General features: G+C 50.8%; 51 protein-coding genes and 1 tRNA gene (2 of these 52 cut by a window edge). 30 read left to right on the forward strand and 22 right to left on the reverse strand.

What is annotated here, in order from left to right; translation table 11 throughout:
* A protein-coding gene (fabG, locus tag JUB14_RS16390) for a 3-oxoacyl-[acyl-carrier-protein] reductase (RefSeq protein ID WP_207507408.1) crosses the window boundary here: on the forward strand, positions 1 to 317 show its end. 421 nt of this gene lie to the left of the window's left edge; only the last 317 of its 738 coding nucleotides appear in the window; the start codon falls outside the window, past its left edge; the stop codon is at positions 315 to 317.
* A gap of 61 nt (positions 318 to 378) precedes the next feature.
* Here the strand turns inward: fabG and JUB14_RS16395 are convergent, their stop codons facing one another.
* Together JUB14_RS16395 and JUB14_RS16400 are read right to left on the reverse strand one after the other, a co-directional pair.
* Positions 379 to 996, reverse strand: a complete 618-nt coding sequence (locus JUB14_RS16395) for a hypothetical protein (RefSeq protein ID WP_207507409.1) — start codon at positions 994 to 996, stop codon at positions 379 to 381.
* Positions 997 to 1,285: 289 nt separating this feature from the next.
* Positions 1,286 to 2,266: a hypothetical protein gene (locus JUB14_RS16400; RefSeq protein WP_207507410.1), complete on the reverse strand. Its 981-nt coding sequence runs from the start codon at positions 2,264 to 2,266 to the stop codon at positions 1,286 to 1,288.
* Positions 2,267 to 2,411: 145 nt separating this feature from the next.
* Here JUB14_RS16400 and JUB14_RS16405 point away from each other — a divergent pair, with 145 nt between their 5' ends.
* The 3 genes from JUB14_RS16405 (at position 2,412) to JUB14_RS16415 (ending at position 6,633) form a co-directional block, all read left to right on the forward strand.
* Complete coding sequence (locus JUB14_RS16405; RefSeq protein ID WP_207507411.1) at positions 2,412 to 4,175, forward strand: DUF4153 domain-containing protein; 1,764 nt, start codon at positions 2,412 to 2,414, stop codon at positions 4,173 to 4,175.
* Positions 4,176 to 4,263: 88 nt separating this feature from the next.
* Positions 4,264 to 5,259 (forward strand): polysaccharide deacetylase family protein, encoded by a 996-nt coding sequence (locus JUB14_RS16410; RefSeq protein ID WP_207507412.1) that lies wholly within the window; start codon positions 4,264 to 4,266, stop codon positions 5,257 to 5,259.
* A gap of 309 nt (positions 5,260 to 5,568) precedes the next feature.
* Entirely contained in the window at positions 5,569 to 6,633 is a 1,065-nt protein-coding gene (locus tag JUB14_RS16415; RefSeq protein ID WP_207507413.1) for a hypothetical protein, read from the forward strand.
* 131 nt (positions 6,634 to 6,764) lie between these two features.
* Here JUB14_RS16415 and lpdA read toward each other — a convergent pair whose 3' ends face one another.
* Positions 6,765 to 8,162: a dihydrolipoyl dehydrogenase gene (gene lpdA / locus JUB14_RS16420; protein ID WP_207507414.1), complete on the reverse strand. Its 1,398-nt coding sequence runs from the start codon at positions 8,160 to 8,162 to the stop codon at positions 6,765 to 6,767.
* Between the two features lie 275 nt (positions 8,163 to 8,437).
* On the opposite strand from lpdA, the gene prfB reads away from it, so the two are divergent.
* From prfB to JUB14_RS16445, 5 genes are all read left to right on the forward strand, one after another.
* Positions 8,438 to 9,512, forward strand: a protein-coding gene (gene prfB, locus JUB14_RS16425; RefSeq protein WP_207507415.1) for a peptide chain release factor 2 whose coding sequence is annotated in 2 segments (ribosomal slippage) — positions 8,438 to 8,497 and positions 8,499 to 9,512 — 1,074 coding nt in all. Because the reading frame shifts where the segments join, the coding sequence is not laid out codon by codon here.
* Between the two features lie 81 nt (positions 9,513 to 9,593).
* The gene (gene vapB / locus JUB14_RS16430; protein ID WP_207507416.1) at positions 9,594 to 9,803 is read left to right on the forward strand and encodes a type II toxin-antitoxin system VapB family antitoxin; all 210 of its coding nucleotides are present in this window, start codon (positions 9,594 to 9,596) and stop codon (positions 9,801 to 9,803) included.
* On the forward strand, positions 9,800 to 10,183 hold the full coding sequence (locus tag JUB14_RS16435; RefSeq protein WP_207507417.1) for a type II toxin-antitoxin system VapC family toxin: 384 nt from the start codon (positions 9,800 to 9,802) through the stop codon (positions 10,181 to 10,183). Before vapB ends, JUB14_RS16435 begins: the two co-directional genes overlap by 4 nt.
* Positions 10,184 to 10,191: 8 nt before the next feature.
* Entirely contained in the window at positions 10,192 to 10,986 is a 795-nt protein-coding gene (locus JUB14_RS16440) for an alpha/beta fold hydrolase (protein ID WP_207507418.1), read from the forward strand.
* Between the two features lie 68 nt (positions 10,987 to 11,054).
* Positions 11,055 to 11,489: a DoxX family protein gene (locus JUB14_RS16445; RefSeq protein ID WP_207507419.1), complete on the forward strand. Its 435-nt coding sequence runs from the start codon at positions 11,055 to 11,057 to the stop codon at positions 11,487 to 11,489.
* A gap of 46 nt (positions 11,490 to 11,535) precedes the next feature.
* Here the strand turns inward: JUB14_RS16445 and JUB14_RS16450 are convergent, their stop codons facing one another.
* On the reverse strand, positions 11,536 to 12,210 hold the full coding sequence (locus tag JUB14_RS16450) for a TVP38/TMEM64 family protein (protein ID WP_229367930.1): 675 nt from the start codon (positions 12,208 to 12,210) through the stop codon (positions 11,536 to 11,538).
* A gap of 162 nt (positions 12,211 to 12,372) precedes the next feature.
* On the opposite strand from JUB14_RS16450, the gene JUB14_RS16455 reads away from it, so the two are divergent.
* From JUB14_RS16455 to JUB14_RS16465, 3 genes are all read left to right on the forward strand, one after another.
* Positions 12,373 to 13,512, forward strand: a complete 1,140-nt coding sequence (locus JUB14_RS16455) for a cystathionine gamma-synthase (protein ID WP_207507420.1) — start codon at positions 12,373 to 12,375, stop codon at positions 13,510 to 13,512.
* 102 nt (positions 13,513 to 13,614) lie between these two features.
* Complete coding sequence (locus tag JUB14_RS16460; RefSeq protein WP_207507421.1) at positions 13,615 to 13,992, forward strand: DUF3127 domain-containing protein; 378 nt, start codon at positions 13,615 to 13,617, stop codon at positions 13,990 to 13,992.
* Between the two features lie 122 nt (positions 13,993 to 14,114).
* On the forward strand, positions 14,115 to 15,017 hold the full coding sequence (locus tag JUB14_RS16465; protein ID WP_207507422.1) for a mechanosensitive ion channel family protein: 903 nt from the start codon (positions 14,115 to 14,117) through the stop codon (positions 15,015 to 15,017).
* A 46-nt stretch (positions 15,018 to 15,063) separates the two neighbouring features.
* On the opposite strand, the gene JUB14_RS16470 is transcribed toward JUB14_RS16465, so the two are convergent.
* A complete protein-coding gene (locus JUB14_RS16470) occupies positions 15,064 to 16,407 on the reverse strand; it encodes an APC family permease (protein ID WP_207507423.1) in 1,344 nt (447 codons plus the stop codon).
* A 168-nt stretch (positions 16,408 to 16,575) separates the two neighbouring features.
* Here JUB14_RS16470 and JUB14_RS16475 point away from each other — a divergent pair, with 168 nt between their 5' ends.
* Complete coding sequence (locus tag JUB14_RS16475) at positions 16,576 to 17,484, forward strand: hypothetical protein (RefSeq protein ID WP_207507424.1); 909 nt, start codon at positions 16,576 to 16,578, stop codon at positions 17,482 to 17,484.
* A gap of 69 nt (positions 17,485 to 17,553) precedes the next feature.
* On the opposite strand, the gene JUB14_RS16480 is transcribed toward JUB14_RS16475, so the two are convergent.
* The 3 genes from JUB14_RS16480 to atpD form a co-directional block, all read right to left on the reverse strand.
* A complete protein-coding gene (locus tag JUB14_RS16480; protein ID WP_207507425.1) occupies positions 17,554 to 17,949 on the reverse strand; it encodes a T9SS type A sorting domain-containing protein in 396 nt (131 codons plus the stop codon).
* 305 nt (positions 17,950 to 18,254) lie between these two features.
* Positions 18,255 to 18,497: an ATP synthase F1 subunit epsilon gene (gene atpC / locus JUB14_RS16485; RefSeq protein ID WP_207507426.1), complete on the reverse strand. Its 243-nt coding sequence runs from the start codon at positions 18,495 to 18,497 to the stop codon at positions 18,255 to 18,257.
* 79 nt (positions 18,498 to 18,576) lie between these two features.
* Complete coding sequence (gene atpD / locus JUB14_RS16490; RefSeq protein ID WP_207507427.1) at positions 18,577 to 20,091, reverse strand: F0F1 ATP synthase subunit beta; 1,515 nt, start codon at positions 20,089 to 20,091, stop codon at positions 18,577 to 18,579.
* 168 nt (positions 20,092 to 20,259) lie between these two features.
* Here atpD and JUB14_RS16495 point away from each other — a divergent pair, with 168 nt between their 5' ends.
* The 4 genes from JUB14_RS16495 (at position 20,260) to JUB14_RS16510 (ending at position 25,045) form a co-directional block, all read left to right on the forward strand.
* Positions 20,260 to 22,923 carry a tetratricopeptide repeat protein gene (locus JUB14_RS16495; protein ID WP_207507428.1) on the forward strand — a complete coding sequence of 888 codons (2,664 nt, stop codon included), beginning with the start codon at positions 20,260 to 20,262 and terminating at the stop codon, positions 22,921 to 22,923.
* A gap of 31 nt (positions 22,924 to 22,954) precedes the next feature.
* On the forward strand, positions 22,955 to 23,374 hold the full coding sequence (locus JUB14_RS16500) for a hypothetical protein (RefSeq protein WP_207507429.1): 420 nt from the start codon (positions 22,955 to 22,957) through the stop codon (positions 23,372 to 23,374).
* Positions 23,375 to 23,444: 70 nt separating this feature from the next.
* Positions 23,445 to 24,179 carry an ABC transporter ATP-binding protein gene (locus JUB14_RS16505; protein ID WP_207507430.1) on the forward strand — a complete coding sequence of 245 codons (735 nt, stop codon included), beginning with the start codon at positions 23,445 to 23,447 and terminating at the stop codon, positions 24,177 to 24,179.
* Between the two features lie 143 nt (positions 24,180 to 24,322).
* On the forward strand, positions 24,323 to 25,045 hold the full coding sequence (locus JUB14_RS16510) for an RluA family pseudouridine synthase (protein WP_207507431.1): 723 nt from the start codon (positions 24,323 to 24,325) through the stop codon (positions 25,043 to 25,045).
* A 52-nt stretch (positions 25,046 to 25,097) separates the two neighbouring features.
* Here the strand turns inward: JUB14_RS16510 and JUB14_RS16515 are convergent, their stop codons facing one another.
* From JUB14_RS16515 to msrA, 6 genes are all read right to left on the reverse strand, one after another.
* Positions 25,098 to 25,688, reverse strand: a complete 591-nt coding sequence (locus JUB14_RS16515; protein WP_207507432.1) for a DUF4190 domain-containing protein — start codon at positions 25,686 to 25,688, stop codon at positions 25,098 to 25,100.
* A gap of 155 nt (positions 25,689 to 25,843) precedes the next feature.
* On the reverse strand, positions 25,844 to 26,446 hold the full coding sequence (locus JUB14_RS16520; protein ID WP_207507433.1) for a hypothetical protein: 603 nt from the start codon (positions 26,444 to 26,446) through the stop codon (positions 25,844 to 25,846).
* 164 nt (positions 26,447 to 26,610) lie between these two features.
* On the reverse strand, positions 26,611 to 27,108 hold the full coding sequence (locus tag JUB14_RS16525; protein ID WP_207507434.1) for a hypothetical protein: 498 nt from the start codon (positions 27,106 to 27,108) through the stop codon (positions 26,611 to 26,613).
* Positions 27,109 to 27,421: 313 nt separating this feature from the next.
* Positions 27,422 to 28,981, reverse strand: coding sequence for a RagB/SusD family nutrient uptake outer membrane protein (locus JUB14_RS16530; RefSeq protein ID WP_207507435.1), 1,560 nt, complete (start codon positions 28,979 to 28,981; stop codon positions 27,422 to 27,424).
* 32 nt (positions 28,982 to 29,013) lie between these two features.
* Entirely contained in the window at positions 29,014 to 32,241 is a 3,228-nt protein-coding gene (locus tag JUB14_RS16535; protein ID WP_207507436.1) for a SusC/RagA family TonB-linked outer membrane protein, read from the reverse strand.
* Positions 32,242 to 32,751: 510 nt separating this feature from the next.
* Entirely contained in the window at positions 32,752 to 33,327 is a 576-nt protein-coding gene (gene msrA, locus JUB14_RS16540) for a peptide-methionine (S)-S-oxide reductase MsrA (protein WP_229367932.1), read from the reverse strand.
* 188 nt (positions 33,328 to 33,515) lie between these two features.
* Here msrA and JUB14_RS16545 point away from each other — a divergent pair, with 188 nt between their 5' ends.
* Positions 33,516 to 34,058 carry a CopD family protein gene (locus JUB14_RS16545; RefSeq protein WP_207507438.1) on the forward strand — a complete coding sequence of 181 codons (543 nt, stop codon included), beginning with the start codon at positions 33,516 to 33,518 and terminating at the stop codon, positions 34,056 to 34,058.
* Between the two features lie 12 nt (positions 34,059 to 34,070).
* Here the strand turns inward: JUB14_RS16545 and JUB14_RS16550 are convergent, their stop codons facing one another.
* The 4 genes from JUB14_RS16550 to hpt form a co-directional block, all read right to left on the reverse strand.
* Positions 34,071 to 35,177 carry a GAF domain-containing protein gene (locus JUB14_RS16550; RefSeq protein WP_207507439.1) on the reverse strand — a complete coding sequence of 369 codons (1,107 nt, stop codon included), beginning with the start codon at positions 35,175 to 35,177 and terminating at the stop codon, positions 34,071 to 34,073.
* A 359-nt stretch (positions 35,178 to 35,536) separates the two neighbouring features.
* Positions 35,537 to 35,620 (reverse strand) — tRNA-Leu (locus JUB14_RS16555).
* Positions 35,621 to 35,736: 116 nt separating this feature from the next.
* Entirely contained in the window at positions 35,737 to 37,134 is a 1,398-nt protein-coding gene (locus JUB14_RS16560) for an MBL fold metallo-hydrolase RNA specificity domain-containing protein (RefSeq protein ID WP_207507440.1), read from the reverse strand.
* A gap of 40 nt (positions 37,135 to 37,174) precedes the next feature.
* A complete protein-coding gene (gene hpt, locus JUB14_RS16565; RefSeq protein ID WP_207507441.1) occupies positions 37,175 to 37,705 on the reverse strand; it encodes a hypoxanthine phosphoribosyltransferase in 531 nt (176 codons plus the stop codon).
* A gap of 110 nt (positions 37,706 to 37,815) precedes the next feature.
* On the opposite strand from hpt, the gene JUB14_RS16570 reads away from it, so the two are divergent.
* Positions 37,816 to 39,045 carry a tetratricopeptide repeat protein gene (locus JUB14_RS16570; protein ID WP_207507442.1) on the forward strand — a complete coding sequence of 410 codons (1,230 nt, stop codon included), beginning with the start codon at positions 37,816 to 37,818 and terminating at the stop codon, positions 39,043 to 39,045.
* Between the two features lie 140 nt (positions 39,046 to 39,185).
* On the opposite strand, the gene JUB14_RS16575 is transcribed toward JUB14_RS16570, so the two are convergent.
* Positions 39,186 to 39,659, reverse strand: a complete 474-nt coding sequence (locus tag JUB14_RS16575; protein ID WP_207507443.1) for an Lrp/AsnC family transcriptional regulator — start codon at positions 39,657 to 39,659, stop codon at positions 39,186 to 39,188.
* A gap of 319 nt (positions 39,660 to 39,978) precedes the next feature.
* On the opposite strand from JUB14_RS16575, the gene JUB14_RS16580 reads away from it, so the two are divergent.
* Entirely contained in the window at positions 39,979 to 40,893 is a 915-nt protein-coding gene (locus JUB14_RS16580; RefSeq protein WP_229367935.1) for an EamA family transporter, read from the forward strand.
* A 67-nt stretch (positions 40,894 to 40,960) separates the two neighbouring features.
* On the opposite strand, the gene fcl is transcribed toward JUB14_RS16580, so the two are convergent.
* Positions 40,961 to 41,902 carry a GDP-L-fucose synthase gene (gene fcl, locus JUB14_RS16585; RefSeq protein ID WP_207507444.1) on the reverse strand — a complete coding sequence of 314 codons (942 nt, stop codon included), beginning with the start codon at positions 41,900 to 41,902 and terminating at the stop codon, positions 40,961 to 40,963.
* A gap of 93 nt (positions 41,903 to 41,995) precedes the next feature.
* On the opposite strand from fcl, the gene JUB14_RS16590 reads away from it, so the two are divergent.
* Positions 41,996 to 43,018, forward strand: a complete 1,023-nt coding sequence (locus JUB14_RS16590) for a toxin-antitoxin system YwqK family antitoxin (protein WP_207507445.1) — start codon at positions 41,996 to 41,998, stop codon at positions 43,016 to 43,018.
* A 118-nt stretch (positions 43,019 to 43,136) separates the two neighbouring features.
* Positions 43,137 to 44,828, forward strand: a complete 1,692-nt coding sequence (locus JUB14_RS16595; RefSeq protein ID WP_207507446.1) for a hypothetical protein — start codon at positions 43,137 to 43,139, stop codon at positions 44,826 to 44,828.
* Between the two features lie 5 nt (positions 44,829 to 44,833).
* On the opposite strand, the gene JUB14_RS16600 is transcribed toward JUB14_RS16595, so the two are convergent.
* Positions 44,834 to 46,111: a D-alanyl-D-alanine carboxypeptidase/D-alanyl-D-alanine-endopeptidase gene (locus JUB14_RS16600; protein ID WP_207507447.1), complete on the reverse strand. Its 1,278-nt coding sequence runs from the start codon at positions 46,109 to 46,111 to the stop codon at positions 44,834 to 44,836.
* 750 nt (positions 46,112 to 46,861) lie between these two features.
* Between JUB14_RS16600 and JUB14_RS16605 the strand changes: the two genes are divergently transcribed.
* The 4 genes from JUB14_RS16605 to JUB14_RS16620 all read left to right on the forward strand — a co-directional run bounded on the left by JUB14_RS16605 (position 46,862) and on the right by JUB14_RS16620 (position 51,952).
* Positions 46,862 to 48,787: a RecQ family ATP-dependent DNA helicase gene (locus JUB14_RS16605; RefSeq protein WP_207507448.1), complete on the forward strand. Its 1,926-nt coding sequence runs from the start codon at positions 46,862 to 46,864 to the stop codon at positions 48,785 to 48,787.
* On the forward strand, positions 48,784 to 50,232 hold the full coding sequence (locus tag JUB14_RS16610; protein WP_229367937.1) for a DUF5723 family protein: 1,449 nt from the start codon (positions 48,784 to 48,786) through the stop codon (positions 50,230 to 50,232). The genes JUB14_RS16605 and JUB14_RS16610 overlap by 4 nt, the downstream gene beginning before the upstream one ends.
* 676 nt (positions 50,233 to 50,908) lie before the next feature.
* On the forward strand, positions 50,909 to 51,358 hold the full coding sequence (locus JUB14_RS16615; RefSeq protein ID WP_207507449.1) for a hypothetical protein: 450 nt from the start codon (positions 50,909 to 50,911) through the stop codon (positions 51,356 to 51,358).
* 258 nt (positions 51,359 to 51,616) lie between these two features.
* Entirely contained in the window at positions 51,617 to 51,952 is a 336-nt protein-coding gene (locus JUB14_RS16620; RefSeq protein WP_207507450.1) for a four-helix bundle copper-binding protein, read from the forward strand.
* 452 nt (positions 51,953 to 52,404) lie between these two features.
* Here the strand turns inward: JUB14_RS16620 and JUB14_RS16625 are convergent, their stop codons facing one another.
* Positions 52,405 to 53,787: a dihydroorotase gene (locus tag JUB14_RS16625; RefSeq protein WP_207507451.1), complete on the reverse strand. Its 1,383-nt coding sequence runs from the start codon at positions 53,785 to 53,787 to the stop codon at positions 52,405 to 52,407.
* A 379-nt stretch (positions 53,788 to 54,166) separates the two neighbouring features.
* On the opposite strand from JUB14_RS16625, the gene JUB14_RS16630 reads away from it, so the two are divergent.
* From JUB14_RS16630 to JUB14_RS16645, 4 genes are all read left to right on the forward strand, one after another.
* Complete coding sequence (locus JUB14_RS16630) at positions 54,167 to 54,376, forward strand: hypothetical protein (RefSeq protein ID WP_207507452.1); 210 nt, start codon at positions 54,167 to 54,169, stop codon at positions 54,374 to 54,376.
* A gap of 376 nt (positions 54,377 to 54,752) precedes the next feature.
* A complete protein-coding gene (locus JUB14_RS16635; RefSeq protein ID WP_207507453.1) occupies positions 54,753 to 55,484 on the forward strand; it encodes a tyrosine-protein phosphatase in 732 nt (243 codons plus the stop codon).
* A gap of 765 nt (positions 55,485 to 56,249) precedes the next feature.
* Positions 56,250 to 57,062 (forward strand): polysaccharide biosynthesis/export family protein, encoded by an 813-nt coding sequence (locus JUB14_RS16640; RefSeq protein WP_207507454.1) that lies wholly within the window; start codon positions 56,250 to 56,252, stop codon positions 57,060 to 57,062.
* A 57-nt stretch (positions 57,063 to 57,119) separates the two neighbouring features.
* On the forward strand, positions 57,120 to 57,671 hold the start of the coding sequence (locus JUB14_RS16645; RefSeq protein WP_229367939.1) for a GumC family protein. The gene runs 1,866 nt beyond the window's last position; only the first 552 of its 2,418 coding nucleotides appear in the window; the start codon lies at positions 57,120 to 57,122; its stop codon lies beyond the right edge, outside the window.

A 57,671-nucleotide genomic window follows, 5' to 3' on the forward strand; every position in this document is an offset into this window, starting at 1 on the left:
CAGTGGTAGGCATTACGGGTAATTTCGGCCAGACCAACTACTCAGCCACAAAGGCGGCGATCATTGGCATGGTCAAAACCTGGGCGCGGGAGCTGGGTAAATACAACATTACCGCCAACGCCGTAGCTCCCGGCTTTATCCGGACCGAAATGACGGACCAGATCCCAGAGGAAGTACTTAGGCAGACCGTGGCAACTGTACCTGCCAAACGCATGGGTGCACCCGAAGACATTGCCTACGCCTACCTGTACCTGGCCAGTGACGAAGCCTCCTACGTCAACGGCCATACGCTCAGTGTGAACGGCGGGGTAGCCTAAAGCAACGCGTCCCCGCGCTATGGGCACGGGGACGCGCTTAGTAATAGCTCTAATATTTGGCTTATCGGCTGATAGTCACTTCTTCTGTAAATACCTTGCCGTTGATATTGATCAGTACATCGTATACACCTTCAGGAAGTTGGCTCAGGTCGTAGCGGCGGTTAAGGATGTTTTCATTCACCTGCGCTTCTTCTGAGTACACTACTTTACGCTCGTCGTTAAACATCTGCAATGATACGGTTGGACTACCGGCGAGTAGGGCGTATACATTCAATTTGTTATCAGCCAGGCGTACTGCAGGGCGCTGGATCTCCTGAGCCTCCTGCTGACGGATGGTAGTCACTCCTTCTTTGATCTCCACGGGTACTGTATAGCTGTAGCTGCTGTTGAACACCCGGATGAAGTAATCACCGTCGGTGAGCTTACTCAGATTGTAAGACTGAGCGAAGGAAAAGTTTCTTCTGATTTTTCTGGAATGAAGTGTACTCTTACTGGCATCCAGTAGTTCCACCAGCACAGCTTCGGACGATGCCGACTCAGAGGCCACCAGTATTTTATTTTCTTTGAGGGAAACTACACGTACCTGTACGTTACCGGTGTTGGTAGTACTTGCGAGGGCTGTGGAACTGATGCCTGCTACCAGAGCAAATACGATGGAAAGGATAGTATTATTTTTCATAGCTGCTTATTGTTGAGTTTGATGCTGCAAAAGTGCTACAAAACACGATTCATTTCCAAACCCAAAAATAAGCTTCCAAACAAAATATAATTTCACACACAGTACTTCTGCAATGCCACAATCAGAACTATCATCATATAATAACAGAAAACAGCAAAATACTATTTGGGCATGCGCTCCAATAGTATTTATATAATACCCCCCGGAAGCCGCCCTCCAAGAGTAGGCCCTTTACGATAAAGTTCTTTGATTTATCCTACTAAAAATAGCAGCGCCCGGAGCTATGTCACTACCAGTTGATACCGCTATCACCCAGCCCCAGCCGCTTGGTGAACTTGGAAGAGATACCGGATCGGCTGGTAATGTACCGTACACTAGCCCCAATGTAAGGAGCAGGAGCGGGTGAATAAGCCGTAAGGTTTTCGCGGGCACTATTGAACGTACGTAGCTGACGGAAGCCCGTCATACCCGCCTCAACGGATACATTCAATATGGTGAACAGGTGCGCGTTGGCCGCTATGCCCAGTTTGATGTGCTGGTAGTTCTGGCGGCGAAGCATTTTTTCTTCGGGAGTCTGGATCTGGAAACCTCCACTGTACCCATTTACACCGGCTATAAAGTCTACATTAGCCCACTTATTGATCTTGTAGTTTACATCAGCCATAAACGGTAAGAGGGCCGTAGCTCTCCACTGAGGTCCAAAGCGCTTGTTAACGCCAACCACCGGCACTACCCGAAGCTTTTGACTATATACCAGCATAGATCCGTATAGGATCTGCGACTGCAGACCGAAGATGTGCATACGCGCGGCCCCTCCCCACAGGTAAGGACTCGGCGTAAAGAAGGTCTCATTGGTTTCGGTAATGCCTAACCCAGCCCCATATACCCACAGCCGATCCTTGATACTGGCCTGCAGACGAATGACGCCCAATGAGCCGGTCTTGTAGCCATTCGTAGGAGTCTTAACGCCGTCGAAGGTAGGCTGTAGCTGCGAGAACTGCGCGATAGCTACCGTATGTACGGCCCTTAGGTCGAATTTCTTCCGGAGGCTGAATCCGGCCTGTACCTCACTCTGTAAAGGTACCATCCCGAAGAAGCTGGTACGGGTTAGCCCGAAGTCTGTACTGGTGGGTACGTTAGCCGGGGTGAAGTACTCAGCCCGTAGAGTAACGTTAGGATAAAACAGGCGGCTAAGGCTTAGCTGTTGTGCGGAAGCAGCCGAAAAAGACAAAGGCAACGCAAGAAACAGAACCAGTTGGGGAAGCTTCATAGTAGGTACTTTACGAGTAGTGCTGTACGCAATAACGCCGGAATCAGGAAGGTATTGCCTGCCCCCAATCAGAGTTTAGTTATCAATAAAAGGTTGGTTTGAATAGATTGATTTTCTACCTTATGCCCAAACATACCATTAAAACATGATTAGACTGCCCTCTGTTCAGAATCTGACGGGTGCCATTCAAAGAGTTATACAACGACTACCGTGGGTCGTATTGGTGGCAGCAGCCAAAGCCACTCTACTCATTATTCTCATCGAAACACCTCGCGCTGAGGAGGCTACTCATAACCTGCTGGTCCGGCTGGCCTTTCTGCTTTTTCTGGCCCTGCCCCTCCTGCTTACCATTAGGCTGCTCGGTGAACGAAGACACTGGAGCAATACCATACAGCTAGGAGCCGTAGCCGGCCTGGTAGTACTACTCATCGGGTACTTCTTTACCATCAACGAAACTCCTATTCAGCGCGACTACTACCGCTTCGGACTATTCATGGTGGCGGCTCACCTGCTCGTATCGTTTGCTCCTTTCATAGGCTACCGCGAGCAACAGGGCTTCTGGGAGTTTAACAAAACGCTGTTCCTGCAGATCCTTTCGGCCACGCTGTACGCGGGTACGCTGTATATAGGGCTCATCATTGCCATCGAAACTGTCCACTTCCTGTTTGATGTTGATTATCCCTTCCGGATTGAGGCCGATCTGTTTGTGCTCATATTCAGCTTTGTCCATACCATCCTGTTCCTGAGCGGTCTGCCGGAGCGACTGGATACACTGGAAGAAAACCTCGAGTACTCCAGGGGACTTAAGCTATTTACGCAGTATGTACTGCTGCCCCTCGAAGTAGTATACCTCATTATCCTGTACGTGTACTCCGCCAAGATACTCGTCCAGTGGCAACTGCCCGAAGGGGGCGTAGCCTACCTGGTGGTGGCATTTTCGGTAGCGGGTATCCTGGCGTTGCTACTCCTGTATCCGCTCCGTGACTCTGCCGAAGAGCGGTGGATACAGCTATTTACAAGACGTTTTCACCTGGCCCTGCTGCCCCTGATCGTACTGCTATTCATAGGTATATTCCGCCGCATCCGGGACTACGGCATTACCGAAAACCGGTACTTGGTAGGTATACTGGCCGTGTGGCTACTGGGCATTACAGTCTACTTCCTGTTCAGCAAGCGTGACGATATCCGCCTGATTCCCCTGACACACTGTATCATCAGTCTGCTTATTGCGGTAGGGCCTTGGAGTATATTCGGCGTGTCACGCCAGAGTCAGGCCAACCGCTTCCGGGAGCTCCTCACCCAGTACCAGCTCCTCAACAGCCAGCAGCAGGTGGAGGGAAAGGCCGCCGTAACTACCTCTGATTACGACCATCTGCTGTCGATAGTCCGTTACTTCCGCGACCGGGGTGAGATACAGACGCTGCAGCCCTTCTTTGTTCAGCTCCCCACCCGCAACAACCAGACTGCGGTTGCCAATGCCATTGAGCTGAAGCTTAGAAATAGCCTTACGGCTAAAGCCATACCGGGCGAAGGAAGCAAAGTACTTAACTTTTCTACCCGCTCGGCTCCCAACGAAGTATACTCGCTGGACATCAGGGGCTTTGATCAGTTGTGGATGTTTCAGGTGTACGGTGAGCAACGCATCGAGCAGGACGATTGGATGATTCAACCGGCTCAGAACGGCCGTACTCTGAATATTTACCAGGAGAGTACCCGCATCACATCCTGGGACATAGCTACGCGCCTGGCCGAACTGGAACAGGAGTACGGGGCCTCCTCTAACGAGGTGGATCCGGCGCGGCTCCGGTTTGACTTTCAGAATGGGACCCACTCACTACGGCTTGTACTACGGTCAGTTTCCCGCAATGGCAACAACTACTCCTACGAAGGAATCCTGCTGAGGAAATAGCCCGAATGCCGGAGTATAGAGTACTAGGGAGGTAGTAAGTTTAGTTAGTACCTGGCTTTCCTATATCCAAACTTTATATCTGTTGTTCATGAAATATAGATTACTTAGTATTCTCCTGATCCTGGCCACTACCACCTTTGCCCAGTACTCCGAAACCACTACCTACGCCGAAAGGCTGGGCTACCCCAAAGGGAAGAAGGTAGTCATTATGCACGTAGACGACGTAGGGATGTCCTACGAGTCAAACCAGGGTACCATCAGGGCCCTCACCGAGGGCGTGGCAACCTCCTTTAGCATTATGATGCCCTGTTCGTGGGTACCCGGCTTCGTTCACTATATGAAGCAGCACCCCGGGTTGGATGCCGGCCTGCACCTGACGCTTACCTCCGAATGGAAAGACTACCGCTGGGGACCACTGGCTGGTAAGCCTACTGTAAAGACCCTGGTTGATGCCGAAGGCGCCCTGTGGCCGAGTGTGAGTGATGTGGTCAAAAACGGCTCAGCTGATGATGTAGAACGGGAGATCCGCGCTCAGATTGACCGCGCCCGCTCCATGGGCTTTGAGCCTACCCACCTGGACTCCCACATGGGTACTCTCTTTGCTACGCCCGCTTTCATCGAACGGTATGTTAAAGTAGGGATGCAGGAGCGGATTCCGGTGATGTTCCCGGGTGGCCATAATACGGCTATTCAGGTTGACGAACGGATGTCTCCCGATATGCTGGCTATGACGCGGCAAATTGGCGGCCAGCTCTGGAACGCTGGCCTACCCGTTCTGGACGACCTGCACAACAGCAGCTACGGCTGGAAAGGCAACAGCAGCATGTCTAAGAAAGAATTACAGCGCTACAAGACTGAGAAGTACATCGATGGGCTGAAAAACCTGAAACCCGGCCTCACCATGGTGATCATGCACTGTACGGATCCCTCGGAGATATTCCCACACATCTCCGATTCAGGTAATACCCGCGAAGGGGACCTACTGGCTATGATTGATCCGGAACTACGCAAGTACATCGAGAAGGAAGGCATTATACTAACCACCTGGCGCGAAGCCTTGCAGCGCCGCCAGCAGGCGAAGTAGGTTGTATACTCATGACCCGCAGAGCCGGCACAGTGACCTACCAGGTATACTGTGCCGGCTCTGCTGATTTTTAGACCTTTACCAGCAAAGATTGGCACAGATTGTGTTTAGTGTATTTCTAGTAGAAGTATACTGAAGTTAGGGGCACGGATACTGCCTGCTACCGTTACATAACATTCTGATTTTTCTCTGTCACAGTTTTAAAGACAGAAATACCTTTGTATTAACCATAGCAACAAATAATCTAATTACCCTCTCTTTAACTCATCCTTATTGAGAGATTATTGAGCACTATATCCTCCTATAAAAATGAAAAAAGTATTGATGTACGTAACTGCATTTGCAGTTTATTTCCTCTTTTTTGAGATTGTATTACGCTTGTTTTTCTTAGGGTTCAATGCAGGATTCTTTACTCCTTATAAGTCTCTGCTCACCAAGCACTATCCCGAACTACTTCCCATTTTTGATCAGGAAGTAAAACAAGACGATAACGCCAAAAAAATTCTGATCCTGGGTGGTTCAGTAGTCAGCACGAACTGGTCACATTTGGAAACCAGGTTAGAGACACTGCTTCGTCCCTATTCCCCTGACAAATCAGCCATTCGTGTCTTTAATGCAGCAGCCCCAGCCAACAGTTCACTAGACAATCTCATCAAGTACAAGTTGCTTGCCGATTATAACTTTGATTTAGTGCTCTACTATGAAGCTATCAATGAGAATCGGTTTAATAATGTACCTGCCAATTTATTCAAAGAAGATTATAGTCATGTAGAATGGTATAGAGACATCTATATGATCCTGCAGCATCCGGATCTCAAATACACCATCCTACCTTATACGCTCCACTATATTTACAGGAGGGTAAATGAGCTTATTACAAAGCCAGCCAGCCTTAATATGAATGGGGTACATGAGAAAGATATGGTGTACGGAAGCGAAATCAAAACGTCTTCCCCCTATCGAAAGAATATTCAGGAGCTGATCAATTTAGCTAATTCCAGAAACCAGCAACTCCTGTTAATGTCATATGCCCCCTTTTTTCCCGAAGGCGTTCAGCTCACCGGAAGCGAAACGGATGAAAAGTACTTTGGAGGCTGCAAGTTTCGCTCGAGTATCTTGATCTGGGGAGATATTACGAACGTAAAAAAGGGAATAGCTGCTCATAATAAGGAGCTAAGGGAACTAGTTGCTTCTAACAAAGTAAACTTTCTGGACATGGATCAGGCCATGATTCGGCGCAAAGATTACTATTGCGATATATGCCATTTACGTGAAGAGACTGGTGCACAATACTTCGCCTCTATCATCAAAGATCACATTGTTGCAAAGCAATTACTCTGGCAGGATAACCAAAGGTATGCTACTGTCAAATAGAGGCCGCTGAGATTATGCAGCCCCATCTCATCAAAAGGTACTACTACGTAGGCTGATAAAAACAGAAATCCCCTCGTGATTTTCGTCAGGAGGGGATTTTTATATTATAACTATTATTTAACTACCAGCTATTACAGGTCAATGGCTTCGCCGTAGGCTGCTTCGGTAGCGCCTTTCACCGCTTCCGACATGGTAGGGTGTGGGTGGATCGAGCGCAGGATCTCGTGTGAGGTAGTTTCGAGCTTACGAGCCGCTACTACTTCGGCGATCATTTCGGTTACGTTAGCACCAATCATGTGAGCACCTAACCACTCGCCGTACTTAGCATCAAAGATCACTTTTACAAAACCTTCGCGTACACCACCGGCGGTCGCTTTACCTGATGCGGTGAAGGGAAACTTACCTACCTTGATATCGTATCCGGCTTCGCGGGCTTTCTTTTCAGTCAGACCTACCGAGGCGATCTCAGGCTGGCAGTACGTACAGCCAGGGATGTTGCCGTAGTCGATAGCTTCGGTCTTGTGACCGGCGATCTTCTCGGCACATACGATACCTTCAGCCGTAGCTACGTGAGCCAACGCCGGGCCAGGCGTACAGTCCCCGATGGCATAGAAACCGGGCACGTTGGTCTCGTACCACTCGTTCACCGTGATCTTGCCTTTGTCAGTTTTGATACCTACTTCTTCCAGACCAATGTTCTCGAGGTTAGCAATTACACCGGCAGCCGACAGTACTACATCTACTTCAAAAGTCTTCTCTCCGTCTGGAGTTTTGACAGACACTTTACAGCCTTTACCGCTGGTGTCTACTTTCTCAACCGAAGAGTTTGTGTAGATCTCAATACCATTCTTCTTGTATTGCTTAGCCAATTCTTTGGATACGTCCTCATCTTCTACGGGTACTACGTTCGGCAGGAACTCCACGATCGTTACCTTGGTACCCATGCTGGCGTATACGTAAGCGAACTCTACTCCAATTGCTCCCGATCCGATTACCAGCATCGACTCCGGCTTATTCTCCAGGCTCATGGCCTTGCGGTATTCGATTACCTTCTGGCCGTCGATCTTGATATTAGGCAGCTCACGCGCACGAGCTCCCGTAGCGATGATCACACCCTTACTGGCTGTATAATCTGTTTTCTTGCCATCCTTATCGGTTACCTCTACGGTCTTGTTGGCTTTCACCTTACCGGTACCCATAATGACATCAATCTTGTTTTTCTTCATCAGGAATGACACTCCTTTGCTCATTCCTTCAGCAACGCCACGGCTCCGCTTTATTACTCCGGTGAAGTCAGCTGAGTAATCGCCAACATTAATACCGTAGTCTTTGGCGTGCTTGATGTATTCAAATACCTGCGCGCTTTTGAGCAGGGCTTTTGTAGGAATACAGCCCCAGTTGAGACAGATTCCACCTAAACTTTCTTTTTCTACGATCGCTACTTTCAATCCCAGCTGGGATGCACGGATAGCAGCCGGATAACCTCCGGGGCCACTTCCGATGACGATCACATCATATGTTTGAGCCATTTCCTATTGATTTTTTGGTAAAAATGGTTTTACTGAAAAACGCTACAAAGTTAAGACGATTTGCGGGAATGCCTACACCGACACCGGATGGTATTTGCCCGAACCCAAGGTCCCTGTCAAATTGTTATTATCTTTGCTGCCTTTGGTACCCATGTAGGGTTAAAGCATTGATGGTCATAAACTGTCGATGGCCAATGGTTATTAGAAGAGTACTTCTAATGGATCCGGCAACCGTAGGTGGTAAGCCAGTATTTACTAATCTAACTCTTTTCAATATGACACTTGAACAGTTGAAAGACTTGAAGGCCAGAGTAGAGGCCTTGGGGAGGTATCTTTGACTACGCTAATCGTAAGCAACAACTAGACGACCTCGAACAACAAACCGCCCAGCCAGAGTTTTGGGGTGATTCCGAACGCGCTGAGCGTACTATGAAAGAAATACGTGGCCTGAAGTTCTGGACGCTGGGCTACGAAGAGCTGTCGCGCCTGCGCGACGACCTGGACACCATCTGGGAGTTTTATGAAGCCGACGAAGCTACCGAAGAGGAGGTAGACGAAGAAGGCCGTAAGCTAGCCGCCAAACTGGACGAAATAGAGTTCCGGAAGATGATGGGTGAGGAAGGCGACGAACTACCCGCCGTGATCGAGATCAACGCCGGAGCCGGAGGTACCGAGTCGCAGGACTGGGCTTCAATGCTGATGCGGATGTACATCATGTGGGCCGAGAAAAACGGCTATAAGGTACGCGAAGTAGACCTGCAGGACGGGGAAGTAGCGGGGGTCAAATCCGTTACGCTCGAAATTGACGGCGACTACGCCTACGGTAATCTTAAGTCAGAAAACGGAGTACACCGTCTGGTACGTATTTCGCCCTTCGACTCCAACGCCCGCCGGCATACGTCCTTTACCTCGGTGTATGTATACCCACTGGCCAACGATGATATTGAGATTGATGTAAATCCGGCCGATATTACATGGGACACTTACCGCTCGGGCGGAGCTGGTGGACAGAACGTAAACAAGGTGGAAACGGCCGTACGTCTGCACCACAAGCCTTCGGGTATTGTCATCGCCTGTCAGCAGGAACGTTCACAGCTCATGAACAAGGAGGTAGCCATCCGCCTGCTCAAGTCACGCCTGTACCAGATCGAACTGGAAAAGCGTAATGCAGCACGCGCCGAGGTAGAAGCCTCCAAGCGTAAAATCGAGTGGGGTTCGCAGATCCGCAGCTACGTACTTGACGACCGCCGCGTAAAAGATCATCGAACCAACCACCAGACCTCTAATACTGATGCGGTACTGAACGGTGAAATCAACGACTTTATTAAAGCATATCTAATGGAGTCATAAAATACAATACCTCCGGAAACAGTTATATTTCCGGAGGTATTGTATTCACAATGTAGTATTTTAAATGAAACGATTGCTGCTATGACCAATACTGATCTTTTAAATAAAGTAGCTATCCTGCCTGACAACCTTAAAAATGAGGTAGCAGATTATGTAGATTTTCTGATCCACAAGTATGTTACTGAAAAAGCTACGCCTCATAAGTTACAGTTTGGCATGATGAAGGGTACCATTACCCTTTCTGATGATTTTGATAAACCTCTGGATGATTTCAACGAGTACATGCAATGAAGTACTTGCTTGATACCCATACGTTATTGTGGTTTCTGGAAGGAGATACATCACTTTCTCAGATAGCCATAGAGTTAATTGAGAACGAAGAGCACATTAAGTACATAAGCATAGCCTCCATTTGGGAAATAAGTATTAAGCATAGCCTAGGAAAGCTCCTTCTTACTAAGGAATTACGAGAACTTTTCGCCGAACTCCTTCTTACAGAGATACAGGTACTTCCTATATCGTTCAATCATATTCTCAGGTTGAATTCGCTGGACTTTCACCATCGTGATCCTTTCGATCGCCTTATCATTGCACAGGGGCAGGAGGAAGGTCTTACGATCATTACCAAAGATGCCATCTTTTCTGAATACGAGGTGGGAATTATTTGGTGATTAACTCAATGCTCCACTACCACCGGCTGGGCCACGGCCCGCACATACTGCTCGCTTTTCACGGCATTGGTCAGGAAGGGGCCGGTTGTTATCAACCTATGGCCGATACCCTAGGCGACTACTACACCATCTACGCGCTTGACCTCTTCTTTCACGGAAAAAGCAGGGATACCCTGGCATCTGACTGGATTTCTGAGAGTAAGCCGCTTACTAAGGATAGCTGGAAGCAAATTGTAGAAACCTTTCTGTCTGATAATAACATTGACAGGTTTAGTGTAACCGGGTTCAGCATGGGTGGTCGCTTCGCATTGGCTACGCTCGAAGCTTTTCCCGAACGCATTGATAAGGCTTTTCTGATGGGTCCCGATGGTGTTTCAGAGCATCCGCTATATGGATTCGCTACGCGCTTTGCTCCTGCCCGTGGGCTGTTTCACTGGGTACTGGATCACCATGAGTTGCTTATTGGTACAGCCCGGCTTCTGGAAAAGCCCCGCCTGATTAGCAGTAGCCTCACACGCTTTGTACAGCACATGCTGGATACGCCCGAAAAGCGGCAGATTGTCTATAACTCATGGGTCGCTTTCCGGGAACTTCATTTTCACATTCCCTCTCTCTACTCTAGCCTTCAACAGCATAGCGTGCAGGTGTATCTGTTTATGGGGCGCTATGATCAGATGCTTCGCCCGGCCCACGTCAAGCCCCTATCCCGTCTACTCCCCCAGAGCCATTATATCCTTCTGAACTGCGGCCATACCCGCCTGGTAGCTCATGCCACGCCCTATATATCTTCTTTCACGAAATAAGTTACTTATTACTTGACTTTAGTAAATAAAGTAGCTAACTTTCTCATCGTCATAAACTTATATACGTTATGAATGTAGTTCATCGTATTGAGCGCTGGGGTGAAACGCATCATCCGGCGTGGCTTGACATGGTTCGTATTGCTCTTGGGGTGCTGCTGTTTGTGAAGGGAATCAGCTTTATCAGCGATACCAGTCGCCTGGCCCAGCTGGTCAACGGCTTGCACTTCGACCTGTGGTCAGTTATGGCGGTACATTACGTAGCCTTTGTCCACATTTTTGGCGGCTTCCTTATTACTATGGGTTGCCTGACCCGCTTGGCCTGTATTCTACAACTACCTATCTTACTTGTTGCTGTATTTTTCGTAAACCTACGTATGGGATTCTCGTACTTCAACTCCGAGCTCTGGCTTTCTGTTGTCACGCTTCTACTAGTGATTGTCTTCACCGTTGCAGGGTCCGGTAAGTTTTCAATGGATGAATGGTTGAGAACGCATAACCATTGAAAAAGCTCACTGAGTGCGATAATCATGAGAGGCCGGATTCGGCCTCTCATTTTTTTGGCCTGAAAAACCAGCCTATACCCGCCGATGAAACCAGCAGCAGTACCAGCAGCAGTACCTGAGTAGCCAGCCCTTCATTAGGGTGCTCAAGTAGGTACCGGATTTCTTTGGCCTTGGTACCGGCCCATACAGTCAGTATCGTACGGGGTACCATCCCCAACGCTCCTCCTATCAGCATCCGCCGCAGATTAGCTCCGGCCAGCGCAAACAACAGGTTCGTAACGGCAAAAGGTAGTACCGGCGAAAGCTTGGTAAAAAATATCAGCTTCAGCTGATTCTCCCGAAATCGTGTCAGTATATTCTTAGCGCTGGGAAAAGCCTCCTCCAGGTACTGTAGCATCTGACTAGCCTTCAGGTTGCGCGCCAGGAAGTACACCATACCGATAGCCACTATATTCATGGCAAACAGCAGGGGGAGTGATATCCACCCGAGTATGTAACCATATACCAGCGCCAGGAAACCCGGCGGCACCAGCGCCAGCGCCGAGGCTACGGCCAGCGCTCCCGTCAACCCTATCCACTGCATCATTGTCCAGCCGGTAAGACTACCCTCATGGGTGATAGCCCAGCCCGTAAACAGAGAGCTCGTCACCAAAGGCATTACCGTCAGAAGCGTACTTAACAAGAGCGGAAGCGGGTACTTACGAAGAAAAGAGTTGGCCAAGAGAGTACGTGTTTAAGTAGGGCAAAGGAAAGCAGATTCAACCATAACTAAAATCAGTGGGTTAAAAAGCCGGTGAATCAGCTTTTATTTCAACAATCCACCGGACGCGTCTGTTTTAAACGCACAACCATTTTCCAATACTCATACTAATCAAACATATACATGCGATTCGGAACCAAAGCCATACACGCGGGCGTAGAGCCTGATCCTACCACGGGTGCTATCATGACACCCATCTACCAAACCTCTACCTACGTGCAGGAAAGCCCCGGCAAGCACAAAGGCTATGAGTATTCCCGCACCCACAACCCTACGCGTACGGCCCTGCAGAAAGCCCTGGCAGCGCTCGAAAATGGCAACCACGGCCTCTGTTACGCCTCGGGACTGGCCGCTACGGACGCTATACTGAAGCTGTTCCTCCCCGGTGATGAGATCATCAGTACCAACGACCTTTACGGGGGTACCTACAGGATCATGAAGCGAATATTCGAGCCACTGGGCCAGGTGTTCAGCTTTGTGGATATGAGCGATATCTCCAACGTAGAGCGGGCGATTACCGATAAAACCAAAATGATCTGGGTGGAGACGCCCACCAACCCACTGCTCCGCATTATAGATGTGGAAGCCGTAGCTAGGCTGGCCCGCAACCAAGGTATCCTATGCGTGGTAGACAATACCTTCGCCTCTCCCTACCTGCAGAATCCGCTGGATATGGGAGCCGACGTGGTGATGCACTCGGTCACTAAGTACTTGGGTGGCCACTCTGATACAGTGATGGGCGCCCTTGTCCTGAATGATACGGAGCTGGCCCAGCGGCTGGCTTTTATCCAGAATGCCAGCGGAGCCGTACCCGGGCCGCAGGATTGCTTCCTGGTATTACGCGGCCTCAAGACCCTGCACATACGTATGCAGCGCCACTGCGAAAACGCCGGACGCATAGCCCAGTGGCTACAGGATCACCCCAAGGTAGGTAAGGTGTACTACCCCGGCCTCCCCAACCACCCCGGCCATGAGCTGGCCGCCCGTCAGATGCGCGGCTTTGGAGGTATGGTATCCTTTGAGCTCAAAGGCGATGTATACGAGGAGGCCGTGAAGGTGATGGAAAGCCTGGAGGTATTCTCACTGGGCGAGTCACTGGGTGGCGTAGAGTCGCTGTGTACGCACCCAGCTAGTATGACACACGCCAGTATACCGGCAGTGGAGCGCCTGAAAGGTGGACTCAAAGATACCCTGATCCGGCTCAGCGTAGGCATCGAGGATGTAGAGGACCTGATCGGGGATCTGGAAAAAGCAATTGGCTGAGTATTGTCGCCCCGAATACTTGGCGAAGCGTTGCAAAAACCTTAAATTTGGGGTAATCAAACACTACAATCCGTACAGTACTGTACCCTAACACTAGTTTAAATGGAATTATCCGGAAAAGTTATTTCGCTGCTCCCAGAGGTTACTGGCCAGGGAAAAAACGGGACGTGGCGTAAGCAGGAGTTTGTTCTTGAAATTCAGACCCAGTCCCAGTACCCGCGCAAGGTATGTATTACTATGTGGGGCGATAAAATTGACCAGTTCAACCTGAAGGAAGGTGATGATGTCACTGCCTCCATCGATATTGAAAGCCGCGAGTATAACCAGCGGTGGTACACCGAAGTAAAAGCGTGGAAAGTGGAGAAAGCCGGTAGCGGCGGCGGAAGCAGCCGCAGCAACGCGGACTTCTCGGAGTCGGCAGCTCCCCTCCCACCCAGCATGACTTTCTCGGAAGATGAGTCCGATGACTTACCGTTCTAACCAACAAAGAGGAGAGCTTAAGCTCTCCTCTTTTGCTTTTGCTCCCCAGGCAGATTGCCCCTGATCTACCAAACCTTTCATATCTCAGCAGGTTATACTAAGAGGTCCACACCTTTTCTGCTATGGATATAAATAAAGCAATAGACTTACTTTCAGATAAATTATACAATTGGGTAAAGGAGCTGATTCGACTCCTGCCCAATATTGCTTTGGCCGCCCTGATACTGGTAGTAGGGTTCTTTATTGCTAAGTATGTCAGGCGACTGGCACTTCGGCTTATTCAGCGGGTCTCCTCCCACGCCACTGTCAACGCTCTTTTTGGCTCACTGATTTACACCATTTTTATTGGGGTCGTTATATTCATCGCGCTGAGCATCCTCAACCTGGACAAAGCCGTGACGTCCATTCTGGCCGGAGCCGGTATCGCGGGTATAGCGCTGGCCTTTGCCTTTCAGGATATCGCCGCCAACTTCATGTCAGGTATATTCCTGTCGTTCCGCCATCCGCTGCGAGTGGGTGATCTGGTCAAGACCAACGACTACTTTGGTGTAGTTATCGAAATCAACCTTCGGGATACCGTGCTGCGAACCCTGCAGGGGCAGCGGGTTATTATTCCTAACAAAGAAGTATTTCAGAACTCTATCGAAAACTTCACCACCCTGGGAAGGCGCCGGATGGACCTGACGGTAGGAGTATCATACGGAGATGACCTTCGTAAAGTAAAAGATATAACCATTCGGGCGGTAGAGCAGGTTAGTGTCCGCGATACCAATGAGGAAGTCACTTTCTTTTTTGAAGAGTTTGGGGATAGCTCCATCAACTTTAGCCTACGTATCTGGCTTAATGCGGCCGATCAGCCTACCTACCTGAAAGGACGTCACGAAGCCATCATGTACATCAAGGAGGCTTACGACCAGAACGACATTATGATACCATTCCCAATCCGGACGCTGGACTTCGGCATCAAGGGCGGTGAAAAGCTCTCAGAAATGGATGTGCGCGTGTTGAATGATGCCAATAAGTAGTCTGGCTCCAGCTTTACTACTTATATAGTACTTTGGGGCTGGTACTCTAGTCCCTGTTCAGGCGACGTATCACCAGAAACAGCGGGTAGCTTATAACCATAAAGAGCAGCGCGTACTGGCTGCTGGACATATCCTGTACTACAACGCCTATCAGGAAAGCAATGGAAGCAATCAGCATCACGATCGGGAGTACCGGGTAGGCCGGTACCTTCCACGGGCGCGGCAGTTCGGGCTCTTTCCGGCGCAGCGCCAGCAGCGAAGCAAACCCCGAAGTATGCCCCAGCACAAAGAAGAAGGTAGCGATATCGGAAAGCTTCTCAGTGGCTTCCTTGCCGATCAGTATCAGGAGAATAGCCAGTGCGGCCGTCAGCGGCATGGCCAGGGCTGGTGTACCTCCCCGGTTGACGCGCGTTCCGGCCCTTAGAAACAGACCGTCGCGGCTCATGGAGTACAGCACCCGCGGGTTAAAGAGTAGCTGAGCGTTGACAATACCCAGGATTGATATCATAAGGAACAGTGTCACGATCTTACCCGAACTTTCACCAAATATAAGACCTATAGCATCCGCCGCGGCCAGCTTCGACTGAGCCAGCTGATCCATCGGCATGATGTACAGGATTGCGGCATTACAAAGCAGATAGATCACAATGATCAGCAACACGCCACCAATCATGGAGCGGGGCAGGTTACGGGAAGGATCACGGTCTTCTTCGGTAAAATAAGCGGCCGTATGCCAGCCGTCGTAGGTATAAAAAACTGCCTGCAGGGAGAAGATCAAAGGCCCCAGCCAGCTACCTGTCTCAGCAATCTGGCTGGTAGTAGCCAACGCATCGGCAGTTGATACCTCCTGGCCGTAGATATAGCAAATAGCTACAAAAGCAAATAGCCCCACTGCTTTCAAAAAGCTCATCACATTCTGGAAGTTACTGGCCAGCGCCAGTCCCAGCCAGTGCACCGCTGTTAAAGTCAGCAAAAGTCCCACGGCTACGTACGGTTCCTGGCCTTCCAGTCCGGGCAGCAACAGCGCCATGTACTCGCTCATGGTGTACACGCCAAAGCCCAGTGCCGCACAAGTACCCAGCCAGCTATTGATGCCTACTACAAAACCTGCGTAATTACCAAATGCCCGCTGCGCATACACGTACCAGGCTCCTGCTTTGGGCACCGAAGTACCTAGTTCGATGGTACAAAGGGTACCCAGGAAAGCATATACACTCACCGCCAGCCATACGCCCATGATCAGCCAGGCATCACCCAACTGCTCCGCTATGGGTCCCGGCTTACGCAGGATACCCGTACCGATGGTACCTCCAATAGTTACGGCTATGCCGAATCCAACGCCTAGTATTTTTAAGAGCTCATTGCGGGGAGTAGTAGAAGCTGGCTGCATGCAGGAGAATTAGTAGGTTAGCCCAAACCGAAAGTACCGAAACTTTTGAATACCCGGGCAGGCAGAATGGATATTTTTAGAAGGAAACCGTAACTTACTCCATTCAACTGTCGCCAATTGTTACTACCCTTTACAGTAGCCCTTATATCGCCTGGGCCTTTTACAACTATGAAATGTTCGCTCGCTATCTTAGGGCTGGGGCTGCTTACCTCCTGCCAGTACATCAATGACTCCGGCTACTCACCCGCTCAACCCTTCCGCGATTACTGGTACAACGGTAAGGCCGAGATAAGCCGGTACAGTCTTCAGCAAGTACAATATGGCGCGCACAACCCGGGGGAGGCGGTACTTATATTTGTTACCGAAGACTTCCTGACCGACAAGCAGGTCAAGCTCGAATCCGAAGACAATGACGGTGACGCTACTTCTGTTCTGAAGCTCAACAGCATCCGACGCTTCGTTACGGGTATTTACGACTACTCTCTGTATACCTCCGTGTTCACACCCGTTAATACCGGTGATTTCAGACATAGCCTCAAAATAACCATGTCGGCTCAGGACTGGTGCGGACAGACCTACACGCAGCTTAACCGCCGGGGTAAGGGGTATGAGGTAATGAGGCGGTCGTATTTTGAGAAGAACGTAGAAGAAGATTACGGCATCAATGATGCCTGGCTGGAAGATGAGATCTGGACCCGCCTGCGCTTCGCGCCGGAGAGCTTACCCATAGGCGATACCGAAGCAGTACCTGCCGCCTACGCCGCCCGCCTTACTGACCAGCCCCTTGAACCCCAACCTGCCATCGGTTCCATGACTGCCTATAAGGGTACTATCTTCAAAGGGAAAGCGCTGAACGTGTATTCATTGCTGTATCCTGAATATAATCGTGAGCTTCGTATTGTATTCGAAAAAGCGTTCCCGCACGAAATAGCCGGTTGGGAAGAAACCTATACTTCACGCGGCAAGGTACTTACCACCCGCGCCGTCCGGAGCAGCCTGATCCGCTCCGACTACTGGAAACATAATGCTCCCGCCGACACTACCCTAAGGCAGCAGTTAGGAGTACAGGGATTCTGAATCTATTCATAAATAAAGCCGGGCCACCTGATGGCGGCCCGGCTAATTAAATGATAGGATATAGATGTACTATTGCTCCAGGGCTATTACCTGCTCTCTGGCGGTAGATATAGTTACTTTCTTAGTTATTACTTCTTCGTTAGTGATCATTTCAAAGTAGTAAGTACCGTTCCCCATTTCTTTCAGATCAAACTTACGCTTGTAGTATTCTGTACCTTTTGAAAGTGTTTCCCGGTGCAGTACAGTTCCATTTTCATCCTTGATCAGGATAGTCATACGGGCAGTAGCGCCTTTAACAATGGCTAGATTTACCTTCGATGTATTGGCAATCTGGTACATTCCCATGTTGAAGGACTTAGGCTTCTCTGGACCCAGATACATGTGGTTGTCGGCCTGGCTGATCAATGGCAGTGACAGTGCAAAAGCGAACAGTAAAGTGCGGAATGTTGATAGTACGTTTTTCATGGCTAATAGATGTTTTTTAATGGCTAATTTATTTTTCGTTTCTTGGCTAATACTATTAATCATGAAAAGTCTGTGCCATGTGCCAACCCTTTTCAAAATAATTCCGCCACCCAATATAACACATTGATTATCAGCAGATAATCAATTGAAAAAATATATACAAATTAATGCAACGCTGAAGATAGCGTTCGCTTTCGAACATTTTTGTTCGGTGATGAACAATGCCGTACAGCACTGGCCATGACAAAACAAAAAGAGGCAGGAACCTGTTGGTTCCTGCCTCTTTCGATAATGCTATTATATACTTACAATATGGCCTCGGCCAATACAAGTACTTTATTGTTCAAGACCTCTACCACTCCGCCATCAATCGTATATACCTGCTTTACAGCACCCGTATCCACTACTACATCTCCACGGCCTAGTGTACTTACCAGTGGAGCGTGGCTGTTAAGGACCTGAAATTGCCCTTCAGTACCCGGGAAGGTAACGGCTGTCGCCTCGCCGGCAAATACTTTCTTATCGGGGGTGATTATTTCTAAGTTCATACTTTTTTAGCTATTAGGGTTAGCTACCGGGCAATACCTGCGCTGAGGCTTTACTGACCGATAGCTAATTTCTGTCTTTTTATCGCGCTGCTTCGGAAAGCATTTTCTCTCCTTTGGCAACGGCATCCTCGATAGTACCTACCAGGTTGAAAGCCATTTCAGGGAGGTGATCCAGCTCACCATTCATGATCATATTAAAGCCTTTGATAGTATCGTTGATATCTACCAGTACTCCTTTAAGACCTGTAAACTGCTCAGCCACGAAGAAAGGCTGTGACAGGAAGCGCTCCACACGACGAGCCCGTGTTACTACCAGTTTATCCTCTTCTGAAAGTTCTTCCATACCTAGGATGGCGATGATATCCTGAAGCTCTTTGTAACGCTGCAGAATGTTCTTCACGTTCTGTGCGCAATCATAGTGAGCATCACCCAGCGTTTCGGCTGAAAGGATACGTGAAGTAGAGTCCAGAGGATCCACCGCAGGATAGATACCTTTCTCAGATACTTTACGGCTAAGTACCGTAGTAGCGTCAAGGTGAGCAAAGGTAGTAGCCGGAGCAGGGTCAGTCAAGTCATCAGCAGGTACATATACCGCCTGTACCGATGTAATAGAACCACGCTTGGTAGAAGTAATACGCTCCTGCATGGAACCCATCTCCGTAGCCAGTGTAGGCTGGTAACCTACTGCCGAAGGCATACGTCCCAAAAGGGCCGATACCTCAGAACCTGCCTGGGTAAAACGGAAGATATTATCAATGAAGAAAAGTATATCGCGTCCCTGTCCCTGTCCGTCCCCATCACGGAAGTACTCCGCTACGGTAAGACCTGACAGCGCCACACGGGCACGGGCTCCGGGAGGTTCGTTCATCTGACCAAACACAAAGGTAGCCTGTGACTCTTTCAGTTCTTCATAATCAACTTTGGAAAGATCCCAGCCGCCGTTCTCCATGCTGTGCTTGAAGTTTTCGCCGTACTTGATGATACCTGCCTCGATCATTTCACGCAGCAGGTCATTTCCTTCGCGGGTACGCTCACCTACCCCGGCAAATACCGACAGACCGGCATATGCCTTCGCGATGTTATTGATCAGTTCCTGGATCAGTACGGTCTTTCCTACACCCGCACCACCAAACAAACCAATCTTACCACCTTTTACGTAAGGGGCCAGCAGGTCAATTACCTTGATACCTGTAAAAAGGATCTCTGTACCGGTAGCGAGGTCCTCAAAACGGGGAGCTGCCCGGTGAATAGACATTCCATTGGATTTATCTACTACCTGAAGACCATCAATGGCATCACCTACTACGTTGAAAAGACGGCCTTTGATCTCCTCACCGATCGGCATTCTGATAGGTGAGCCATATGATTTTACTTCCATGCCGCGCTGCAGACCTTCGGTACCATCCATCGCGATCGTACGAACGCGATCTTCACCCAGGTGCTGCTGACATTCGAGTATTACTTTTTGACCATTCGGTTTTACGACTTCCAACGCATCGAGAATAGCTGGGATGCGCTCGCTGTCTTCAAACGATACGTCTACCACTGGACCAATTACCTGCGTAATTTTTCCTATGTTTGTCGCGTTTGCCATTGTGAGATATGATTATCGTCAAGTTGTTAATTCAAGGCCGCAAAATTACAATATAATTTGGTCAGTACCAATAGATGACCCATTCATTTATTGGATATTTCTGGGAAAAAAGGGCTATTTTGACGAAAAGAGTATTGAAGTTTTTTAGAATGGCGACGTTTAGTATTTATGAGACAATTATTTTTTCAGAGAGACTGGAACACCAACGAACTTCGCAGCGCCCTGGGAGCGCTCAGTATACTGGTTCTGGGTCTTATTTTTTTTAGCATAAAAATTATTGATCCGCTCGCTAATGCAACCCGTTGGGATGTGCTCAGCGAGCTTTCGGAGGTGTCGACCGCGGTGGATGTCCTGCGCCTGGAGAACTGGCAGTACGGCGTATCGGTCCCCTCTTATTTGGTCACGGAGCAGTTTGTTGCTTCTACCATGGAAGTAGACTTCCTGTCGGTTTGGATGCTGCTGGGGCTGGGGCTGGCTGGTCTGTCCCTGATCCTGGCTGGCCTCACTACACTACCGCGCTTCTGGTACCTGGGATCTATGGTGGCCTTTATCCTGCTGCTGGGGGCCACCCAAACCGAGACGCTGGGCATATTCGGCGAAGGCAACCGTACCTTTTTTATACTGGCGCTGGTATTATATGCCGGCCTTAGTTATTACCTGCACGCTTTCCGGACCGATGTAGCCGTAGGCTTTCGTATTCTTGCTTTCTGGGCGGTTTCGGCGGGACTGGCAGGGCTGGCAGCTTTTACCTCTACCGTCCCTCATCCTGAACTCACCGCCGCTGCCTACTCTATCCCCCTGTGGCTGGTACTATCAGTGCTGTTTCTGCTCATCTCAGCTACCGAGATCATGGCCGGACTGGTATGGCTTAGTACCAGTGCCAAGGTAGGTATGGGGCGCTCATCACTAACTAATTTTCTGGTTATAGCTGTCCTGTATCTTCTGTACCTGCTCCTGCTATTTCTGCGCAACACCCGCCAGCTCGACTGGGACATCTCCCTGGTGAGTCCGGCGGTACTGGCCATCATAGCCGGTATACTAGGCATATGGGGGTTCAGCGCCCGCAGCGAGTCTACCAACGGAGTGGTGTACTACCGCGAGGCTGGCTTCTGGATATACATAGGACTGTTTATTATTACTGCGGCTTTTGCGGGCTATGCGGCGGCCATGGCCAATGACCCCCTGCTGGAAGTACTGGAAGACGTAATTGTAAACGGTCAGCTCGCGATGAGTGCTGTTTTTCTATTCTATATACTAGCCAACTTTCTGCCGCTGTTCCAGCAGGGGCTGGCGGTACATAAGGTACTTTATAAGCCTCTCCGGTTTGGCCTTACCCAGACCCGTCTGATAGGTTTTGTTGGTTTCATAATTTTGATATCAACCCAGACGCTGCTCCCCATCTATCAGGCAGTAGCCGGGTACTTCAATGGACTCGGTGATCTCTATACCACTACCCGCGAATACACCCTGGCCGAGCAGTACTACAAAATGGCGCTGCAACAGGAGTTCCAGAACCATAAGTCCAACTACGCGCTGGCTTCGCTGGCTCTGCGGCAGGGTGACCGCACCGCCGCGGCTTTCTATTTCCGCCAGGCCACGCTCAAGAACCCATCCCCGCAGGCCTACGTAGGACTTGGTAATGTACTGGTACAGGAAAACTTATTCTTTGACGCTGTATTCAGCCTACGTGAAGGTGTCACCGCCTTCCCGGAAAGCGGCGAACTGCTCAACAACCTGGGTATGCTCTACTCCCGTACCAACGTAGCTGACTCCGCCTACCTGTACCTCGAACAGGCGGAACGTACGGCTCTGCGCCGGGAAGTACCTGCCACCAACCTGCTGGCCATCTGGGCCCGCAATGCCGACGCCTCCCTGCTGGACTCGCTGACGCAGCAGCAGGATGAGCGGGACTATACCTCCTGGCAGGCCAACTGGCTGGCGGTACAGAACCTCCGTCAGAACTTTACAGATCGTAGCTTCCGGAACCAGGCCATTCCGGCTGACTCGCTCCTGAGTGTTTCGGGGCTGGCCTATGTATACAATTACGCCCTCAATCAGGCACGGCAGGATAGTTTGCTGACACAACTGGCTCCCAAGCTGGCGGATAAGAACCCCTTCCTGGCAGATGACTTGCTACTGGCCTCACTTTACGCCGAATTCTACAGCGGCAATAAGCTACGGGCTCTGGAAATCATGAATGCCTGGGTTGAGGAAGGAGGAGAGAAAGAACCGCTCTACCGCAAAATACTTGGGCACTGGTACCTCCAGCTAGGCTTGTATGACATGGCTATTGAGGAGCTGTCGCTGGTCAAAGGGCCGGAAGGACTACTGGGACAAGCTCTAGCACAGGCCTTATCGGGGAAGGTAGCCGCAGCAGCAATCCTGCTCGAGAGACTGAAGGAAGAAGGGGCTGGCACGACGGTGCAGGCTCTGCAGAACAGCCTGTCCGAAGGCATGAAGCAGATCACTATTACGGACTCCCTCCTGGCTACTGCCCAGACCCAGCCTTCACCCGCGACCTTTCAGAAGGCTCTGCGCTCTAACCCACTGAACGCAGATGTCGTAGTAGCGGCGTCTAACTATTTCAGACAACAAAAGCAATCCACAAAAGCTTATCAGATAGTAGTGGACGCCCTGCGATTCAACGATAGCTCATCCCGAATATGGGAGCAGTACGCGCTGCTAAGCCTGGATCAGGGCCTGCTTCAACAGGCCGAAGAGGGGGCCGCCAAGGTACAGACGTACGCGTCGCCTTCCGATTATCAGGCCTTTAACGAACGCTATCAGCCCAGGAAGGCGCTTATCGAAAAACAGCGCGAGGAGTTTCAATGATTTTTTATTTTTGATCTGACCAGTACTATCTATGACTGTGCACTGGAAAACCAACGGCTGGCAAAGTGAATACCGGTTATTCCGGGAGAAGACCATTGTCGGAATCCTGAAGAAGAACTTCTGGGGGACCAATGCCTACGGTGAATACCACGGACACCTGCTGCGCTTTCAGACCCGCGGGCTCTGGAATCCTGTCACCCGCATACTGGATATAGAAGGAACGCGGGAACTGGGAAAAATCGAATGTAATACCTGGAGAACCACGGCTCGTATTACCTACGAAGACCAGACCTTTGAATGGAAACGGGCTTCGTGGAGTAGTCGCTGGTCAGTTTCCAATGAAGAAGAGCAGGTAAACTATCAGCAGCAGGGATTTCTGGAAAAACAAGGAGTGATTGAGTACGAATGGGCCAGTCCGGCCATTATACTGTGTGGCCTGTTTATATCATAACTCCTGATGCAGAGTAGTAGCCTTACGGCCAATTGACCCGTTGAACGTCCTTAATTCTAAGCATGATCTTATGAAAATCATTGAAACCAGTAATATCTCCAAGCGCTATGTGATGGGAACGGAGGTAATCGAAGCCCTCAAGTCCGTAAGTATAGCAGTCAGTAAAGGAGAGTATGTGGCCTTCATGGGACCATCCGGCTCGGGCAAATCTACCCTGATGAATATCATTGGCTGCCTCGATACCCCTACCTCAGGCCGCTACATTCTGAACAGTAAGGATGTGAGCGATATGAGCGAAAACGAGTTGGCCGAGATCCGCAACAAGGAGATTGGCTTTGTGTTCCAGACCTTTAACCTGCTCCCACGCATGTCGTCGCTGGAAAACGTGGCTCTGCCGCTCATCTACGCTGGCTACAATAAGGCCGAACGTACCGAAAAAGCCATGCTGGCCCTGCGGAATGTAGGCCTTGACAATCGCGCCGGCCATAAGCCCAATGAGCTATCGGGGGGACAGCGGCAACGCGTGGCCATAGCCCGGGCCCTGGTCAATGATCCGAGTATATTACTGGCTGATGAACCTACCGGTAACCTGGATACCAAGACGTCCTACGAAATCATGGACCTCTTTGACCAGCTCCATAGCAAGGGCAACACCATCGTGATGGTTACACACGAAGAAGATATAGCCCGCTACGCGCACCGCATCATCCGTCTGCGTGATGGTCTTATTGAGTCTGATACCATCAATCCTACTCCTACAAAGGTGGAGCATCTGGCCAAAGAAACCCGCGAACAAGATCACTAGCAACTCTTGTTCATAAACTTAGCCGTATCAAAACCTGTTTTCTTCAAAATCTTCCGAACTTTGCCCGGAAGATTTTTTGTTTTGTTTGAATCTGCCACCGTACATCCGGGTCGGCCTCTCTCTTTATTATTTATTAATAGTTTATGAAAATCAATTTTTCGGATATAATACTCTTCGAAAACGACGACTTCCTGCTTGTCAACAAACCACCTCACCTGGCTACTCTAGACGAACGTACCGCCGACCGGGGCGGCAGTGTACTTCGCCTGGCCAAAGAGTACCACCCCGACCTGCAGGCGGCCCACCGGCTCGATAAGGAAACCTCCGGCGTGCTGGCCTTTGCCAAGCACCCCGAAGCCTACCGGCACCTGTCGATGCAGTTTGAGCACCGCGAGGTGACCAAGCGCTACCATGCCGTTGCCAACGGTATCCACGACCTGGACAGCATCTCAGTATACCTGCCCATACTACCCCTGAAAAACGGTACTGCCGTGAAGATTGATAAGATTAACGGTAAGGTAGCCGAAACTATCTTTAACACCCTAAAGGTATACCGGGGCTATACGCTGGTGGAGTGTATTCCTATTACCGGCCGTATGCACCAGATCCGTATCCACCTGTCGTGTCTGAACGCGTCTATCGTCAACGATCCGCAGTACGGTGGGAAGCCTATCTACCTGTCAAGCATAAAGCGTAAATTCAACCTGAAGAAAGAGACCGAAGAGCAGCCTCTTATCCAAAGGGTAGCGCTGCACGCTTATTCCCTTTCGTTCGCGCTAATGGATGGTGAACCCGTACGGATTGAGGCTCCGTACCCAAAGGACTTTGACGTGTTGGTAAAACAGCTGGATAAATTCGGGGTATAACCAAGAAGAGCGGGGCCAGGCCCCGCTCTTCTTGGTTATACTCATAGCTATATTATGCAAATCCAAAGGCAGCAATAGCGTATATAGCCAGCAGAAGGAAAAGAATTACAGCACTGCCAAAGATAAGGCCGAGCAGAGCAGCCGCCTTGGACGACCGGGGTGATTCTCCTTTTCTTATCTGACTTAATCCTACAATACCTAGTATCAGTCCTGCTATACCAAATAGTATGGCTATACCAGGTACAATTCCAGTAATTAACATGACTAGTCCCAGCGCGCCAAATATCAGGGATAGACGAGGTACCGTTTTAGACTGTCCGTCAGCCTTTGCTTCTCTGGGTGCTGTGGCTTTACTTATTTTCTTTTCCAGCTTTCCGGCGAGCATCCGCTCCTTCCAGCTTAACTTCGCAGGTGCCGTTTCAACCTTATGGACCTCCTTGATGGCCTCAACAGGAATAGCGGCGGAAGCATTATCAAAGGCAATCACTGATTCCACACCTTCGACAGCCGAAGCCACGGCCACGTCACCTGGTATAACTGAAACCTCTTCCACGGTACCTACTGGTTGTGTTGCCGACGCCGTGCTTGATGAAGGTTGAATCTGCTTTTTGCTCTTATAGCTCTCAAACTGAGGTTTACTCATCTGAGGATACTGGTGCTTTTGGCAAGCAGAAATGATACTGATTAGAACGAGGAGTAGTAGAGTTGTTTGCTTCATGACAAAAAGTTAAATAAAAATAAGAGGTTATAGGATAATCATTAAATGGTTACATACCCTATTCATAACACCTAGAGCAATTAAGATGCCGCATAGGCAATGAAGAAGGTCAGATAAAAAAGAAAAATAAGGACCAGTATACTATTAAATAATAAGCCCACCAATGCCCATCCTTTCGACGAGTGCGCGATCTTTCCTTTCTTTACCTTCACCAGTCCCACCACACTCAGTATAAAGCCCACTATTCCTATCAATAGCGCGATGAGTTTTATTCCTGCAATGAATAACCCCAATCCTATAATCCCCAAAATAAGTGATAGTACGGAACCTACCTGGGGAGTATTGCTCGTCTTTGCCCTTACGCTGTTTGATTTTACAGAGTAGTTCAGCTTCTCTTCAACCACTCTGGGTATGAGTCGTTCTTTTCGGACTGAAGGCTTATGAGCTGTGTAATATTTACTATCAGGCGCAGCAGGAATGCTTCTTTCGGCAAATCTCTCTCCTGCCAATGTTACTATGCCTTCATCGGTAGAAGCCATGATTGGATCAGCTACCACAACGGAGGATGTAGCCACGGGATCCGCTACCACGGGAACTGCTACTGTAGTAGGCTGCTCGTCTGCCGAAGACGGATTATTACTTCTACCTGGTTGATAACTCCAAAACTGAGGCTTACTGAACATAGGGTACTGAGGCCTCTGACAGGCAGAGAAAATTCCCATGAGAACAATGAAGAACCGTAATCTGTGCATGTTGAGTAGGTATAAACAGGTCCAGGGAGCTTGTCCTGTTTATACAAAAAAAGCGTGAGGCCAGGCCTCACGCTCCTAATATATATTGCTTCAAATTAGAATTTAAAGGCAACCCCAGCATGCAGGGTACTAAATCCGGAACCTAGTTCAGCAAACAGACCCAGATTAGGCTTCATGTAGTATCTGCCCCCTACGTGTGCCAGCAGAGATACACCATTACCGTAGCCACCATAGAAGCCACCGTAATTCACACCACGGTAAGCAAGACCAAGACCAGCATATAGGTCAAATCTTTCATCAGCCATATTTAATAATTCATTGAAGTGGTAAGAGCCACGGGCACCCACGGTAACTACCGACCAGTTGTAGCCAACATAGCTTCTGCCTGAGTATCCACCAAGTACACCTACACTGATGGCATCATGTACACCTACTTCAAAGGATCCGCCAAGACCTATACCGCCGTAGCCATATGTACCTAAGCCAATACCTACATTTAATAATTTATCGCCTTTTTCGAACTGTGCGAATGCAGATTGAGATGCCAGGGTAAACATGGCCATTGCAACAAAAGTCAAGAAAAATTTTTTCATGTGCTATTTAGAATTGTTTGGGTGATTAATTATAGAACAAAGTAAAGCTTTTTTTTTCTGTCCCTAAACAATGTAGCTTGTCAACTTAGCAAATGGTTGGTTAGAGCGTATAAAAACACGTATGAACTGTATAAGAGCCTTCCTATTTAAGCAGTGGAACTGGCGGCAGTTTTATTCTAATGTCCGTCCACCCCTCCCATACACCCGGTTTTAGGAAGGAACAGGTACTGTATAGTTTAGTAGAAGCATAACTAAAAACCGCCCCGGCATGTGTAGTGACCGGGGCGGTTTTTAGTTATTCAGTGGCTATGCACTAGTTATAACCCGGATTCTGTGGTTTCAGATTCGGGTTGTTCAGCATCTCCTGTACACCCAATGGGAACAGGAGGTGCTTCTCAGCCAGTGGCACGTTAGTATTTAGGTTCACGTGGCCCACAAAGTTGTCAAAACCCTTGGTCTTCTCGTTGAATACCTTGCGCAGACGCACCATGTCAAACCAGGTAATGCCTTCGTAAGCAAACTCATACCAACGCTCACGCCATACAGCCTCCCGGAAAGAAGCCTGGGTAAAAGTACCCAACGCAGGAGTAGTCAACTGAGCGCGGTCACGTACTTTCTTGTACGCGTCATATGCTTCCTGCGTAGGAGCACCTAGCTCGTTCTGTGCCTCCGCATAGATCAGTAATACTTCGGCGTAGCGGATCAGCGGTACGTTCAGGTTGTCGTTACGGGTACCGGCTACACCTTCCGCGCCGTTGGCGGTCTGGTTAAAATGCTTGAACACATAGGGAGCACCCAGCTCAAAACGGGTACCGTTACCATTGGTAAAGTAGGTGGTATAGAACCAGCCTTCCTGATCCTTGGTACGCAGGTCGCCCGCTTCATACGAGTTGTAGAACGAAGTAGTGGGCACAGTACTACCTGTACCACCCGGTCCGGCAAATGTTACGGGCTTAAAGTTCGGGAAGTAGTTACCCATAGGGTTACCAGCTACCGATGCGTTGTACTGGATCATGAACAGATGCTCGACGCGGTTTTTCAGACTTTCGCGGTGTACATCCTTGTAAGTAGGGAACAGATTGATCTCCGAAGGATTCGCATTGGAATAATCAATCACCTCCTTGGCCTTGTCAGCCGCCAGCTTGTAGTGCGAGGCACCTTTGCTCAGCGGAAAGCCCGCCATGGTCAGGTATACCTTTGAAAGCAGCGCCTTTACCGCCGCCAGATTGGCCCGTCCTGATGGATCCATCCAGGGTAGTCCAGCCTCTTCGGCCGTTTTCAAATCGCTCACAATAAGATTATAAATCTCTTCCTGAGAAGCTCTGGAAGGGAAGAAATCTTCGGAAGTAGCGGTCTGCGGCTTGGTAACCAACGGCGCATCCCCCCACAGGCGAACGATATTAAAATAACTCCAGGCCCGGAGGAAACTGGCTTCACCCAGGATCTTCTTTTTCTGAGCATCAGGCATAGGCGTAATGGGCGGTACTTTTTCCAATACCATGTTGGCATTGGCCACAATGCGGTACAATCCGTTCCAGTAGTTGACGATATGCCCGGTATACCCATCGTACGAAAGCGAGTACAGGTTGTTCAGGTCTGAATTCTGAGCCGTTTCGGTAGTAGCGGTACCGGTTACTGCCTCCAGCATCTGCCAGTTAGACGAAAAGATACCGGCCCCATCTCCGTAAAACCGCAGCCCTGAGTAAGCCGCTGCGATGGCCGCCTCGGCATGGTCTGGAATATTATAGAAGCTTTCCGGCGTAAGGTTAGATGGATCCTTCTCCATCAAAAAGTCATTGCAACTGGTAGGCCCAAGCAGCACAGCCCCACACAGGAGTATCTGACCAGCCTTTTTCAAACTATATAACTTCATATTGAATATTATTTAGAAAATAAATATCAAACTTATAATGTAAGTTGAATACCTCCCATGTAAATGGTTGGCCTGGGATAGCCATGCCAGAGGATACCCTGCGAGAACACGTTGCTGGCTTCGTTACCGTTGGTAGGTGTAGCCTCAGGATCGCCGTGCGGATACTTGGTCAGCAGGAAGAAGTTCTGGGCCGACACGTACACGCGCAGACGGCTCAGTCTCATGCGGGAGGTCAGCTCTGAGGGTACGTTGTAGCCCAGCAGCAGGTTACGGCCACGAATAAAGGAGCCATCGTAAACCCAGCGGGTGTCTACATTGGTTACGTAGCCGGCGCGGGTTTCACGAATCTCGGCGATCGGTGAGCTCTGGTTTTGGGGAGTCCAGGCATCCAGTACTGACTTGTAACTGTTGGCAATGGCCTGGCGGTCTTCGCTTGGGTGCAGGGTCAGGTCGAGTACATCGTTACCGTATACATACTGCAGGTCGAGCGTCAGGTCGAAGTTGCCAAAGCGAACAGTGTTCATAACAGAACCCCAGCCCTTGGGACTACCATTTCCGATAATAGTACGGTCGGCATCCGTAATGGCCTTGTCACCGTTCAGGTCGCGGTACTTAATATCACCTGGCAGCATGGTCAGGTTGTTACGGTAGCTCCTGAACTGAGCAGCCTCATCACGCTCGGCCTCACTCCAGACGCCATCCCGAATCAGTCCCCAGAAGGCACCTACTGGCTGACCGATGCGAATGATACTGGTTGGGTTAGTAAAGTTAGGTCCACCCACTCCGAAGATGTCCGAAGGAGTAGCCAGCGATAGCACCTTGTTGCGGTTGAAAGAAGCATTGAAGTTAGAAGTCCAGCTGAAGTTGCTTCTTTCTATGTTAACAGTATTCAGTGATAGCTCTACACCCTGGTTCTCCATCGAGCCTATGTTCTTCCGGATTACAGCGTAACCACTGGTACGAGGTACGGGAGCATCCAGTAGCATATCGGTCGTCTTACGGTAGTAGTAATCAGCTTCGAAAGATATTCGTCCTTTCAGTAAGCCTACCTCTACCCCTATGTCACTCTGGGCAGTTCTTTCCCAACGCAGGTTAGGGTTAGCCAGACGGTTGATACCAGTACCACCTACACGGGTGTCTCCGTATACAGTAGCGTAGTTGGAGCTAAGCAGTGAAAGCGACGAATATGGTGGAATCTCGGAGTTACCCGTTACGCCATAGCTGGTACGCAGTTTCAGGTTTGAGATCAGGTTATTTCCTTTCAGGAAGTCTTCCTCGGATACTTTCCAGGCCAGAGCCGCCGATGGGAAGAAAGAGAACTTGTGGTTTTCTCCAAACTTAGACGATCCGTCGGCCCGTCCGGTCACAGTCACCAGGTACTTGTCTCTCAGGCTATAGTTAATACGGCCAAAGTACGAGTTAAAGGCAAACCGTGAAGCACCCGATCCAACCTGAGGGTTAGTGGCACCAGCACCCAGGTTATCAAAGCCAAAGTAGTCCGTGGCAAAGTTCTGGATGTAGGCTCGCATAGCAGTAGATCTGGTTTCCTGCCACGAAATACCTGCCAAACCCGTAAAAGCGTGGATACCATTAAAGGTTTTGTTGTAGGTCAGGTAATTCTCCAGCGACCAGAACATTTGCTTGTTAAATACTTTCTCCGCTGTACCAAACTGTGATATAGCCAACGTACGGGTACTCGACTGGTTTATTTCCTGATTTATTGCATTTACACCCAATACGGTGCGCATTTCCAGGCCTGGAGCCAGCGTGAGGTTCGTGTACAAGCTTCCCAGGGTAGTTTGGGTACCTATGATATACTTCCGGCCCATCAGGCGGTGTATCGAGCTCATAGTACCTTCAGCCTGTGGGTAATCCCGGTTATTAGCAAAAGTACCGTCGGCATAACGTACCGGTAGGAACGGGAAGTCCTCTACGATCTGACGCGATACGGCATCATTAATGTCCGACAGGTTTTCGGTCTGGTGGTTGTAGCTCAGGGTAGCACCTATTTTCAGCCATTTCTTCACCTGGTCGTCGATGCTGAACCGGGTGGCGTAGCGGGTCTGGTAGGTAGTCTTGATCAATCCCTGCTCGTCGCGGTAGTTTAGAGACAGGGCGTAGGTAGTACGGTCATTACCCCCGCTAATACCCAGTTGGTGGTTCTGCGAAACCCGGTTCTGAGTAGCTTCTTCAAACCAGTCTGTATCGTGCAGCGGGTTAAGATTCGCATCAAAAACACCTGGGAACTTAGCAGCATAATCTCTTCTGCGCTTGACAGGGTCCAGGTTAGCGTACTTACCCGATGCCCAGCCGGCCGGATCATACTTGGCGATATTGGCATAAGCCAGATCCTCCACCTGCAGATACTCCTTCGCATTCAGTACCTGAGGCCGCTTGGGACCAATGGTAGGCACGCTCAGGTCAGTGCTGTATGTTACCTGTCCTTCACCCGCTCTTCCTTTCTTGGTAGTTACCAGAATTACTCCGTTTGCACCACGGGCACCGTAGATGGCCGTTGAGGAAGCATCTTTCAGTACCTCTACCGATACGATATCGTTGGGGTTGATGTAATCAATGGGAGAGCTATACTGGGCGAGGTTAGCCTGAGGAAGCATTACTCCGTCTACTACGTATAGCGGGTTATTAGAGGAGTTGATGGAGCTGAAACCGCGAATACGTACGTTGGTTCTACCACCCGGGCGACCGGAGTTGGTATTAACCTGCACACCGGGCAGACGACCGGCCAGCATCTGGTTCAAAGAAGGAGCCGGACGCTCTTTCAACTCGGCTTCTTTTACTGAACCCACCGCTCCGGTCAGGTCTGACTTACGGGCCGTTCCGTAACCGATTACTACCACTTCATTCAGTACTCTGGTATCCGCTTCGATGGCTACATCGATGGTGCTGCGGTTGCCTACCGGTACTTCCTGGCTTGTGTAACCCACAAAGCTGAAAACCAGAACGCCTCCGTTGTCGGGTACCGATATCGTATAGTTACCGCTTCCGTCTGTAGTGGTTCCCATGTTTGTACCTTTCACAACCACGTTCACACCTGGCAGGCCCTCTCCGCTCGTCTTATCGGTCACTTTACCTTTTACGGTTCTCTCAATGGCAGTGGCACTTTTTACCACTACGTGCGATGCGTCAATGGTATTGGCTTGTGCCCCAATAGGACCAGCCAATACCAACAGGATTGGCAGACTCTTATAGAATACATTCCGCGGTCGGAACATATATAGTGAGGTAGATTTTTTTTTCATTGGTTAAGTCTAAGTTGAAATTTTGTCTGCATACTCTTCATATACAGATTGGAGAGAAGCGGTTGATTCAGAAAGAAGGTTTTGTCATATCATTATTGATTAGGTTAAACATATATTCTTCAGATGTACTTATCAGGATTGTGTCCGTAACATACCAGTAGTATACAGTTGTGAGGCTATCATTGATTAACTTAAGAAAACATAAGTGTACTCCGGTTACCTATTATTGGTTACAACTCTGATGAATCGGTAGTACTATTAAATCAAAATTTAGACCTTTATACTCTTCTAAAATAAAATTTTTTAAAAAGATTTATTTACCGGCATATCTTCAACTTCTGGCGCCTTGTTGGTAAGTATTGGATAACCCCAGATATAGGCCTGAAGCGAAGCAGAACAGTATGTCGAACACATAAAAAAAGCCCGGTTGCAAGTATGCAACCGGGCACCTGTATTTAGCGCTACTATCTATCTGGTACAGGTAGGAGCAGCGCTGAATATCCTATCAAATTAGTTTGTTACTTCTTTTCTGAGCTTATCCTTAAATACCTTTTTGAATTTGTCAAGTTTTGGCGCGACCACAAACGCGCAATATCCCTGCTCAGGATTATTAGCGAAGTAGTTTTGGTGGTAGGCTTCGGCCGGATAGAAAATCTCAGCTTTGGAAATCTCTGTTACAATAGGTTTTCCATAAGCTCCTGCCTTATCGAGCTCACGCCTGGCCTCTTCGGCCAGCTGCTTCTGCTCATCGTTATGGTAGTAAATTACCGAGCGGTACTGAGTACCTATATCGTTACCCTGGCGGTTAAGTGTAGTAGGGTCATGGCTGCGGAAGAAGGCTTCCAGCAGATCGGCATAGCTGATCTTAGCCGGATCGTAGTTAAGCTGTACACACTCGGCATGGCCGGTGGTACCTTCGCATACGGCACGGTATGAAGGGTTAGGCACCTGTCCCCCCGAATAGCCCGATACTACATTATATACTCCATCCAGTGACTCAAAAACGGCCTCCGTACACCAGAAACAGCCCGTCCCGAAGGTGGCTGTTTCCAGACCGGCCGCGTTAGCAGTAGGTTCGTTATTCATTTTTCTCTTTTGGTTTTTGTTTGACTGAGCATAAGACACTACTGTAACCAGGTTCAGTAGCGTAAGCGTGAAAATCAGGAGGGTTGTTTTCATCCGAACTATGTTGTTCTTTTGGTCCGATATATAAATGAACGTTTCGTAACAGCGGAAAGTTTATCTGCCTGACTACCGACTCTATTGCCATCATCATGACCTATCTTCACGTCAAAGCTCTGCATATTATATTTGTAGTAAGCTGGTTTGCCGGCCTGTTTTATATGCCCCGCCTGTTTGTGTACCATACGGAGGCACAGGAGCTTCCCGAGCAAGGACGTAACGTCCTGTTCACTCAGTTTATCAAGATGGAAAAGCTCCTCTGGAACGCGATCATGGTACCTGCTATGTGGCTGACCCTCATTACCGGCGCTACGATGCTGTACCTGACCCCCGACTGGCTCACCCAGGGCTGGATGCAGCTTAAACTGGCTTTTGTGGGGGGCTTGCTGGTATATCATCTCTATACCCACAAACTATTGCTGGAGATACGCCGCGGTCACTTTCGGTTTTCCTCCCTCAAGCTGCGCCTCTGGAACGAGGTCGCTACCATCTTTCTTTTTTCTATTGTATTTCTGGTCGTACTCAAGAATACCCTCGACTGGATCTGGGGCGTAATGGGGCTCATTGCCTTCGCGGTACTCATTATGTCCGCGGTACGAATCGCTAAGAAGGTGCGGGAGAAGAAACAGGGATAGTACCAGCGGCTTTTAGTTGCTCTCTTTTTTCTTTTCCCTTAGTATATGGTAGTCATCGTTGAGCTGCCGCGTATACTCGTCCAGTTCATCGGCTACAGCCTTCAGCATATTGATGTACTCTTTCTGCGTTTCTTCATCCAGGCCGTAGTCCTGAATAATGGTTACAAGATTGACCATATTGGCTATAGGCTTGCGCAGAACATGTGAAATATCGAACAAGATTTGCTCAAGAGTGCGTGAGTACTCTTTCCTCTCAGTTATATCCTGCAAGGTACCATACCAGGTGATAGCCCCTTGCCTGTTTCTTTCAAGGATCGAATCTGCAAAATGCCAGGTAGTCTTACCACTATCAGAAAGGATCCGGAACTCTACCTTCCATATATCCTTCTCCCGGAGCGCCTCACTGATACTCTTCTGAACAAGTACTACATCATCAGGATGAATAACCGAAAAAAACTGGTTTGGATAGGCTTCAAGCAACTGAGGAGTAAGCCTGGAATGTACATTCGCAATTCCTTTGCTTATAAATGAAAAAGACATTTTGCCTGATTCATTTATTTCAAACTGAAAAATAACACCAGGTACATAGTCCGTTAGCTTTTTTAATCTGGCGGCATCAGATCCTATTTTATCAGCCTGCTCTATAATCAGCCTCCTCCTTTCCAGCAGAGACATCGCTTTTTTAGCAAGCAGTTGTAAGGCTTTCTTTTGAAAATCCGAGAGACAACGGGGCTTGTCATCAATGATGCATAAAGTACCTAAAACTGCCCCTTGTGGCGTTTCGATAGGAGCACCGGCATAGAAGCGGATGTTAGGGCTGTCCAACACGAGCGGATTATTTTTGAAGCGCTCGTCGTCAAGGGCATCGTTCACCACCAACACCTCGTTGGGCGAATGCAGTGCATGCTGGCAGAATGAATTCTGCCTGGGAGTTTCCTCAATGTCAATACCTACTTTAGCCTTTAACCACTGCCGCTTTTCGTCTACCAGTGATACCAGCGAGATAGGTGTGTTAAAGATAACCGATGCGATCTGAGCCAGCTCATCCAGCTCATCATCGGGCGGCGTATCCATTATATTATATTTTGACAACTCGAGCAGTCTTTCTTGTTCGGTCATGGTTATGTGTGTTAGTGATCAATGCTGATAACAAGAGCTTTTGCCAGTAAATAAATAGTACTATGTAAAAGATCACTGCACCTGACCATCTAACTAGTGCAGAACCTAATAACTACCACAGCTAAAATAAATCAGAAATACTGTACTACTACCACCTTTAAGTAAGTAGCATACATTTCTAATTTAAATATAATTAGGTAAAAACGCTAAGGAAGACACTATACGTTCCAGATCAGGAACTTAGCGCAAGAAAGAAGCCGATCAGCTACGCCAGGATATGGGTATAGCCCTATTTACATTGTGGTAAAAGCAAAAATCCTTCTAATTCCTGTTGCCAGTCCTTAGAAGGATTTTATGTGTACCGAAGGCGGGACTCGAACCCGCACAGGGCAACCCCCACACGCCCCTGAAACGTGCGTGTCTACCAATTCCACCACTTCGGCGTACCACGTTTTGAGAGTGCAAATATACAGTAACAAATTTTAATTAAACAAGAGGTCAGCCGCTGTAAATGCAGAAAAATTATTACAAACTAACTACCCTCCTCTTTCTCAACCTACTATACAGTTACGCTTTCATACAGGTCCGGGATATGCACCGTACCGAAGCCAGCCTTCTCCAGCTTAAGCTTAAAGGCTACCTGCGTTTCGTACTCCCCGTGTACCAGAAATACCTGCCTCACCCGCTCAGGATCCTGGCAGGACAGGTACTCGATCATCTCATTATAGTCGCCATGAGCCGAGAAGGAGTCCATCACCTCTACCCGGGCCTTTACTGAAACGGTGTCTCCAAAGATCTTTACTTCTTCATCACCCCGCTTCAGAGCTCCCCCCAGCGTGTTGGGAGCGCTATAACCTACAATCAAGACGGTCGTACTGGGATTTTCTATGTTGTTCCGGATGTGGTGCTTGATGCGACCTGCCTCGGCCATGCCGGATGACGATATTATGATACAAGGTTCTTCACGCTGGTTCAGCGCCTTGGAGTCGGCTACATCCGAGATGTAGTGCAGGTACGGAAAAGCAAAGGCATCGCCGTCCTTCTCGATGTAGTCCAATATATCCGGATTAAAGTAGTCGCTGTTTTCCTGCATGACCCGCGTAGCCCGTACCGCCAAGGGGCTATCGATGTACACCGGCAGCCGGGGTAGCTTGCCCTCACTGGACAACTGGTCAAGGGCATAGATCAGCTCCTGGGTACGGTCAACGGCAAAGGCCGGAATGAGGAGCTTGCCGCGTCGCTCTACGCAGGTATCGTGTACGATCCGGAGCAGGTGGGCCTTCATATCCGGCTGAGGCTCGTGCTGCCGGTTACCATAGGTAGACTCACAGATAATATAATCAGCCTGCGGAAAGGGCTCGGGACCATTCAGTATATTGTCATTAGGTCTACCAATGTCGCCCGTAAAGGTGAGCTTTTTAAAAGTACCTGCGTCCGGGATGGTCAGATGCACCGCCGCGCTGCCCAGCAGGTGTCCAGCATCCGTAAAGAAGGCTTCTACCTCATCATCACCCAGATGAAAAGACTGGTGGTACTGCACAGGCTGGAACTGGCTCAGGGCCCGCTCGGCGTCCTGCGCGTTATAGAGTAGTTCCAGCTCGGGCCGTCCCTGCTTGCGACGGCGCTTGTTGATGCGCTCCGTGTCCTTCTCCTGAATATAGGCGCTATCCAGGAGCATGAGCCGGCACAGATCAGCCGTGGCGGAAGTGCAGTAGATGGGTCCCTTAAATCCCTGGCGAACCAGCCGGGGAATCAGTCCCGAGTGATCGATATGGGCGTGCGAAAGAATCAGATAGCCTATTTCTGAAGCTTCAAAACCAAAGTTCTGGTTGAACTCATCCGTCTGTATTCCCTGAAACAGTCCACAATCCAGCAGTATTCGCGTACCGCGTTCGGTCGTGATAAGGTGCTTACTGCCGGTGACAGTCCGGGCGGCTCCAAAAAACTGGATTTGCATGCGAATGAAAGATTTAGAATGAACATTGTTCTACATAACCCTACTCAGCCAGTACATATATAGCATCCAGGTTACGTCCTAGGCCGTCATAGTCTAGGCCGTACCCCACTACAAACCGGTTTTGGATCTCAAACCCAACGTAGCGGAGATCAATAGCTATCTTCTGAGCCTCCGGTTTATGCAGCAGCGTTACCACCTCTACGGAGGCCGCTTCCTGTGCTTTTAGCTGACTGATCAGCTGGCTCATGGTCAGGCCAGTATCCACAATATCTTCTATTACGATTACCTCCCGGCCCTGCACCGCTTCCGCCAGTCCCAGTATCTGTTTTACCTTCCCCGTCGACTGGGTCTGCTCGTAGGAAGCCAGCTTGATGAACGATATTTCGCAGAGTACATCCACGCCTTTGAGCAGGTCCGACGCAAACATAAAAGCCCCGTTGAGTACCACTACAAACAGCGGGTTCCGGCCTTTATAATCACGGCTAATGTCCCTTCCCATATCCACAATACGCTGATTCAGAGCTTCTCTCTCAATGAACGGCGCAAAAACTTTGTCTTTAACAGTAACCATACCTTTTATAAGAAGGGGGCCAAATTAATCTATTTTTCAAAAACCCGTCCCCTGCCAAACGTAAATCTCAAATCTAACGTTACTTGGTCAGATTTCCGGAACACCAAAAAATGAAAAGACTGAAAAACCTGTTAATCCTCCTGTTTGTCGTTCTTATTGCCCTGCCTAAGGCCCAGGCTCAGTTATACTCCTCGGCCGATCTGGACAAGAATTACGACATGCTCCTGAAAAACCCCGGTGTGCAGATAGAGGCCACTGAGGCTATTAACCTTTTGTATAACTATAAGTTTGACGAAGCTGATAAAGAGTTTCGCTGGCTTAAGTACCGTTACCCCAACCATCCCATGCCGCACTTCCTGATGGGTCTGGCTGAGTGGTGGAAGATTGTACCTAATACCGAGAATACTGCCTACGACGACCGGCTGATTGCCCAGATGGACTCTAGCATAGCACTGGCCGAAAAGCTGTATGATGAAAGAGACAATAAAGTAGAGCCGGCTTTCTTTCTGGCGGCTTCGTACGCCTTCAAAGCAAGGCTGTATTCGGAGCGCAAGATGTGGACGAAGGCAACCCTGGCCGGCAAGAGCTCGCTGAAGTACATGGATCAGTCTAAGGGCAACGCTGAGCTGAGCCCGGAGCTGCTGTTTGGCGATGGCATCTATAACTACTACGCGGAGTGGATCCCGAAGGAGTACCCCCTGCTCAAGCCTATCCTGGTGTTTTTTCCCAAGGGTAACAAGAAGCTCGGTGCCCAACAACTGGAGAAGGTAGCCAACAATGCCTTCTATACCCGCGTGGAGGCCCGGTACTTTCTGCTGCAGATTTACAGCATGGAGAATGAATACGGCAAAGCCTACGACATGGCCAAGTACATGTGGCAGACTTTCCCGGACAACCCTTACTTCGAAAGGTACTTCTGCCGTACGGCTTTCGTAACGGGCCACATGGCCGAAGCACAGCAGGCCGCCTCCAACATTCTGGACAAGATCAACCGCCGCATGCCGGGCTACGAAGGCGTTAGCGGACGCAACGCGGCCTACGTACTGGCCTACTACAACCATAACCACTTCCGCAACTATGACGAAGCCAAGAAGTACTACCAGCAGGCCATTAACTACTCAGTGCAGACTAAGTCACTCAATGCCGGGTACTACGTATCGTCCCTGCTGGGACTGGGCAAAGTAGCCGAAGTCGAAAAAGACTTCGACGAAGCTCAGCGCTACTACAAGCTGGCGCTGGACAAGGCTGATCGAAAGTCGAGCCAGCACGACGAAGCCAAAAAGGCCATCGACAGCCTTAAGAAGGCCCGCCGCGACGCCCGCCGTAACCGCAGGAAATGAGGTGCTAGTGATTAGCTATTAGTTGTTAGCTATTAGTATCTTCTTTCATCAAACAAGTTAATATATACAAGAAAGCCCCGCCAGTTCTGGCGGGGCTTTCTTGTATAAAGAATCAAATGCTATGAGCGGCTCTTATCAATTCAGGGAATGGGCATGGTCTTGCTTTCCTTGAAGGTCGACAGGATCACCATCGTTTGGGTACTGGCTACCTCTTCAATTTCATTGATCTTTTCCAGCATCAGTTTCTGATAGGTACTTATATCCTTTGAAATCACCTTGATCAGGAAGTCCCCGGTCCCGGTGATGTGGTGGCATTCGATAATTTCAGGTATTGAATTTACTTTCTCGACGAATGACTCCGTAACGGCTTTCTTATGACCCACCAGCGAAATTTGTACAAAGGTGGTAACCCCTAAGCCTACTTTCTCGGGATCCAGCTGCGCATGGTAACTTTTGATTATACCCGACTGCTCAAGCTTTTTGACACGCTCCAGGGTAGGAGCTGGCGAAAGTCCAATTTCTTTGGAAAGCTGAGCGTTCGTAATCTTGGCATTTGACTGCAGAATCTCAAGTACTTTACGATCTATATGATCGAGTTTCAATGTGGAAGACATCTCTCTATTAATGATTTATATGCTATCTGGTTTTGCTCCGCAAAGCTACTCAGATTCCCGAATATTATTACAAAAAAATACTGAATATTTGTTGTCCTATAAAATTATCGTAGGCAAATGCCTGCTTTCACCTTTAAATATTAGGTTTAGGCAATTATATACCTAATCCTTTCAGTAGGTTAATTTGGCTCCGAACCGGCTGGTTCGGCCCCAATGTACGCCCGGTGCAACTATGAGTTACATGACAGTATGGATTGATTAGATATCTATGAATATAGGTCGTGCCCCAAATTTCATGCTGTTGCAGTCCAACTAGTAAATGTCTACTATTGTATATATGTCGGTATCTGCACTACTATCTGTCACTACAGCCCTGGCTATCGTGGTACGAATCATAGCCAATCCGCTTTCCAACGTCTTCCAGAAACAACTGACCGCTCAGGCCGCGCACCCGCTTTTCATTACTACCACTACCTTTGGCTTTCTGAGCCTCCTGTGCCTGATCTTTTCTCTACCACTCCATTTGCTGAGTCTTTCCCCAGCCTTCTGGACTATCATGCTGACTGTCGGGCTGCTGTCTGCGGCTGGAAACGCCCTTCTCGTCAAGGCACTCCAGCTGGGGGATCTTTCCGTACTGGGACCTATCAATGCCTATAAATCAGTAGTGAGTATTATATTGGGTATCGCGCTCCTGGGCGAAGTACCCGGCTGGCTGGGCATAGCCGGGGTCCTGTGCATCATAGCAGGCAGCTATTTTGTACTGGATGCGGGCGCTACGGGTCAGTGGTCGTGGGCACTACTCCACCAGCCCGAGATCCGCTACCGGTTGGCGGCTCTGGTATGTACCGCTACCGAAGCAGTCTTTATCAAGAAAGCCGTGCTGCTTTCGTCCCCGACCATCGCGTTTGTCTTCTGGTGTACCCTGGGGTTTATAGTCTCCCTGCTCTGGGTAGCCGTTGCACTGCGCCACCAGTGGCGGCAGCAACTAGCGCTGGTAGCAACCCACCGACGTACGTACCTGCTGCTATTCCTGTCGGTGGGGCTGATGCAGCTTTCCACCAACTTTGCCTTTGAGGGCATTCAGGTGGGGTATGCGCTGGCCCTGTTTCAGCTATCGGCGGTTCTCAGCGTGCTGTTTGGCTACCGGTTCTTTCAGGAAACGCACATCCGTCGCAAGCTCCTGGGAGCTTTTATCATGGTCGCCGGCGCCGTACTGATTACCCTGGCTCCCTAAATACCAGTAGCCCCTGCCGTACAGGACAGGTCCTATTCGGCAGGGGCTACCTGAGTGATATTATATCTTACACCGCGTACTCTTCGATCTTCTGCAGGAAATCCTGATACGTAGCTTGTATTCCCTCTTCGAGGCCAATCCGGTGCTTCCAGCCCAATCCGTGCAGTTTGTTTACATCCATGAGCTTACGGGGCGTACCGTCGGGCTTATCAGTATTCCATTTTATCTCACCTTCGTAGCCTACCACATTCTGGATCAGCTCGGCCAGGGACTTGATGGTCACATCATCCCCTACTCCGATGTTGATCAGTTCCGGCTCGCTGTAGTGGTCCATCAGGTAGTAGCAGGCATCGGCCAGGTCGTCGGCGTGCAGGAACTCCCGCCGCGGCGAGCCCGTTCCCCATAGCTCTACGAACGGCTTACTATCTACCTTCGCCTCGTGGAACTTCCGGATCATGGCCGGCAGTACATGGGAATTATTCAGGTCGTAGTTGTCGTTAGGGCCGTACAGGTTGGTAGGCATTACGGATATAAAGTCGCAGCCGTACTGGCTCCGGTAGGCTTCACAAAGCTTAATGCCCGCAATCTTAGCTATGGCGTAGGGTTCGTTGGTAGGTTCCAGCAGACCGGTCAGCAGGTAGTCTTCGCGGAGTGGCTGGGGGGCCATCTTGGGATAGATACATGACGAGCCCAGGAAGAGGAGCTTCTTGACCCCTACGCGGTAAGCGCTGTCAATCACGTTATTCTGAATCTGTAAGTTATCCAGTAGGAATTCGGCACGATAGATGTTATTAGCCATGATACCTCCTACCTTAGCCGCCGCCAGGAACACGTACTCAGGGCGCTCGGCTTCAAAGAAATCATGAACGGCCTGCTGATCGCGCAGGTCCAGTTGGGATGAGGTACGAAACACAAAATTGGTATATCCTTCGGCCTGTAAGCGGCGCAGAATGGCTGAACCCACCATACCCCGGTGGCCGGCGATGTAGATTTTAGCGTTTTTTTCCAAGGTGCAGAGAAGTTTGTTAATTTAGAGGTCAATAACCCGGAGGTCCGTTCGTTACAAATGTAACAATCTTGACCCGAAGAATCTGTTAATTTTATGCAAAGGAGTATTATCGGATGTTGTATTGTGTGGATAAGCCTCTCAGCCGGGGCGTGGGCTCAGACCGATAAACCCAAAAAATCAACCAAAGAGCGGATTCAGCAAACGCAGGCCGGAGCCGATACCCTGCGTGACCGGCTGCGCTCTAACGGAGTGGACGTTCAGTTACCCGGCCTCTCCCCCACCGGCTCGGTCGCCCTGCCCGGCGGCAAGAGCAAGGCCGCCAGCCTCTCTACCCTGCTGGGCGAAGATATACCCGACCTGGGCCTTAAAGTACAGGAGTACAAGGACCACCGCGCTGAGCGCCGCCGCAAAGCCAAAAAAGCCAAGCTAGCTAAGGTGCAGTACGAGGGGATACTCATGCAGAAAATGGCGGTGAAGTTCGGGAGTGGTGACCGCGCTACCATCGAAGAGTTTCACGTGCTGAAAGAGTACCAGCCCATCAACCCCTACGTCCGTGCCGCCCAGACTCGCTGGTACGATCTGAAAAAGAAAAATCTGAGTTCATCGGTAGTCAAGGAGAAGAAAGAAGCCCTCCCCCTGCATGGCCCCTACAAGCGCTACGTAGCCGGCGTCCTGGTCGAGGAAGGTTACTACTACATGGGGACTAAAGACGGCCGCTGGGCCCGCTACGATTCCAAGTACAATCTGCTGGATAAGAGCCATTGGTACCGGGGCTTCCCGGCGGAGTCACGCATCACCTGGTACGACTCGGCTCATACCAAAGTCAAGGAAGTTATACCCGTGCAGTTCGGTACCATAGATGGAGAATACCTCAGCTTCTACGACGGAGGCCAGCTCATGGCCTCAGGCAAGTACGAGCGTGGCAAAAAGGTAGGCCGCTGGGTAGAGTACTACCAGTACCGCCGCCAGCGTAAGCAGGAGATGCAGTACCCCAAGAGTTGCTGGGACGAAGACTTTGAACCCTTCGTACTACGCGAGTGGGATGACAAAGGTAATATACTGTATGACTACTCTAAAGACCCGCGGGCTTCGGCGGAAGTAGAAGACGAAAACTAAGCGTTTACAGTAGTTACTCTAAATCTTTTCTATTTTTGGCGTTGTGTTCTACAAACAGAGCGCCTTTCTTATGGAAGTTCCCCAAAGAGTTCAACATATTCATAAAAGTAATCAATTGATGGCGGACCATGAGCTACCGCTCCTGTGGCTTGCCAAAGTCCTGTGTATCCTCCCCTTGCTGCTGTACGGATGGGCTTTTTTCACCGTAGCCTATAACGTCAATTACATTGCCTACGATGATATCACCATCCTGAGTGTTATCCCCGGATTTGACGACGCCTCCTGGCCCGAGCGCTGGCGCCGTCTCACCGACCTGTTTCCTGAACACCGCCTTGTCTTTTCCCGATCAATAGTCCTGCTGAGCTATGAATTATTTGGCCGGGTAGATCTGGTGTGGCTGATGGCCATTGGTAACCTTTGCTGGGCAGGTTGTGCCTGGCTCTTCTACCTGGTATTCAAAAGACTTAATCTTTCTATTTGGTACTTTGTACCTGTATCCTGGATATGGTTCAATATCCAATCGTTCGAAAATATATACTGGGGGGTAAGTTCGCTCTGCAACTTTGGGGTGATCTTCTTCGCCCTGTTGGCGTTGTATCTGGCTACGCACTCCCCAAGGCTTCTTACGGCTTCCCTGCTGGCGGCCGTAGCGGCTACGTTCACCTATGGCAATGGCCTTATGGTTTTTCCGGTATTGGCGGGACTGGCCTGGATTACCGGCCGCAAGAAAGACTTTTTTATTACAGTGGCCGTAGCGACCATCACCGCTATTATCTACTTCATTGACTTTACACCTATCACCGAGAGCATGAGCCTGACCAACCCAACCCAGGTTCAGCAGGCTATTGCGAGCTTTTTCGGTTTTATTGGCTCCATTGCCACGCTCTGGGGCTACGCAGCCTATACCGGTCAGATCCACATGCTCTACCTGTCTGTCCCCGTGGGTGTAGCACTGGTAGCTCTGCTGATCCTGGTTTACAAAGCACATCTGGCTTCCTTGTTCCGGTCGCTATGGGGCAAGCCGGTTCAGCTCACTCCCGCCGCCCAGTTTGCTCTGGTAGCGGCGCTCTTTGTAGCCATTACTACTTTTGCCGTTGTCTATAAGCGTATTCCCATTGATGAGTTTACTGGTATGTTCAAAGGGCGCTATCGCATGTACTCTGCTCTATGGCTGGTAGCGCTTTATCTGGGAGCCATTGCTCTCTATAACTTCAGCTTCTCAAAGCTGGCGGCTATTACAGCCGGCAGTGTAGTCCTGAACCTGGCCTTGCTATATACCAACTTTGGCCCGGCCGTCGAAAACCGCCGCCAGGCCATTGCGTTGGAGTTTAACTCCCGCTACAATGCTGACTGGCTGGGTCTGAAAATGTTCGGCATGGAACAGACGTACTACGAGCAGATCCGCGCCTATTACGGATCCGACGATCCGCTGGCCGAAGGCTGGAACCCACGCCAGGCTGGCGGTACCCTGGCCTGCGACGGATCGTATCCCCTAGATAGTGTCTACGCGCAGGGTGGAGGCATCAACATCTATTCCACCAAAGACTACTTTGATGTAGAAAAAGACTATACAGACGGCGCCTACGTGCTGCTCAAATCCGACCAGCATATCTATGCCTCCCCTCCGGGTCAGGCAGCCCTGCCGATGCGTACCTTTTTCCGAAGGCTCCGGTACTTCAGCCGCGGGTTCAATGCTTCTTTCTTTCAGGCTAGTATCGAGCCCGGTACCTATCAGATCTACCTGCTGGTTCGCCAGAACGGCATCAACAAGATCTACTGTACCGGCCGTACCTGGGTCGAAACCGAATAAGCTACCTAGTTCCGCCGGTGCAGCTCAGTCAGTATCCGCTCCACCTCCTTTCTGATCTCGGACGTAGGACGGGTGTAGTTATTATTCATAAAGCTGAACAGCAGCGTCCGGCCTTTGCGGGTGACCAGGTAGCCGCTCAGGCTGTAGTTATTGCTCAGCGAGCCACTCTTGGCGTAGATAAAGGTTTCTTCTCCCTTAAACATGTTCCGTACGGTACCTGACTTGCCCCCCTGGGCCAGTATAGAAAACAACCGCTCCCTCGGTACCTTCTCATAGATCTTGTCCAGCAACTTTACCATCGTGCGCGGCGTAAACAGGTTGTAGCGCGACAGCCCCGAGCCATCCCGCCATACCGGGCGGTCGGGCAGGTCGGCCAGGTGGTGTTCGATGGCGTGTTCGATGGCCTGCTCTGCATTGAGGGGCAACCCATTGGCTGCCGCGTAGAGCAGCATCAGTTGCTCGGCCAGCATGTTGTCGCTTACCTTCATCATGCGGGCGTAGAGCGAATCCGAGGGAATACTGTACACAGTACTAAGAGGTACATCTTGCAGTGACTCCCGTATGACTTCCACGGGCCGGTTCAGACCATGAGTCAGCAGGTCCGCCGTCAACTGGTGCGACATCTTCACCGGTACATCCTGCTCCAGCCCTACCGGCAGCGCGTACAGCGAGTGACGAAACAGGTTGCGGTCCTCATCGCGTTGTATGCCTTGCACGGCCGGATCGGTTAGTAATGAATCGGCCCAGTAGCGCGGCCCCACGTACAGCAGCCGGGTCGAGTCGCTCACAAAGCGTGCTATGTTGCCGTATACCGGCAGCGGCGACCGCTCGGGCTGGTAGTAGTCGTTGTAGTCACTCCACGCCCAGCCCGGTCCGAAGCGCTCATCCTTGAAGTTAGCAGGCGAGAAGAACAGTCGCTCCGGACGCCCTCGCAGAAAACCATACACCGCACTCCGCGGCAGGTCCGGGTGCAGCAGCGACGGATCGCCCGTTCCCTGAAAGATCAGGCTGTCGCCCCGCACCAGGTACTGCAACCCCGGCAGCGAGTCTCCTAATGCGGATAGTCCGGCGTAGAAGCTGAATAGTTTGGTGTTGGAGGCGGGGGTAAAGTACTTATCGGCCTGGTAGGAGGCCAGTGTCTTTTCCCGGGCGGGATCGTATACCGCTATGCCTACGTGGTGTCCGCTTAGCACCGGTGATTTTTTCAGCTCCCGCTTCACGTAGTGGGTCAACGAGCAGCTGGATAGAGTAAAGACACTTAATACAAAAAGGAGTAAACGCATGTAGGGGTGGTTGATTCGTAATCAGGGAATGGATAAATATAGATAGTAACGTGCTATTGCTGGTTGTAGCATACCAACTATTTCAAACCTGAATCAGGAAACTTGACAATAGAGAGCTTTTTTCCCTTCTTTCCGACTATTCCAATCCAGGTTAATAAAGGTTTTATTCTTCAATGATATATGTAAGCCTGATTCAACGTCCTTGGGTACTGCTGTCTCTTGCCCTCCTCCGCCGGGCGGGCGGCGCCCTCTCAACACCGCTGGCATATTAATGGCCCCGCGCAATTCAGCCGCACACTGGCCATTAATATAGGCGGCTTATGAGAGGGCTGAGAAATTTTGTCATATTTCTGCTGGCGGTGAACTACCGAGCAAACCCTTTAGGTAACCCACCAATGGCTGTTCGTAAATGGTCTAAATCTTGAAATCTTACTACTGCTCAAATCTAAAGGGCGGCCCTGCTTGTTTTACAGCCATTTGTGCGGCTGGCTAAAGCAGGGCTGTAAAATGTAGTGGTGTTGGGGGAGCGGGGCCCGCCCGGCGGAGGAGGGCAGACATTGGCTTAACCCGAACAATTAGGCTTTAAGAGCTTTGTGATAGTATCGATCAAAAACCTACGCTAGCTCTAACACCCACTAATCAACGAATATAGGGAAAGGGTTGGGATATTTGGTTCGACAATTATCCGAAATATAGTCCTGATTTAAGTACTTTGCACCTGGTAACAGCTACTATCCTGCGGCAAGCGCTATGAACGATATACATACCCTCCTTAAGCAATACTGGGGCTACGACCATTTCCGTCCGGTACAGGAAGAGGCGATCCGATCGGTGCTGGAGGGGCACGATGCCCTGGTGCTGCTACCCACCGGCGGGGGTAAATCCGTCTGTTTTCAAGTCCCGGCGCTGGCCCAGGAGGGCATGTGTATAGTGGTCACGCCGCTGATCGCCCTCATGAAAGACCAGGTCGAGCAGCTCCGGCGTCGTAATATACCCGCGGCGGCCATCCACTCCGGCATGAATCGCCACGAGATTGACATTACCCTCGACAACTGCATTCACGGCCAGACCAAGTTTCTCTACGTATCGCCGGAGCGCCTGCGCACTGACATCATGATTGAGCGTACCAAGCAGATGAAGGTCAACCTCCTGGCCATCGACGAAGCCCACTGTATCTCGGCCTGGGGGTATGACTTCCGTCCTTCCTACCTGCTGATCGCGGAGTTCCGCCAACTATTGCCGGGCGTACCCATCATGGCGCTTACGGCTTCGGCCACGGCCGAGGTACAGGCCGATATTCAGGAAAAGCTGGAGATGCGGCAGCCTCAGGTATTCCGCCAGTCATTTGCCCGTGCCAACCTATCCTACTCCGCTTTTCACGAAGAGAGCAAGGACCGTAAGCTGCTCCAGATCCTGCAGAAGGTACCCGGTACGGCCATTGTGTACGTACGCACCCGCAAGCGTACCCAGCAGGTAGCCGGCTGGCTCAACCAGCAGGGTATCCGGGCCGACTTCTACCACGCGGGCCTCTCCTTCCGTGACCGCTCCGACAAGCAAACCGCCTGGCTCCGCAACCGCATCCGGGTCATCGTGGCGACCAACGCCTTTGGTATGGGTATCGACAAGCCTGACGTGCGCAGTGTAATCCACCTCGACCTGCCCGATACCCTCGAGGCTTACTACCAGGAAGCCGGACGGGCCGGACGCGACGGGCGCAAGGCCTACGCCGTGGCCCTGTTTCAGAGCAAAGATGCCGGGGAGATGGAGAAAAACATCGAGCGCCAGTACCCCTCCGCCGAGCTGCTGCGCCGGGTGTACCAGTCGCTGGCCAACTACTTCAAAGTACCCGTAGGTGGGGGCGAGTTCAGTAGCTACGACCTGGATATCCACGAGTTTACCGCTATTTTCGGCTTACCTGTCTCCGACACTCACTTTGCCCTCCGGCTCCTCCAGGACGAAGGCTTTATTCAGCTTAGTGAAGCCTACAACTCCCCGTCGAAGCTGCACTTTCTGGTCGACAACCACCAGCTGTACGACTTTCAGATCCGCTATCCCGACTATGACCAGTTCCTCCGGTTGCTGCTCCGGATGTACGGCGGCGAACTGTTTACGGGCTACGTCAATATAGCCGAGACGGACATTGCGCAGACCTACTACGCCCCGATTCCGGAGGTACAGCAGCGACTGCTTTTCCTGCAGGAGCGCGATATGGTGCATTACGAGAAGCAACGTGATAAGCCTCAGCTTACCTTCCTGACTCCTCGCTACGAGGCCAGTCAGCTGCCCCTGAACCTGTATGAAATTGAGAAGAAAAAGGAGCGGGATCTGAGCAAGGTACAGGCCGTGATCCACTACGTCCAGCACCAGCAGCAGTGCCGTACCCTGCTCCTGCTCGACTACTTCAACGAAGAGGGTGGCGAGCCCTGTGGACTCTGCGATGTCTGCATCCGGAAGCGCAAATCAGAGACCGTTCACGAAACGGATACACAGTTGAGGCAAGATATTGTGTTACACTTACAGCAGCATGGTCCCCTGGCACCGCGCCCGCTGAGTCAGGCTTTTGGTACCATTCCCGAAAAACAACTACTCCATACGGTGCGTTACCTTATCGAGCAGGAGATCATTGTATACGACGAAATCGGAAAATTAGCTTTAAACCCGCGCCAGCCCCCATGACATACCCTTTTTTCAGACTTATTACCCTTTGTCTGCTAGCGATTATCAGCCTTACCACTACCTCTACCCGGGCTCAGCAGGTACCCGGCCTTCACCTAAGCAACTACGGCGGCCTCTACCGCGCTACCTATAACCCCTCTACGCTCGGAGGCTCACGCTACCGCTGGCAGGTCAACTTCACGACCCTGGGCAGCACCATCAACAACCGCTACTTTATCTTTCTGGGCCGCAACTCGCTGTTTTACCCCCTGCTGGCTCCTCACTCAACCGACGAGCTCTACGGCCGCTCGCGTACCATGGGCTCCGTTACGCAGCAGGACCCCGTCCACCTCGTCACCGATATCCGCTGGCCCTCGGCCATGGTCTCTATCGGCAAGCGCCACGGTGTAGCCTTCCAGCTTCGTTCGCGGGGCTACGTACAGGGGCAGAATATTCCCGAGGGTGTTCGTACCCTGTACTTCCGCCGCCTCGATACCCCCGCTACGCCCGTACAGGAAGGAGAGTGGGGAGACTTTAAGCTCCTGCAGCAGAGCTTCTCCGAAGCCAGCTTCTCTTACGGGCTCCTGATGCTGGACCTGCCCTCGCACAAACTCCGTGTAGGAGGTACCGCCAAAAAGATATTCGGAGCCCGGGCTGCCTACCTGCGCGGCTCCGTTGATAGTTATGAGATTCAGGCCACAGGCAGCGCCGAGAATGAAAAAGAACTGGCCCTGAACGGTTTCACCTACGAGAGCGGGTACAGCCAGCCCAACCAGCCGATGCGGCTCAGCAACCTGTTTGATGCCAGCCAGTACGCGCAGGGCTGGGGGTATGACCTGGGTGCCAGCTACGAACTGGGCTCCTACTGGGCCAACCGGGGCAATAACAAGAAAAGGACCGAAAAATTCACCGACGGCCGCCCCGGCTACATCATCCGGCTGTCAGCCTCGCTGACCGACCTCGGCTCCATCCGGTACCGGACCGCCAACAGTCAGGTCATCAGCGGGCAGCAAAGCCGGTCCGTAATCGGACAGGCGGCGCTGGAAACCATCGCCGACCGGGGGCCGGAGGGCTTTGCGGAGCTATTCCCGGCTCAGTCTACTACGGAGCTGTCGGATCGGGTTGCACTTCCCGCGGCCGCGCACCTTGAGGCCGATGTACAGCTCCTTAAGGCTTTCTTTATTAATATCGCCCGTACCCGCCACTACGGCCAGCCGGATTCGCCCCTGGCGGTAGTTCAGCCTAACGTCATGACCATCACGCCCCGCTTCGAGGGTGAAGATGCCGACTTTGCTTTTCCGATATCGTTCATCGAGGGCAACGGGAAGGCCTCCATCGGCTTCCTGGCCCGCTTTGGTCCTGCTCATATCGGATTCAGCAACCTCAACGGCCTCATGGGGAAGGGGGCCACCCGGGGTTCCTTCGCCTACCTGGGCCTCTCCGCCTGGACCTTTAAGAAACAGTGAGAAGAATTCTGAATTCTTAATTGTGAATTAGGAATGAGGGAGGGGCAGTACTTTTATAAACATCTGCCAGGCTGAGCGTAGCGGCGGCCGCTCCGGTTGAAGCCCGAGCTTCGTCTACGCTCAGCCTGACAATACCTATCCTGACAATACTAAGATTTACGCCCCCACTTCCCTATCTGTACTGTAGGTTCCGCAGAGGTTGCCCGGTAATTTCTTTCCACTTATAGACTCTAAACCTTCAGAAGTTAGCTCCTTCTACGGCCGCTTATTAACCGCTGGTCATTGAATAGTATGCATTGGTCCTAGATCGTTGCTAAATTGATCCCATTATTTGTCGGCTTCAACCCCAATTAATGGCATTTCATCTTTTTTTAGTTTTTCCATGCAACCTTTCTTTTCAAATTTGTATCCATAGATCAGTGAGGCACCTTTGCATCCATTAGCCAATTGATAGTAGTTGGGCAAACAGCTTGAACGCCAACAGCATGTACCCATTCTCAAAAAAAGAGAGTTTTAATAAATTTTAACAAAAAACAAGGTACTATGTGTTGCATAGTACTATACAAAAGCCTACCTTTGTAGAGTAGATAGTTGGTTGAGGAGCCCGTAGGTCAAAAACATCAAAAACCAAAGAGCCGAAGCAGCATGCTGACCGCTTAAAATCCTTTGAATAGCCATGAAAACGTTGAAACTACTGACCGTGTTGTTGTTGATTAGCCTTCAGGTGAGCGCTACCGGGTACTCTCACAATATGTTTGTAGCCCAGAAGATGCTGAAGGCTAAGAAGGAGGTTCGTAAAGCCGCTCCCAAAACCCGGGAAATATCCCAGGCGTCAGTCAATGTAACACCGACCACCGTTACATCAACCCGTGCGACACCATCCGGTGGGGCAGTAGTAAAAGCCACTCCCAGCACCAGCCCTGCTTCCGACGATCAGGATGAAGTAACTACGTCAAACCTGACTCCGGCCGCTTTTACCCAGCACCTGGCCCGTTGGATCGTAGGCTTTGTGTGCTGCGAAAGGAGTAACGATGACGAAAAGGCCAGCGGTGAGTCCGACGAGGAGCCTTCGCTGGGCAGTCATCTGGTGACGCTGGTAAAGCATGTTGTTTTTTCACTAGTATAGTTTTCCAGCTTCGGGTGATGACCCGAAAGCAAAGAATAGATAAGTCGAATGAGCAGCTACAACCCCGGTTGTAGCTGCTTTTTTGTTGAATTCCCCAACGTACAATATTTTCCCCAGCCCTTGTAGCTATTCCCCGCCCCCATAGGCCGCTGGTAGCCTCCAAATGGTCTTTTTCCTCTATGTGCAGCAGCAGGTCTGGTTTTTTAAATCTCTCTCCTCACCAACCTGAATGTCTCAACCTACCAAACGTAAAACAAAATGAAAAGAGAAGTTATACCCTGTGTGGAAGCATGCCTGGCCTGCTACACTGCCTGTCTGGATTGTGCGAACGAAGGCATCAAAATGGCTAGCGAAGCCATGATCAACTGCATCCAGACTTGCCTGGACTGCGCCGAAATGTGTAACCTGTGCGCCCGCTTTTCAGCCACTGATTCCGACTACCTACGCAAAGTATGTACACTCTGCGCCGACCTCTGCCACGCCTGTGCGGCCGAATGCGAAAAATTTGACGAAGCTTTCTGCCAGACCTGCGCCGAAGCCTGCCGTACCTGTGCCGCTGAGTGCGAAGCCATGAACGAGGTGATGGTATTTTGAGGCTCTGATAAAGCTATAGGCTATATGCTTTAGGCCGTAAGCTTACTGATACTACGACTACTATACACACTTCCCCATATATACACCTATATCACTTGTATGAAGCCTGCATTTGCCCCAAGGCCCGGCCTCCAGCGCCGGGCAGGCCCTTACACCCCAATACGCACCCAATCCCGCTGCCTCCCTTCCACAAGCTGATCTGGTACCGCAAGTACAAGTCCACCCCAATAAGTACCTCCCCATTTTCCTCCTACCAGAGGTGATACCCAGGGCATCCCTATTCAACACTACTTGAAGCCTCTATTCATCCCTCTTTCAACACTTTCCTCCCTTCGTACCTTTCCTCCTTATTAGCTCATTCGCTAACTGGTCACTGAAACTGGTCATTGGTCACTGACGGTCCGCTACGGTCATTCATTCTCTCAATCACTCATTCACACATTCACAATTGACTACTGTCTCTCAAACTCCATCCGTTCTCCCTGCTTAGCCTCGTGGAATACCCCCTCTTCGTAGGCCAGGTGGCCCGACACAAAGGTATGGGTAATGCGGGAGCCGAAGGTAGTACCTTCCAGAGGGGACCAGCCACACTGGTAGTGGACCGATCCCTGTGTTACCTCCGTTTGCCGATCCAGATCTACCAGTACCAGGTCCGCCCAGTAGCCTTCCCGCACGTAGCCCCGCTCCCGGATCTGGAAGCAGTCCGCTACGGCATGGCACATTTTATCTACTACCCGCTCCAGTGAGATCTTTCCCTGCCGGTGGAACTCCAGCATCACATGCAGCGAGTGCTGCACCAGCGGTAGCCCCGAAGGAGCCTGCCAGTAAGGCTGTCCCTTTTCGTCCAGCGTATGCGGCGCGTGGTCCGTGGCGATGACGTCGATGCGGTCGTCGAGCAGGGCCTGGAAGATCTGCTCCTTGTGGTGCGGCGCCTTAATGGCCGGATTACACTTGATGCGGTTGCCCAGCCTCCGGTAGTCCTCCGCGTCAAACCACAGGTGGTGTACACAGGCCTCCGCCGTCACCAGCTTGGGGGTACCATCCGCCCTTAGGATCTTCCCGTTAGTGCGGGTACCGGGTTCAAACAGGGCCGTTTCCTCTCCTGTCGATATGTGCAGGATGTGCAGGCGCGTACCGTGCCGGTGCGCCAGGTCCGAGGCAAACTGCGACGACTTCAGGCAGGCTTCCTCATTGCGTACTATAGCATGAATATCGTAAGGTACCTGGTCACCGTACAGGTCTTTGTAGTACTCCATGCGCTGCCGCACGGTTGGCTCATCCTCGCAGTGGGTGGCGATGATACAGGGCGCTCCCGCAAACAGCCGCTCCAGTACCTGCGGCGCATCCACCAGCATATTCCCCGTCGAAGAGCCCATGAATATCTTGATCCCGCACACCCGTCTCGGGTCCGTACGCATTACCTCGTCGTAGTTGTCATTGGAGGCTCCCATAAAAAAGGAGTAGTTGGCCAGCGACGTCCGGGCCGCGATCTGGTACTTATCTTCCAGCAGGGCCTGCGTGAGCGCGTTCGGTACCGTATTGGGCATTTCCATAAACGAGGTCACCCCACCCGCCACGGCCGCCCTCGCTTCCGACCCGATGGTCGCCTTGTGCGTGAGGCCCGGCTCCCGGAAGTGTACCTGGTCGTCTATGATCCCCGGCAGCAGGTACTTCCCTGCCGCATCCAGGACCCGGTCCGCCGTTTCGCGCTGCAGGTCTTTTCCTATCTTTTCGATGCGTCCGTTCCGGACCAGTACATCCGTTTCCTGTATCATGCCTTCGTTAACAAGCCGGGCGTTGAGTATAAGTAGGCTGGAGGCGGTATTTGAGCTCATGAGTATGTGAGTATGTAGTTTATGAGTAGCTGTGACTTATTGAGTTGTAGAACCGCGCGGCGGCCCGGCACAGAGTAAAGGAGCGGTACGCCGCCCGGTTTTGCACAGAGTGTCACGGAGTCAACTCCTCCGTATATCGATGACATCTCCCACAAAAGTACACTATTTCATTTTCCAAGACCAAAGTCTTTACCACCTTCCCCATTCACCCTTTCACCCTTTCACTCTTTCGCTCTTTCACCCTTTCGCTCTTTGCCTCCGGCACACTTTTAGTAAGACCTACTCAGTAGTATGGCTGATGAGAGACGGGAGAGGCGACAGAAAAGGCTGTATTCTTTAACAAGCTAACACCTAATCACTAACAGCTAATAACCTACAGATGAAAACGCTCGGAATCATTCTCGCGATAGTAGGACTGGCGATGCTGCTCTTTGGCGGCTTCAGCTACCAGACCGAAGAAAAAGTGGCCGATATCGGCCCCATCGAAATCAACGCCGACAAGACCAAAGAGGTAGCCTGGCCTACCTACGCCGGTGTTATCGTCCTCATCGCCGGCATCGGCCTGGTCGTGCTGGACCGGAAAAAATAATTTCTTCAGTGACCAATGTCCAGTGACCAATGATTGATGATGAATGACCTCAGCGGCTGCCGTCAATGAGCAGTGACTAAAAACTTTATAAAGGAGCTTTGACAGGTAAGGGGATTCGGAAGAGAAGGCGTTATTTCCGCCCCTTACCGAGTCCCTTCACCTTTTCCGCTCTTGTAGAGATCTGGAAATTTCATCCCCAAATAACATAACTTCCCACTATTAGTCACTGGACACTGCCGGACCACCGAAGCAGCTGCGGTCACTGGTCATTGGTCACTGTACACTGGACACTGCATAATTGGTCACTGGTAACTGGTAACTGGTCATTGAATTTCATTAGCTTTGTAGCCTGAACCGTAGCCCTCCCAAGATCTTTATGTTTAGCTGGTTGTTTGAGAAGAAGAAGAAGAGTCTGGACCTGTCACGCATCCGTACCGATATTCACTCGCACCTGATCCCTGGTATTGACGATGGCGTACAGACCCTGGAGGAGTCAGTCCACATGATCCGCCGCCTGCAGGAGTACGGCTACCAGCGCGTCTTCACCACCCCCCACGTCATCTGGGACTGCTACAAGAATACCCCCGAAATCATACTGGGTGGCCTCGCCCAGGTACAGGCGGCCTGTAAGGAAGCCGGTCTGACCGTAGAGGTAGGAGCCGCCGCCGAGTACTTCATCGATGAGCATTTTATAGAGATGCTGGAAGGCAAGCAGCCCCTGCTGACCCTGCCCGGCAACCGGCTGCTCGTGGAGCTCCCCTACTCGAGCCCCCTTATGAATGTTTCCGAAACCCTGTTCTCCATCATTCAGCACGGTTACCGCCCCGTCCTGGCCCATCCCGAGCGGTACACCTACTTCTATAGCGATCCCAGCATCTACCGCAAGCTCAGCAACCAGGGCTGTGAGCTACAGGTCAACCTGCTGTCGCTGACCAGCCACTACGGCGAAGGCATCCAGCGCATGGCCGAGTGGCTGCTGCGCGAAGGCCTCATCACCTTCCTCGGCACCGACGCCCACAAGATCCAGCACCTCGACCTGGCCCGCCGCCTCATGAATTCCTCCTGGCTGGAAAACTACCCCTTTAAGAATGACCAATTAGTACAGTGACCGGGCGGCGTTCCGCCAATGTTCAGTGACCAATGAAGGAATTTTGAATGATAGAATGAGTAGTGGCTCCTCCGGCGAACCGTCAGTGACCGCCCGGCCGCCAGTGTCCAATGATTAATCAAATAGTAGCTGGTAGGTGTATCGGGTATGAAGGTGCGGCCGTCGCACGGCGGCCGTCGCACGGCGGCCGTCGCACGGTGTGGAGTTGATGTATAAAGAGAACTCTACTGCAAGACCTCGGTGGAACTCCGTGCTTACCTCCGATAACTCTGTGGTTAATCTTTTCCCCTCATTCCTAATTCAAAAGTCATAATTCAGAATTATAAGTCCTCCTCTCCTCCCCCCTCCTGCCTTGTCACCATTGGTCACTGATGGTCCGCCGATGTGGTCACTGGTCACTGGTAATTGGTCATTGCTAAATAGGTCACTGATCATTGTTTCCTGATAACTAAATGGAAATCTGTTGCATTTTTTAAAGAATATCGGCTATTACAAAACCGTTCGTGAAACGGCTGGGCGAACTATGGGGCGGTTTTCCTAACTTGCAATGGTGTAATGGAGTACAACCCAAACCACCCTCCCGCCTGGTTACATAGCCGGAAGTGGTTTGGCCATTTTTTTAATTAAAAAATTAGTACGCTTTGAATTTTTGGCAAGGTTGTTGCGGATGACCCAATATCCCCGAAGCGCCCGGCGCGTAAGAAGGGGCAAGTACCTGAACGAGAATATCCCTGTTACCAAATACTATTTACGTAAACCACCCTCATGAAATTCAAGTACCTTTCTCTAGTTCGTTTGGCTGCCTGCGCAGTAGTGGCACTTACCCTCAGCCTTACCGGCTGCGTATCCCCCAAAACCATCGTATACTTTCAAGGCGAAGAGCTCCGCTACACGTCCGATAGCATCACCCAGAGCTACGTACCCACTTTCCAGCCCAACGACCTGCTCTCCATTGTGGTAGGGAGCTTGAGCGCCGAGTCCAACGAGATCTTCAACATGCCCAACCAGTTTACCGTAGCCGGTATGAACTACACGGCTGGCGGCGGGGGTATGCGCGGACAATCGGTGGGCTACCTGGTGGACCACGAGGGAAACATCGAAATGCCCCTGGCCGGTAAGATCAACATCCTGGGTCTGCAGCCGCAGGCCGCCTCCGAAAAGATCCGCAAGCACCTGCTCAACTACCTGCGCGAACCCACCGTCAGCATCCGTACCCTCAACTTTAAGGTCTCCGTGCTGGGCGAGGCCAACCGTCCGGCCGTGTACGTCATCCCCGACGAGAAGATCACCCTGCCCGAGGTACTGAGCCTCGCCGGTGACCTTACCATCTACGGCCGGCGCGATAATATCCTCATCGTCCGCGAGGAAGACGGCAAGCGGGAGTACGCCCGCGTCGATCTGACCTCCCGCGATATATTCCGCTCGCCCTACTACTACCTGCACAAGAACGACGTGATCTACATCGAGCCCGTGAAGGCCCGCCTGACCTCCACCGACCGTACCATGCAGGTACTGCCCCTGGTACTCAGCACCATCACTACCGTTACCGTGCTGATTTTCAACTTTGTACGACTGTAAGCAGAGAGAGGCCTGGGGCCCCGGCCCCGGCCCCAGCCATGACCGTTAGATAAATAGTTGTATTTTCCCAATAAGCCAAAACCTTACGAGGCTACCTTTGTTACCATGACTGATCGTAAACACGTGGCTGTACCTGTAGAGTACGCCGACCCCGAAGAGCAGGACTTCAACCTGCAGGAGTACCTCCGCCGTTACCTGCGTTACTGGTACCTGTTCCCCCTGTTCGTGGGCCTTACGCTCACCGCCGCCTTCTTCTACCTGCAGATCGCCCAGCCGGTCTACCAGTCTACCGCTACCCTCCTTATCAAGGATGAGAAGAAGGGCGTTGGCGGCTCCACCACTGATATGCTTGAGGAGCTCACCCAGTTCAGCGGCAACAAGCTGGTTGAGAACGAAATGGAGATCCTGCAGTCCTATACGCTCATGAGCCAGGTCATCGACGAGCTGGGCCTGCAGGTAGGTTACGAGACCCGCGACGGCCTCGGCACCCGCGACCTCTACAAGCAGAGCCCCGTCCTCATTGAGCCCAAGGTACTCACCGAACACGCCTACCAGGAACCCCTGATTATCCACCTCGAGGAAGGCAACCAATTCCGCCTCAACAGTGAG

Source organism: Telluribacter humicola (assembly GCF_017355935.1).
Lineage (GTDB): Bacteria > Bacteroidota > Bacteroidia > Cytophagales > Spirosomataceae > Telluribacter > Telluribacter humicola.

Coding starts and splice junctions, on each gene's coding strand:
- JUB14_RS16395 (WP_207507409.1), bottom strand. CDS start 996: ATGAAAAATAATACTATCCTTTCCATCGTATTTGCTCTGGTAGCAGGC.
- JUB14_RS16400 (WP_207507410.1), bottom strand. CDS start 2,266: ATGAAGCTTCCCCAACTGGTTCTGTTTCTTGCGTTGCCTTTGTCTTTT.
- JUB14_RS16405 (WP_207507411.1), top strand. CDS start 2,412: ATGATTAGACTGCCCTCTGTTCAGAATCTGACGGGTGCCATTCAAAGA.
- JUB14_RS16410 (WP_207507412.1), top strand. CDS start 4,264: ATGAAATATAGATTACTTAGTATTCTCCTGATCCTGGCCACTACCACC.
- JUB14_RS16415 (WP_207507413.1), top strand. CDS start 5,569: ATGAAAAAAGTATTGATGTACGTAACTGCATTTGCAGTTTATTTCCTC.
- lpdA (WP_207507414.1), bottom strand. CDS start 8,162: ATGGCTCAAACATATGATGTGATCGTCATCGGAAGTGGCCCCGGAGGT.
- vapB (WP_207507416.1), top strand. CDS start 9,594: ATGACCAATACTGATCTTTTAAATAAAGTAGCTATCCTGCCTGACAAC.
- JUB14_RS16435 (WP_207507417.1), top strand. CDS start 9,800: ATGAAGTACTTGCTTGATACCCATACGTTATTGTGGTTTCTGGAAGGA.
- JUB14_RS16440 (WP_207507418.1), top strand. CDS start 10,192: ATGCTCCACTACCACCGGCTGGGCCACGGCCCGCACATACTGCTCGCT.
- JUB14_RS16445 (WP_207507419.1), top strand. CDS start 11,055: ATGAATGTAGTTCATCGTATTGAGCGCTGGGGTGAAACGCATCATCCG.
- JUB14_RS16455 (WP_207507420.1), top strand. CDS start 12,373: ATGCGATTCGGAACCAAAGCCATACACGCGGGCGTAGAGCCTGATCCT.
- JUB14_RS16460 (WP_207507421.1), top strand. CDS start 13,615: ATGGAATTATCCGGAAAAGTTATTTCGCTGCTCCCAGAGGTTACTGGC.
- JUB14_RS16465 (WP_207507422.1), top strand. CDS start 14,115: ATGGATATAAATAAAGCAATAGACTTACTTTCAGATAAATTATACAAT.
- JUB14_RS16470 (WP_207507423.1), bottom strand. CDS start 16,407: ATGCAGCCAGCTTCTACTACTCCCCGCAATGAGCTCTTAAAAATACTA.
- JUB14_RS16475 (WP_207507424.1), top strand. CDS start 16,576: ATGAAATGTTCGCTCGCTATCTTAGGGCTGGGGCTGCTTACCTCCTGC.
- JUB14_RS16480 (WP_207507425.1), bottom strand. CDS start 17,949: ATGAAAAACGTACTATCAACATTCCGCACTTTACTGTTCGCTTTTGCA.
- atpC (WP_207507426.1), bottom strand. CDS start 18,497: ATGAACTTAGAAATAATCACCCCCGATAAGAAAGTATTTGCCGGCGAG.
- atpD (WP_207507427.1), bottom strand. CDS start 20,091: ATGGCAAACGCGACAAACATAGGAAAAATTACGCAGGTAATTGGTCCA.
- JUB14_RS16495 (WP_207507428.1), top strand. CDS start 20,260: ATGAGACAATTATTTTTTCAGAGAGACTGGAACACCAACGAACTTCGC.
- JUB14_RS16500 (WP_207507429.1), top strand. CDS start 22,955: ATGACTGTGCACTGGAAAACCAACGGCTGGCAAAGTGAATACCGGTTA.
- JUB14_RS16505 (WP_207507430.1), top strand. CDS start 23,445: ATGAAAATCATTGAAACCAGTAATATCTCCAAGCGCTATGTGATGGGA.
- JUB14_RS16510 (WP_207507431.1), top strand. CDS start 24,323: ATGAAAATCAATTTTTCGGATATAATACTCTTCGAAAACGACGACTTC.
- JUB14_RS16515 (WP_207507432.1), bottom strand. CDS start 25,688: ATGAGTAAACCTCAGTTTGAGAGCTATAAGAGCAAAAAGCAGATTCAA.
- JUB14_RS16520 (WP_207507433.1), bottom strand. CDS start 26,446: ATGTTCAGTAAGCCTCAGTTTTGGAGTTATCAACCAGGTAGAAGTAAT.
- JUB14_RS16525 (WP_207507434.1), bottom strand. CDS start 27,108: ATGAAAAAATTTTTCTTGACTTTTGTTGCAATGGCCATGTTTACCCTG.
- JUB14_RS16530 (WP_207507435.1), bottom strand. CDS start 28,981: ATGAAGTTATATAGTTTGAAAAAGGCTGGTCAGATACTCCTGTGTGGG.
- JUB14_RS16535 (WP_207507436.1), bottom strand. CDS start 32,241: ATGAAAAAAAAATCTACCTCACTATATATGTTCCGACCGCGGAATGTA.
- msrA (WP_229367932.1), bottom strand. CDS start 33,327: ATGAATAACGAACCTACTGCTAACGCGGCCGGTCTGGAAACAGCCACC.
- JUB14_RS16545 (WP_207507438.1), top strand. CDS start 33,516: ATGACCTATCTTCACGTCAAAGCTCTGCATATTATATTTGTAGTAAGC.
- JUB14_RS16550 (WP_207507439.1), bottom strand. CDS start 35,177: ATGACCGAACAAGAAAGACTGCTCGAGTTGTCAAAATATAATATAATG.
- JUB14_RS16560 (WP_207507440.1), bottom strand. CDS start 37,134: ATGCAAATCCAGTTTTTTGGAGCCGCCCGGACTGTCACCGGCAGTAAG.
- hpt (WP_207507441.1), bottom strand. CDS start 37,705: ATGGTTACTGTTAAAGACAAAGTTTTTGCGCCGTTCATTGAGAGAGAA.
- JUB14_RS16570 (WP_207507442.1), top strand. CDS start 37,816: ATGAAAAGACTGAAAAACCTGTTAATCCTCCTGTTTGTCGTTCTTATT.
- JUB14_RS16575 (WP_207507443.1), bottom strand. CDS start 39,659: ATGTCTTCCACATTGAAACTCGATCATATAGATCGTAAAGTACTTGAG.
- JUB14_RS16580 (WP_229367935.1), top strand. CDS start 39,979: ATGTCTACTATTGTATATATGTCGGTATCTGCACTACTATCTGTCACT.
- JUB14_RS16590 (WP_207507445.1), top strand. CDS start 41,996: ATGCAAAGGAGTATTATCGGATGTTGTATTGTGTGGATAAGCCTCTCA.
- JUB14_RS16595 (WP_207507446.1), top strand. CDS start 43,137: ATGGCGGACCATGAGCTACCGCTCCTGTGGCTTGCCAAAGTCCTGTGT.
- JUB14_RS16600 (WP_207507447.1), bottom strand. CDS start 46,111: ATGCGTTTACTCCTTTTTGTATTAAGTGTCTTTACTCTATCCAGCTGC.
- JUB14_RS16605 (WP_207507448.1), top strand. CDS start 46,862: ATGAACGATATACATACCCTCCTTAAGCAATACTGGGGCTACGACCAT.
- JUB14_RS16610 (WP_229367937.1), top strand. CDS start 48,784: ATGACATACCCTTTTTTCAGACTTATTACCCTTTGTCTGCTAGCGATT.
- JUB14_RS16615 (WP_207507449.1), top strand. CDS start 50,909: ATGAAAACGTTGAAACTACTGACCGTGTTGTTGTTGATTAGCCTTCAG.
- JUB14_RS16620 (WP_207507450.1), top strand. CDS start 51,617: ATGAAAAGAGAAGTTATACCCTGTGTGGAAGCATGCCTGGCCTGCTAC.
- JUB14_RS16625 (WP_207507451.1), bottom strand. CDS start 53,787: ATGAGCTCAAATACCGCCTCCAGCCTACTTATACTCAACGCCCGGCTT.
- JUB14_RS16630 (WP_207507452.1), top strand. CDS start 54,167: ATGAAAACGCTCGGAATCATTCTCGCGATAGTAGGACTGGCGATGCTG.
- JUB14_RS16635 (WP_207507453.1), top strand. CDS start 54,753: ATGTTTAGCTGGTTGTTTGAGAAGAAGAAGAAGAGTCTGGACCTGTCA.
- JUB14_RS16640 (WP_207507454.1), top strand. CDS start 56,250: ATGAAATTCAAGTACCTTTCTCTAGTTCGTTTGGCTGCCTGCGCAGTA.